Origin of the sequence: Kribbella yunnanensis (assembly GCF_039529655.1) — a bacterium.
GTDB lineage: Bacteria > Actinomycetota > Actinomycetes > Propionibacteriales > Kribbellaceae > Kribbella > Kribbella yunnanensis.
In genome coordinates this window covers 1-57,671 of the sequence record NZ_BAAANF010000029.1, presented here as the reverse complement: position 1 = coordinate 57,671, position 57,671 = coordinate 1, and the positions used below count along the sequence as shown (strand labels likewise).

The 57,671-nt window shown below is 66.9% G+C and carries 39 protein-coding genes (1 of these 39 running past the window's edge); 17 read left to right on the top strand and 22 right to left on the bottom strand.

What is annotated here, in order from left to right; genetic code table 11:
- On the top strand, positions 1-1,180 hold the 3' portion of the coding sequence (locus ABD231_RS39290) for a SidA/IucD/PvdA family monooxygenase (RefSeq protein ID WP_344164641.1). It extends 239 nt beyond the left edge of the window; only the last 1,180 of its 1,419 coding nucleotides appear in the window; its start codon lies beyond the left edge, outside the window; its stop codon occupies positions 1,178-1,180.
- Here the strand turns inward: ABD231_RS39290 and ABD231_RS39285 are convergent.
- From ABD231_RS39285 to ABD231_RS39275, 3 genes are read right to left on the bottom strand one after another with little or no spacing between them, the layout of a single operon-like run.
- Positions 1,109-2,032: a TAXI family TRAP transporter solute-binding subunit gene (locus ABD231_RS39285; RefSeq protein WP_344164572.1), complete on the bottom strand. Its 924-nt coding sequence runs from the start codon at positions 2,030-2,032 to the stop codon at positions 1,109-1,111. The genes ABD231_RS39290 and ABD231_RS39285 overlap by 72 nt on opposite strands.
- Complete coding sequence (locus ABD231_RS39280) at positions 2,029-3,405, bottom strand: sensor histidine kinase (protein ID WP_344164569.1); 1,377 nt, start codon at positions 3,403-3,405, stop codon at positions 2,029-2,031. The genes ABD231_RS39285 and ABD231_RS39280 overlap by 4 nt, the downstream gene beginning before the upstream one ends.
- Entirely contained in the window at positions 3,402-4,058 is a 657-nt protein-coding gene (locus ABD231_RS39275) for a response regulator transcription factor (protein ID WP_344164566.1), read from the bottom strand. Before ABD231_RS39275 ends, ABD231_RS39280 begins: the two co-directional genes overlap by 4 nt.
- A gap of 153 nt (positions 4,059-4,211) precedes the next feature.
- Between ABD231_RS39275 and ABD231_RS39270 the strand changes: the two genes are divergently transcribed.
- From ABD231_RS39270 to ABD231_RS39250, 5 genes are all read left to right on the top strand, one after another.
- Positions 4,212-7,589 (top strand): LamG-like jellyroll fold domain-containing protein, encoded by a 3,378-nt coding sequence (locus ABD231_RS39270; protein WP_344164563.1) that lies wholly within the window; start codon positions 4,212-4,214, stop codon positions 7,587-7,589.
- 44 nt (positions 7,590-7,633) lie between these two features.
- Positions 7,634-13,780, top strand: coding sequence for an RHS repeat-associated core domain-containing protein (locus ABD231_RS39265; protein WP_344164560.1), 6,147 nt, complete (start codon positions 7,634-7,636; stop codon positions 13,778-13,780).
- 160 nt (positions 13,781-13,940) lie between these two features.
- Positions 13,941-15,944, top strand: a complete 2,004-nt coding sequence (locus ABD231_RS39260; protein ID WP_344164557.1) for a TRAP transporter permease — start codon at positions 13,941-13,943, stop codon at positions 15,942-15,944.
- Positions 15,941-16,918 (top strand): TAXI family TRAP transporter solute-binding subunit, encoded by a 978-nt coding sequence (locus tag ABD231_RS39255; protein WP_344164554.1) that lies wholly within the window; start codon positions 15,941-15,943, stop codon positions 16,916-16,918. Before ABD231_RS39260 ends, ABD231_RS39255 begins: the two co-directional genes overlap by 4 nt.
- A 69-nt stretch (positions 16,919-16,987) precedes the next feature.
- Positions 16,988-17,974 carry a helix-turn-helix domain-containing protein gene (locus tag ABD231_RS39250; RefSeq protein WP_344164551.1) on the top strand — a complete coding sequence of 329 codons (987 nt, stop codon included), beginning with the start codon at positions 16,988-16,990 and terminating at the stop codon, positions 17,972-17,974.
- Positions 17,975-17,983: 9 nt separating this feature from the next.
- Here ABD231_RS39250 and ABD231_RS39245 read toward each other — a convergent pair whose 3' ends face one another.
- Positions 17,984-19,309: an aminotransferase-like domain-containing protein gene (locus ABD231_RS39245; RefSeq protein ID WP_344164548.1), complete on the bottom strand. Its 1,326-nt coding sequence runs from the start codon at positions 19,307-19,309 to the stop codon at positions 17,984-17,986.
- A gap of 110 nt (positions 19,310-19,419) precedes the next feature.
- Here ABD231_RS39245 and ABD231_RS39240 point away from each other — a divergent pair, with 110 nt between their 5' ends.
- Positions 19,420-20,217: an alpha/beta fold hydrolase gene (locus ABD231_RS39240; protein ID WP_344164544.1), complete on the top strand. Its 798-nt coding sequence runs from the start codon at positions 19,420-19,422 to the stop codon at positions 20,215-20,217.
- On the top strand, positions 20,214-21,467 hold the full coding sequence (locus ABD231_RS39235; RefSeq protein ID WP_344164542.1) for an MFS transporter: 1,254 nt from the start codon (positions 20,214-20,216) through the stop codon (positions 21,465-21,467). Before ABD231_RS39240 ends, ABD231_RS39235 begins: the two co-directional genes overlap by 4 nt.
- Here the strand turns inward: ABD231_RS39235 and ABD231_RS39230 are convergent, their stop codons facing one another.
- The gene (locus ABD231_RS39230; protein WP_344164539.1) at positions 21,468-22,211 is read right to left on the bottom strand and encodes a hypothetical protein; all 744 of its coding nucleotides are present in this window, start codon (positions 22,209-22,211) and stop codon (positions 21,468-21,470) included.
- Positions 22,212-22,255: 44 nt separating this feature from the next.
- Positions 22,256-22,918: a hypothetical protein gene (locus ABD231_RS39225; RefSeq protein WP_344164536.1), complete on the bottom strand. Its 663-nt coding sequence runs from the start codon at positions 22,916-22,918 to the stop codon at positions 22,256-22,258.
- A gap of 49 nt (positions 22,919-22,967) precedes the next feature.
- Between ABD231_RS39225 and ABD231_RS39220 the strand changes: the two genes are divergently transcribed.
- From ABD231_RS39220 to ABD231_RS39210, 3 genes are all read left to right on the top strand, one after another.
- Positions 22,968-23,609 carry a TetR/AcrR family transcriptional regulator gene (locus ABD231_RS39220; protein WP_344164533.1) on the top strand — a complete coding sequence of 214 codons (642 nt, stop codon included), beginning with the start codon at positions 22,968-22,970 and terminating at the stop codon, positions 23,607-23,609.
- 71 nt (positions 23,610-23,680) lie between these two features.
- Positions 23,681-23,893: a DUF1918 domain-containing protein gene (locus tag ABD231_RS39215; protein ID WP_344164530.1), complete on the top strand. Its 213-nt coding sequence runs from the start codon at positions 23,681-23,683 to the stop codon at positions 23,891-23,893.
- A gap of 421 nt (positions 23,894-24,314) precedes the next feature.
- The gene (locus ABD231_RS39210) at positions 24,315-27,524 is read left to right on the top strand and encodes an NACHT domain-containing protein (RefSeq protein WP_344164527.1); all 3,210 of its coding nucleotides are present in this window, start codon (positions 24,315-24,317) and stop codon (positions 27,522-27,524) included.
- Between the two features lie 13 nt (positions 27,525-27,537).
- On the opposite strand, the gene ABD231_RS39205 is transcribed toward ABD231_RS39210, so the two are convergent.
- From ABD231_RS39205 to ABD231_RS39190, 4 genes are all read right to left on the bottom strand, one after another.
- Complete coding sequence (locus tag ABD231_RS39205; RefSeq protein WP_344164524.1) at positions 27,538-28,371, bottom strand: DUF4145 domain-containing protein; 834 nt, start codon at positions 28,369-28,371, stop codon at positions 27,538-27,540.
- A 1-nt stretch (position 28,372) separates the two neighbouring features.
- A complete protein-coding gene (locus tag ABD231_RS39200) occupies positions 28,373-32,899 on the bottom strand; it encodes an AAA domain-containing protein (protein ID WP_344164521.1) in 4,527 nt (1,508 codons plus the stop codon).
- Between the two features lie 170 nt (positions 32,900-33,069).
- Positions 33,070-35,430: a hypothetical protein gene (locus ABD231_RS39195; protein WP_344164518.1), complete on the bottom strand. Its 2,361-nt coding sequence runs from the start codon at positions 35,428-35,430 to the stop codon at positions 33,070-33,072.
- Between the two features lie 300 nt (positions 35,431-35,730).
- Positions 35,731-36,738, bottom strand: coding sequence for a hypothetical protein (locus ABD231_RS39190; protein WP_344164516.1), 1,008 nt, complete (start codon positions 36,736-36,738; stop codon positions 35,731-35,733).
- Between the two features lie 147 nt (positions 36,739-36,885).
- Between ABD231_RS39190 and arc the strand changes: the two genes are divergently transcribed.
- Together arc and ABD231_RS39180 are read left to right on the top strand one after the other, a co-directional pair.
- Positions 36,886-38,490: a proteasome ATPase gene (arc, locus tag ABD231_RS39185; protein WP_344164513.1), complete on the top strand. Its 1,605-nt coding sequence runs from the start codon at positions 36,886-36,888 to the stop codon at positions 38,488-38,490.
- A gap of 11 nt (positions 38,491-38,501) precedes the next feature.
- On the top strand, positions 38,502-39,101 hold the full coding sequence (locus ABD231_RS39180; protein WP_344164510.1) for a hypothetical protein: 600 nt from the start codon (positions 38,502-38,504) through the stop codon (positions 39,099-39,101).
- Between the two features lie 101 nt (positions 39,102-39,202).
- On the opposite strand, the gene ABD231_RS39175 is transcribed toward ABD231_RS39180, so the two are convergent.
- Together ABD231_RS39175 and ABD231_RS39170 are read right to left on the bottom strand one after the other, a co-directional pair.
- Entirely contained in the window at positions 39,203-40,495 is a 1,293-nt protein-coding gene (locus tag ABD231_RS39175) for a hypothetical protein (RefSeq protein ID WP_344164507.1), read from the bottom strand.
- A 114-nt stretch (positions 40,496-40,609) separates the two neighbouring features.
- Positions 40,610-41,065: a hypothetical protein gene (locus ABD231_RS39170; RefSeq protein WP_344164504.1), complete on the bottom strand. Its 456-nt coding sequence runs from the start codon at positions 41,063-41,065 to the stop codon at positions 40,610-40,612.
- Between the two features lie 139 nt (positions 41,066-41,204).
- On the opposite strand from ABD231_RS39170, the gene ABD231_RS39165 reads away from it, so the two are divergent.
- Positions 41,205-41,828: a helix-turn-helix transcriptional regulator gene (locus tag ABD231_RS39165; RefSeq protein WP_344164501.1), complete on the top strand. Its 624-nt coding sequence runs from the start codon at positions 41,205-41,207 to the stop codon at positions 41,826-41,828.
- A 7-nt stretch (positions 41,829-41,835) separates the two neighbouring features.
- On the opposite strand, the gene ABD231_RS39160 is transcribed toward ABD231_RS39165, so the two are convergent.
- From ABD231_RS39160 to ABD231_RS39150, 3 genes are all read right to left on the bottom strand, one after another.
- Entirely contained in the window at positions 41,836-42,543 is a 708-nt protein-coding gene (locus ABD231_RS39160) for an FHA domain-containing protein (RefSeq protein ID WP_344164498.1), read from the bottom strand.
- An 89-nt stretch (positions 42,544-42,632) separates the two neighbouring features.
- Complete coding sequence (locus ABD231_RS39155; RefSeq protein WP_344164495.1) at positions 42,633-44,432, bottom strand: serine/threonine-protein kinase; 1,800 nt, start codon at positions 44,430-44,432, stop codon at positions 42,633-42,635.
- Positions 44,433-44,484: 52 nt separating this feature from the next.
- The gene (locus tag ABD231_RS39150) at positions 44,485-45,048 is read right to left on the bottom strand and encodes a TetR/AcrR family transcriptional regulator (RefSeq protein ID WP_344164492.1); all 564 of its coding nucleotides are present in this window, start codon (positions 45,046-45,048) and stop codon (positions 44,485-44,487) included.
- A gap of 94 nt (positions 45,049-45,142) precedes the next feature.
- Here ABD231_RS39150 and ABD231_RS39145 point away from each other — a divergent pair, with 94 nt between their 5' ends.
- Complete coding sequence (locus ABD231_RS39145) at positions 45,143-46,012, top strand: alpha/beta hydrolase (RefSeq protein WP_344164489.1); 870 nt, start codon at positions 45,143-45,145, stop codon at positions 46,010-46,012.
- A gap of 4 nt (positions 46,013-46,016) precedes the next feature.
- On the opposite strand, the gene ABD231_RS39140 is transcribed toward ABD231_RS39145, so the two are convergent.
- Positions 46,017-46,778, bottom strand: coding sequence for an SDR family NAD(P)-dependent oxidoreductase (locus ABD231_RS39140; protein ID WP_344164486.1), 762 nt, complete (start codon positions 46,776-46,778; stop codon positions 46,017-46,019).
- A gap of 87 nt (positions 46,779-46,865) precedes the next feature.
- On the opposite strand from ABD231_RS39140, the gene ABD231_RS39135 reads away from it, so the two are divergent.
- Positions 46,866-47,429 (top strand): TetR/AcrR family transcriptional regulator, encoded by a 564-nt coding sequence (locus ABD231_RS39135; RefSeq protein WP_344164483.1) that lies wholly within the window; start codon positions 46,866-46,868, stop codon positions 47,427-47,429.
- 3 nt (positions 47,430-47,432) lie between these two features.
- Here ABD231_RS39135 and ABD231_RS39130 read toward each other — a convergent pair whose 3' ends face one another.
- The 6 genes from ABD231_RS39130 to qcrB form a co-directional block, all read right to left on the bottom strand.
- A complete protein-coding gene (locus tag ABD231_RS39130) occupies positions 47,433-48,785 on the bottom strand; it encodes a GH39 family glycosyl hydrolase (RefSeq protein ID WP_344164480.1) in 1,353 nt (450 codons plus the stop codon).
- Between the two features lie 67 nt (positions 48,786-48,852).
- Positions 48,853-50,061: a GNAT family N-acetyltransferase gene (locus ABD231_RS39125; protein ID WP_344164477.1), complete on the bottom strand. Its 1,209-nt coding sequence runs from the start codon at positions 50,059-50,061 to the stop codon at positions 48,853-48,855.
- Between the two features lie 43 nt (positions 50,062-50,104).
- Positions 50,105-50,875, bottom strand: a complete 771-nt coding sequence (locus tag ABD231_RS39120) for an ABC transporter ATP-binding protein (RefSeq protein ID WP_344164474.1) — start codon at positions 50,873-50,875, stop codon at positions 50,105-50,107.
- Positions 50,872-51,888: a FecCD family ABC transporter permease gene (locus ABD231_RS39115; RefSeq protein WP_344164471.1), complete on the bottom strand. Its 1,017-nt coding sequence runs from the start codon at positions 51,886-51,888 to the stop codon at positions 50,872-50,874. The genes ABD231_RS39120 and ABD231_RS39115 overlap by 4 nt, the downstream gene beginning before the upstream one ends.
- Before the next feature lie 2 nt (positions 51,889-51,890).
- Positions 51,891-52,967 carry an ABC transporter substrate-binding protein gene (locus tag ABD231_RS39110; RefSeq protein WP_344164468.1) on the bottom strand — a complete coding sequence of 359 codons (1,077 nt, stop codon included), beginning with the start codon at positions 52,965-52,967 and terminating at the stop codon, positions 51,891-51,893.
- Between the two features lie 122 nt (positions 52,968-53,089).
- A complete protein-coding gene (gene qcrB / locus ABD231_RS39105; protein WP_344164465.1) occupies positions 53,090-54,553 on the bottom strand; it encodes a cytochrome bc1 complex cytochrome b subunit in 1,464 nt (487 codons plus the stop codon).
- Positions 54,554-55,314: 761 nt separating this feature from the next.
- Between qcrB and ABD231_RS39100 the strand changes: the two genes are divergently transcribed.
- Positions 55,315-56,865, top strand: coding sequence for an HNH endonuclease signature motif containing protein (locus ABD231_RS39100; protein WP_344164462.1), 1,551 nt, complete (start codon positions 55,315-55,317; stop codon positions 56,863-56,865).
- Positions 56,866-57,671: the final 806 nt, after the last annotated feature.

Genomic DNA, 57,671 nt, shown 5'->3' with positions numbered 1-57,671 from the left:
ACACTCTGAATTGAGCTTCCGGGCTTGGTACGAGGGTCTTCATGGCCAGGCCGCCTACGACGTCGTCGAGAACATTCCTCGGACCGTCTGGGCGCAGTACGTCGCCTGGTTCGGATCCACCGTCAACGTTCCCGTTCGCCACCACACGCGATTGGTCGGTGTCGCCCCAGCCTCAGACCATCTTGTCCTCCGGCTTGCGGTGACCGGTACTGACGGCCACGTGGACGAACGGGTCGAGACGACTCGGAAGCTGGTACTGGCCACGGGTGTCGAGGGCACCGGGGGTCCCGCGCTGCCGCCGTACTTTCGTGCGCTTCCCGCGGAGCTGGCCGCTCACACGGGCGATCGCATCGACTTCACCCGGCTCGCCGGCCGGAGCGTCGCCGTACTGGGGGCGGGGGCGTCTGCACTGGATGCTGCGGCCGTGGCGCTGGAGGCCGGCGCGCGCGAGGCCCATGTCTTCACCCGGCGAGCTGAGCTTCTCGTTCACGGACCGAGCCGCAACATCGGGCGTAACGTCGGCGCCAAGGAGAACTTTCACCGGCGCACCGACGCCGATCGGTGGAGAGCCCAGGTCCTGGCAGCTCGCGCCGGACGCAGTTGCACACAGGAGTCCATGACGCGAGCCAGCGCCTTCCCCGGGTTCCGGGTCCATCTGTCGGCACCGTGGCGGCACGCGCGGGCCGAGGGCGGCAAGGTCCGGGTCGACACGGCCGACGGCTCACACGTCTTCGACTTCGTCGTTGCCGGGACGGGATATCAGTACGATCCACGAACCCGGCCCGAACTGGCCGACATCGCCCCGCACATCGCCTTGTGGCGCGATCGGTACGAACCGCCGGCCGAGCTCGCCCATGAGAAGCTGGCCTGCTTTCCCTACCTCGGTCCTGGCTACGAACTCATCGCGAAGGAGGCGGCCGGCTTCGTCGGACGTATTCATGTCTTCTCCGCGGCGACCAGTCTCAGCTTCGGAATTCCCGCAGGAGACGCCCAGAGCCTGGCGACCGGGATCCCCCGACTGGTCGATGCGCTGAGCCGAGATCTGTACTTCGAAGACCAGGACTCGACCGCGGCACCCGGCTCGTCCGGGGCACCGGCTGAGCTCGGTTCAGCCGTGGAGGGTGCGGTAGCGGGCGGCGGCGCCTGGGTGGAGGTTCAGGGGGCTGGTGCCGATGAGTGAGTTCGGGTCGAGGTAGTGGGCGCCTACCGCAGCGGCCGGAACGAGGCCGGCGGCATGGTTGACGAGTACGTCGACGATTTTCGAGGCGACCGCAGGTGGGACTTCGGGGCGGCAGATCAGGAAGTTCGGTACGCCGATCGTGCTGACCTGTTCGACGCCGCTGTAGGTGCCGGCCGGGATCTGCGCCCTTTGGTAGACCACGCTGTAGGCCGTGCGCAGCGCGGAGAGCCAGGGGGCGAGAGGCAGCAGGCGGATGGGCACCTGAGCGGAGAGGTCTGACAGTCGCCGGGTCGGTACGCCGCCGGACCAGAACATCGCGTCGATTCGTCCGGTGGCGAGCGCGTCAGTGGCGTCCGACAGGTGGAGGTTGGCGACTACTGGGGCGCGGTCGGCGTGCATGCCGGCTGCGGTGAGGAGGCGGTTCGTGGTGAGGGCGGCGCCGGCGCCTGGTGGTCCGGCGGAGATCCGTTTGCCGGCGAGGTCAGGTAGTTGGCGGACGGGTCCGGCCGCGCGAACCACGCACTGCAAGTAGTTCTCGTACACCCTGCCGAGGGCGACAACCTCGCGGGACTGCGCCGCGGCGTCGGCGAGGCAGATTGCCAGGTCGGCTTGCTTGAGACGCAGGAGGTCGAGGTTCTGCAGGCTGCCCTCGGTCGATCGCACCTCGACGGTTCGGGCGACCTTGGCAGCCCTCAGCTGGGTGGCGAGGAGGTTGGCGAACTCCAGGTAGAACCCGCCACGCTCACCGCCGGCCACCACCAGCCGGTCCACGAGTGGTCGGTCGGCGCTGCAACCGCCCGCGAACGACGCCAGTCCGGCAGCCAGCAGAGCTCGCCGGGACAAGCTGCTCATGTCGCCGTCCGCAGGTCGATGTGAACGGCCAGGCCGTGTGGCGTCGCCGCCTCGATCGTGAGCGTTCCGCCGGCGGTGTTCACCAACTGGTCGACGATCGCCAGCCCGAGACCGCTGCCTTGCGACGACTGGTGCTGGTCGGCACGCCAGAAGCGCTGCGATGCCAACTCGCGTTGCTCCGCAGGAAGCCCTGGCCCGTCGTCCACGACACTCAGCCGTACGGCGTCCGCACCCGACTGCTCGATCCGGACGATCACCCGTGCTCCTTCGCCGGCGTACTTGATCGCGTTGTCGACGAGAGCGCCGACGATCTGTCGTAGGTCGGTTTCGCTGACTGCCACCGGCGGTACGACGGCGAGTTCGGCTGCCAGGTCGACGCCGTTCTCGGCGGCGAGCAGCCGCCACGCTCCCACTTCACCGGGCAGTACGTCGGACACCACCGACTGACCGGCGATGGCATCCGGGCTCCAGCTCTCGGCCTCGGCAAGCCTGAGCAGGTCGTTGAGCAGCGCTTCGAGCCGATCGAGGTCCTGCTGGATACCTGCGAACCGCGGGCTGGACGGATCGCGGAGCTCCGAGGCCAGGGCGTCGAGCCGGAGGCGGACGGCCGCCAGCGGGTTCCGCAGCTGGTGCGATGAATCGGCCACCATCCGGCGCTGCATCTCCAGGGATCGGGTGACCGTGGCCGCCATGTCCGCGAACGAGCGGGTCAGATTGCGCAGCTCCGGTGGGCCGGACAGCATCACAGCCGGGCCTTTCGTCGGTGTCTCGGCGAGACCGACGACGGCCTCCTCGAGCCGCCGTACCGGACGGACTACCCAGCGGGTCAGCAGGATCGCCAGCTCGAGGAGGAGCAGCTCGACGGCGATCGCCCCGGTCACGATCAGCGCCCAATCGCGACGTACGGCGGAGATCGCCCGGCCGGCGTCGACGCGCAGCACGACCGCGCCGGCCAAGTCATGCGGGGTGCCGACCGGACGGGCCAGCAGATGCTGTGGCTCACTCCACGGCCGAACCGGGTCGAGGGTCGTCCGCGCGAGGTTCCGCGACGCGGATGCCAGGGTCTCTCGGACACCCGGATCGTTGAGGTCCAGCGAGCCAGTGGACAGGACGGGTTGTCCGCTCGGGCCCACCAGCAACAGGTCTTCGCCGTACACCTCGGTCATCCGGGATGCTTCCGCCTGCACGGTGGCCAGGTCGCCGGCATCCCGCATCTCCCTGGCCAGGGCAGCGAGCCGGTCAAGCGTTGCTACCCGACTGAGCAGCAGTGCCTGCGTGCGGGTCTGAGAGGTGGTCGCGAGGAGCGGCAGAACCAGCCCGGCAACTGCAACGAGAGAGAAGATCGTCAGCACGATCAGAACTCGCGTCCTCATGAGCCGAGTCGGTATCCGAAACCGCGGATGGTGGTGATCAGGCCGGGCCTGTCGAGTTTGACGCGGAGCTGGGCAAGGTGGACGTCGAGCGCCCGCGAGCTCGCCAGGAAGGCGTCGCCCCACAACTCGTCGAGGATCACCGCGCGACTCACCGCGGCACCTGCCCGGCGCGCCAGCGCGGCGAGCAGGTCGAACTCCTTCGGAGTGAGCGTGACCTCCCGCTCGCTGACCCTGACCCGTCGAGCGGTCAGGTCGATCACGACGTCACCCACCTCGACCACCCCGGCCGCCAATGAGCTTCGGGCGCGACGGGTGACCACCACATCGATCCGGGCCAGGAGCTCGCCCAACCGCACGGGCTTCACCAGATAGTCGTCCGCGCCTAGCCGCAGGCCGCGCACCACCGACCGCTCATCACCGCGCGCGGTGACGACCAGCAGCGGTACCTCGCTGACCTGGCGCAGCTTCCGCAGTACATCCAGCCCGTCTCCGTCGGGCAGTCCGAGGTCCAGCAACACGACATCGGCCGAGCTGTGCCGAAGAAGTACGTCGGCACCTCTGGAGACCCGCTGTGGTTGGTGACCATGCGCGCCGAGTACGTCGATCAGCGCCTCACCGACGCTGTCGTCGTCCTCCGCGATCAGTATCCGCACGACGTCATCCTGCCACCGACCCCCCGGGTCGACACGCGCATGGCTGTTGTCGATACGCGCAGGATCGCGAGGGCCCTCGTGGACGTGTCAGTGCCGGACCGTGTTCCTTGGCATGGAGGACTCAGATCTTCCTTCGTCGCCGTGGAGGCCGTCATGTTGGGCAAACCCACTCTGTCTCGTCGCAGTTGTGTTGTCGGAGTTCTGCAACGGCTGCGTCAGGCCGGTTCGTTGTCGGTGGCGATGAGCTGTGTCCTCGCCTTCTTCGGAGCTTTCCTGGTCGTCACGTCGACGCCGGCTGCTTCCGCAACGCTGTCAGATGAAGCGGTGCTGGGCGAAGCACAGGCGCGGGATGTCGCCGCCCGGACCGGGCGCAAGGTCGAGGTCGGCGCGCTGACCACCGAGACCGGGCAGGTGTTCGCCAATCCGGACGGTTCCTACACCAGGCACGAGTCGGCGTTGCCTGTGCGGGTCCACGCGTCGTCCGGGTGGGTGCCGGTGGACATGACGTTGCGGGCCAGAGCCGACGGAACGGTGGCGCCGATCGCCGGCCCACTCGAGCTGGCATTCTCCGGGGGCGGCGAGATGCCGCTGGTGCGGCTTCGCCGCGACGGCCGTGAACTGGCGGTCGGCTGGCCGGGCCGACTCCCCCAGCCGGAGTTGTCCGGCGAGACCGCGACGTACCGGGAGGTCTTTCCCGGTGTCGACCTCGTCCTAACCGCCTCGACGGCCGGCCTGTCGCAGATCCTGGTCGTCAAGAACGCGGCGGCCGCGGCGAACCCGGCACTCGCTTCGCTGCCGTATCGCCTGTCAGCCAAGGGTTTGACGGTTCGTTCCACGGCGGCCGGCCTGACCGCGACGGATCCGGCCGGTGACGTCGTGTTCAGCGGACCGGCGCCGTACATGTGGGACTCCTCCGGTCAAGGGTCCGCCGTACAACCCGGTGGCCAGGTCAAGGCAGTCGGTGCCCGGGTCGCCGGGGATCAGCTGTCGCTCGTGCCGAATCGGGCGTTCCTGACCGCCAAGACCACCCGGTTCCCGGTCTACATCGACCCGTCGTGGTCCGGCGTCAAGCAGGCCTGGACCCAGGTGTGGAGCAACTACCCGACCACGTCGTTCTACAACGGCGCGAACCTCGGAACGTCGGAGAAGGTCGCCCGGGTCGGCTATGACGGCGAGGACCAGAAGCGCACCCGATCGTTCTTCCAGTTCGACACCAGCGGCGTGAAGTACAAGCACATCCTCAAGGCCACGCTGCAGACGATCTCGACCTGGTCGTGGTCCTGCACGGTGCGCGAGGTGCAGGTGTGGGCGACCAACCCGATCTCCTCGGCGACGACCTGGAAGAACCAGCCGACGTGGGCGTACCAGATGGAGAAGAAGAGCTTCGCGAAGGGCTTCTCGTCGTCGAGTTGCCCGGCCGGCGGAGTCGAGTTCAACGTGACCAGCCAGATCACGAACGCCGCGGCCAACGGGTGGTCCAACGTCACGCAGGGACTTCGCTCGTCGACGGCAGCGGAGAGCAAGAACGATGCGCACTCGTGGCGGAAGTTCGCCAACAACCCGAGCATCACCATCGACTACAACACGATTCCTGACACCCCGGCGAACCTCACCACGGAAGGCTCGGCGTCCTGTGTCACGGGTACCGATCGGCTGGTCGTGTCCACGGTGACGCCGACGCTCCGGGCGACTCTCCATGACGTCGACAACTCGGTCCAGGCGCGCTTCGAGTGGTGGACGGCCGACGGTACGGCGCCTGCCGGGGAGTACGTCTCACCGGTCGTCGCGGGCGCGACGCCGACGGTCGTGGCAACCTCTGTTCCGTCGGGTGCCTTCGGCAACGGTGCCGTCGGCAAGTGGCGGGTGCGGGCCGAGGACGGTATCGACGTCAGCGCGTGGAGCCCATGGTGCGAGTTCGCCGTGGATGACGCAGCGCCGGAGGCACCCACGGCGGTGTCGTCGGGGTTCCCGGACAACGGGACCGGCAACGCGGTGATGGGGACGAGCCTGCCGGTCACGTTCGGCGCGAACGGTGAGTCCGACGTGGTCAAGTACGAGTACACCTTGAACGGTACGTCGACAACGCTGAACCTGACCGCGACGCCGTCGCAGCCGGGTGGCGAGGCGGCGATCGCCGTCGTACCGGATCGGTACGTGAACTGGCTGCACGTCCGCTCGGTCGATGCCGGAGGCAACCGTTCCGCGGTGGTGACGGCGGTGTTCTACGCCGGCGCAGCCCCGGGACCGGTCGGGGACTGGAAACTGGATGAGACCGGTGACGGCACCGTGGCGGTCGACTCCGCGCCGGTCAAGCACAACGCCACCCTGGGTGGCGGCGCGTCCTGGGGCGACGGCCGGCAAGGCGGTGCCCTGACGCTCAACGGCACGACCGGGTACGCCGCGACGACCGGGGCGGTGGTCAACACGCTGAACTCGTTGTCCGTGTCGAGCTGGGTGCGACTGACCGACATCTCGCACAACGCGGTGGTGGCCACCCAGGTCGGGTCCCAGGCCGGCGCCTTCACGTTGTCGTACTCGAGCTCCGCCAAGCGGTGGATCTTCAGCCGAACCTCGGCCGACGTCGCCTCGCCGACGTACACCAGGGCAACCTCCACCACAGTGCCTGCGGCGGACGGCAGGTGGGTGCACCTGACCGGTGTGTACGACGCACCGAACGCCCAGATCCGCCTTTACGTCAACGGCGTCCTCGAGGCGACCACGGCGTACACCACGCCGTGGAACGCGGCCGGCTCGTTCCAGATCGGGCGGTCGAAGGTCAACGGCACGTACGGCGAGTACTGGCCGGGTGATCTGGACCAGCTGCAGGTGCACAGCCGGGTATTGCTGTCGGGCGAGATCCAGCAGGTGGCCCGGCGCGACGGTCATTGGCTGCTGGACGAGAGCTCCGGTACGACGGCCGGCGACGCCGCCGGGGCGCATCCGGCCACTTGGTCGGCCGGCGGCGTGTCCCGCGTTGCAGGCAAGACCGGCAACGCGGTGCAACTGAACGGCAGCACCGGCGCGCTGACGGCGTCCGGGCCGGCGGTCCGCACCGACGGCAGCTTCACAGTGTCCGCCTGGGTGAAGCCGTCCGCGGTCGGCAAGAACGAAGTCGTGATCAGTCAGGACGGCTCGCAGGTCAGCGGTTTCAGCCTGGGATACGTCTGGGACGACCTGTACGGCGGCTATCGCTGGTCGGTGGAGATGCCGGTCGCGGACTCGCCGTCGGCGGAGGTACACACGGCGGTCGGCCCGTTCGACGAGCCAGTGGCCGGTGGGTGGACGCACGTCGCTGCGGTGTACGACGCGAAGGATCAGATGCTGCGCCTGTACGTCGGCGGCCAGTTCGCGGCCGAGACGTATCACCGCAGTGCGTGGAACGCGACCGGCGCGGCACGCTTCGGAACGAAATGGACGTCAGCGGCCGGCCCGCGTGACTTCTTCACCGGCGCCATCGACGACGTACAGATGTATTCCGGTGTGCTCTCGGATCAGCAGATCGCCGACCTCTACTTGCCGTCCCAGCTGTGACCCACCCGCCCCACACTGCACCGTTTCATGAGAGGAGTGGCGCCATGCTGGTGCCGTTCACCGGAATAGTCACGGCCGTCGCGCTCGCTGCCAGCAGCTTGGTCGCGGTGCCCGCCGCGCAGGCCGATGTTGGTACGTCGGATGCGTGGCGGCCCGCGGCGCAGAAGGAGTCGTCGGTGCGTGGGCACGATTCCGTGCCGAGGTCGCGTCCGGCCGATCCGAAGGCCGCATCCGTGCTGCAGCAACCTCCACAGGTGACAAGACCGGCGCCGGGTACGGCGGAGGTGTCGCTCCCCCTCGACGGCACCGTGACGCAGGCCGGCCAGTTGCCGGTTCGCGTCGGCGCGGGGCGGGTCCAGGGCACTGCGTTGACGCCCTTGAACCGGGTGCGCGTTCAGGTCCACGACCGTTCGGCTGCTGACAAGCTGGGCGTTTCGGGGATGCTGTTCAGCGTCGGTCGCACCGACCTGGTTGCGAGCAGCGGCCAGGTGAAGGTCGAGGTGGACTACTCGGCGTTCCGTTCGACGTACGGCGGTGACTGGGCAAGCCGGTTGCGACTGGTGCGGCTGCCGGCGTGTGCACTGACCACACCGGACAAGGCAGGGTGCTCCGACGGGCAACTGCTGACGTCCAAAGCCTCTGGCAACAACCGGATCGCTACCGAGGTCCCCGCGTCGAGTCAGGCGACGGTGCTCGCGTTGTCGTCGGCGCCGTCGGGCAGCGCGGGGAGCTACAAGCCGACCGCGTTGTCGGCATCGGCGTCGTGGAACGCAGGCGGCTCGTCAGGGGCGTTCACGTGGGGCTACCCGATGGACAGCCCGGAGGGATTGGGCGGCCCGGAACCAGATCTGGATCTGGGCTATTCGTCGGGTGACATCGACGGCCGGGTGGCGTCGACGAACAACCAGTCGTCGTGGGTCGGTGAAGGCTGGGGCATGGACGAGGGGTTCGTCGAGCGGCGGTACACGACGTGCGCGGATGAGGTGACGACGACACCGAAGCCGCAGGACCTGTGCTGGGAGACCGACAACGCCTACCTGGTGCTGGGTGGGACCGCGTCCGAACTGGTGCGCGACGACGCCACCGGTACCTGGAAACTGCGGGAGGACGACGGTTCGCGGCTGGAGCGGTTGACCGGCGGAGTGAACGGCGACAACGACGGCGAGCACTGGCGGCTGACGTCACGGGACGGCACGCAGTACTACTTCGGGTTGAACCGACTGCCGGGATGGGCCGCGGGTAACGAGGAGACCGGTTCGGTCTGGACCGCGCCGGTGTTCGGCAACGACGCGGCTGAGCCGTGCCACGGGACGTCGTTCGCGACGTCGTACTGCACGCAGGCGTGGCGCTGGAACCTGGACTACGTGGTCGACCCGAACGGCAACGCCATGTCGTACTTCTACGGCAGCGAGACGAACTACTACGGCCGGAACCTGACCGCGACCGCCGGCACCCAGTACGTGCGCGGCGGCTACCTGAAGCGGGTCGACTACGGCCAGCGGTCCACGTCGATGTACTCGGCGCCGGCTCCGATGCGGGTGTCGTTCACCGTGGACGAGCGCTGCGCGGCGGGTGCGACCTGCACCACCGGCGACATCACGTCGGCCAATTCCGCGAACTGGCCGGACGTGCCGTACGACCAGAACTGTTCGGCGGGTGCGAAGTGCACGGGGCTCTATTCGCCGACGTTCTGGACGCGCAAGCGGCTGACGACGGTGACGACCCAGCTGTGGGTGTCCGGGACGACGTACCGGGATGCGACGTCGTGGGCGCTGGGCTATCAGTTCCGTGACCCTGGTGACGGAAGCTCGGCCGCGTTGTGGCTGGCGTCGATCACCGCGACCGGCAAGGTCGGCGGGACCGTGTCACTTCCTTCGGTGTCGTTCCAGGGCGTGCAGCTGGCCAACCGGGTGGACGCCGCGGAAGGGATTCCGCCGATGTACAAGTGGCGGTTGACCGACGTGTACGACGAGGCCGGTGGGCACGTCCACGTGAACTACTCGGCGACGGAGTGTACGGCGGGCGCGGTGCCGGCTCCGGGCGACAACACCAAGCGGTGTTTCCCGCAGTACTGGCAGGCCGACGGGTCGACGTCGTTGACGCTGGACTGGTTCCACAAGTACGTGCCGGTCACGGTGCTGGAGGACGACCAGGCCGGCGTGGCCGGGATCGAGCGCACCGACTACGAGTACCTCGGCGGCGGCGCGTGGCACTACGACGACAACGAACTGACCCCGAAGAAGTACCGCACGTGGGGACAGTGGCGCGGCTTCGGCCGGGTCCGGGTGCTCCACGGCAACCCCGGCGAGACCCGCTCCCAGGAAGAGAACCTGTACCTGCGCGGCATGGACGGCGACAAGCTCGCGTCCGGCGGTACCCGCTCGGTGACCGTCACCGACTCCCTCGGCGGCACGATCACCGATCACCCTGCGCTGGCCGGGTTCGAACGCGAGTCCCTCACCTACACCGAGGCGGGCGGCAGCGTGCTCGAGGGTCAGATCACCGACCCGTTGATCTCGTCCCCCACCGCCACCCAGGTCACCCGCAACGGCACGATCAAGGCCTACATGGTCCACCAAGCCGCCGAACGGTCCCGTGAGGCGCTGTCGACCGGTGGATGGCGCAACACCGAGACCCGCAGCACCTACGACTCCTACGGACTCGAGGTCGAGGAGAACGACCTCGGCGACACCGCCAAGACCGGCGACGAGGAATGTACCCGCACCACGTACGCCCGCAACACCGCGTCGTGGCTGATCGATTTCGAGGCCCGCGAACAGACCGTGTCCGTGGCCTGCACCGCGACACCGTCGTACCCGGCCGACGCAGTGTCGGACGACCTGACCTACTACGACGGATCCACCACACTGGGTGCGGCGCCGACCAAGGGCGACGAGACCCTCACCAAGGAACTCGCCTCCTACTCGGGCAGCACGCCGGTCTACACCCAGGAGGGGCGCACGGTCTACGACTCCTACGGCCGGCCGATCGAGACCTACGACCAGCTGGACCGCAAGTCGTCGGCCGTCTATACACCGACGAGTGGCGGGGCCGTCACCGCCATCGCAGTGACCAACCCGGCCGGGCATGTGACCACGACAACCGTCGAGCCTGCGTTCGGTGAGACGGTCGCCGAGGTCGACCTGAACGGGCGGCGTACCGACACGGCGCGGGACCCGCTCGGCCGGATCACCGCGGTGTGGCTGCCAGACCGGTCCAAGGCGGCCGGAAAGACCCCGAACACCAAGTACTCCTACCTGATCCGCCAGGACGCGCCGTCGGTGATCACCACCGAGGAGGTCCGCGACGACGGCACGTACGAGGCCAGCCACGACCTGTTCGACGGCCAGTTGCGCGAACGGCAGACGCAAGACCCCGCGGCTGACGGCGGCCGGGTCGTGACCGACACGTTCTACGACTCACGCGGCCTGGAGGTAAAGTCGAACGGCGCGTACTGGAACAGCGGCGCTGCCAGTACGACGTTGCTGACCGGAGTGACCGACGCGTCCGTGCCCGGCCAGGACCTGACCGTGTACGACGGCGCCGAACGCGAAACGGTGGAGATCTTCCGCTCGCACGGGTTCGAGAAGTGGCGCACCACTACCACGTACGGCGGAGACCGCATCAGCGTGGACCCGCCGGACGGCCAGACGGCCACCACGTCGATCACCGATGCCGACGATGCGGAGGTAGAACTGCGCCAATACACCGGCGGTTCGCCGACCGGTTCCTACGACGCGACCACCTACACCTACAACAAGCGCGGCGACATGGTCACCACGACCGACCCGGCGGGCAACAAGTGGGACACCACCTACGACCTGCGCGGCCGGGTCACCCAACGCGAAGACCCTGACACCGGGACGAGCAGCTTCACCTACGACAACGCCGGCCAGATGCTCACCAGCACCGACGCGCGCGGCGCCACGCTCGCCTACACCTACGACGCGATGGGCCGTCGTACGGGCATGTTCGACGGATCCACTTCCGGCACCAAGCGCGCTCAGTGGACCTACGACACCCTCACCTCGGGCACCAGCGTCAAGGGCATGCTCGCGACCTCGACCCGCTTCGTGAACGGCAATGCCTACACCAAGTCGGTCGATGCCTACGACATCCGCTACCGGCCGCTGACCAAGACCGTCACGATTCCCACGTCCGAGGGCGCGCTGGCCGGGTCGTACAAGACCAACACCGGCTACACCGCTACCGGGCTGCCGTCGCTGGTGTCCTACCCGGCAGCGGGTGCGCTCGCGGCGGAGACACTGCGGTACGGCTACGACGCGGCCGGCCGGTTGCAGACCGCGAGCAGTGGTCTCGGCACGATGCTCACTGCGGCGACCTACACGCCGTACGACGAGGTCGCCCAGTCGACTCTGTCCGCCACAGCCGGCAAGCAGCTCGTCCACTCCGCGTTCTATGACGACGCGACCAGGAAGCTGGACCGGGTCCTGGTCGACCGCTCCACTGCCCCCGAACACCTGGCGGACGTGAAGTACACCTACGACGCGTCCGGCAACATCACCAAGATCGCCGACACACCCCAAGACGGCACGAGTGATGTCCAATGCTTCAGCTACGACCACCTGCGCCGACTCACCGAGGCCTGGACCCCTGCTGCCGACTGTGCCGCAGCGCCCAGCGCTAGCGCACTGGCCGGAGCCGCGCCGTACTGGCAGGGCTGGACCTACGACAAGACCGGCAACCGGCTCAGCGAGACCAACCACGACCCGGCGACCGGCGCCGCGACCACATCCACCTACAGCTACCCAGCCGCCGGAGGACCCCGGCCACACGCGCTGTCCGGCGTCGCCACCGGCACCCGGACGGACACCTTCACCTACGACGCGGTGGGCAACACCACCGCCCGCAACGTCGCTGGGAAGGCCCAGACGCTCACCTGGGACGTCGAAGGCAACCTGGCCACCCTCACCGAGAACGGCGAGGCCACCAGCTACCTGTACGACGCCGACGGCGACCGGCTCATCGCCCGCGACACCGACGGCACCACCCTCTATCTCGACAACTCCGAACTCCAGCTCAGCCCCACCGGCACGGTGACAGCCACCCGGTACTACGACCTCGGTACCACCAGCGGCGTCCGCAACGAGTCGGGTCTCAGCTTCACCGTCGCCGACCATCACGGCACCAACACGCTTTCGGTCGACGCCAGCGACCTCAGTCCGGAGCGGCGCCGCTTCACCCCGTTCGGCGTTGCCCGCGGCATCAAACCCGCGACCTGGCCCGACAAACACGGCTACGTCGACGGCGTCGACGACCCCACCGGACTCACCCACCTCGGCGCCCGCGAATACGACTCCGCCCGCGGACGCTTCGTCTCCACCGACCCCATCGCCGACTTCGACAACCCGCAACAGCTGAACGGCTACGCGTACGCCGACAACACCCCGATCACGGCCGCTGACCCCGACGGCGAGTGGCGCGTCCTGCCCGGCGGCCACTACTGCGACGGCTGCGGCGGCTACAACAAGGCCCCCAAGAAAAAGAAGAAGGCGCACAAGAAGGCGGCCAAGAAGGCCAAGCACTACTGCGACGGCTGCGACTACCAGCGCTACCTCGCGAAGAAGAAAAAGCAGGAGAAGATCGCGGCGGCCAAGCGGGCGGCGAAGAAGGCCGCTGCCAAGAAAGCCGCCCAGAAGGCGGCCAAGCTCAAGAAGAAGGCGGCCAAGAAAGCCGCCGCGAAGGCGAAGAAGAAGAAACAGCAACAAGCGAAGGACCGGGCCAAGAGGAAGAAGAATTCCATCCTCGGCGGCGAGGACTACGCGCTGGTGAAGGTCGCCGGCGCCGGCTACGCGATCTGCCGGTTCATCAGGGGCACCCCGGCCAACACCTGCGCCGTGCTCGGCTCGGCCATCGGGAAGGGGCAGCACGACGGCGGCGGGTGGCACTACGTCAAGTGGTACATCGTCGCCCGGGGCAGCTGGACCCTCTACCGGGCCGGCGAGATCTGGAAGAAGGGCGGCGTCACTCCGCGGGGACAACTCGGCAAGGTCAAGGGCGAGTTCAAGGCCGACCGAACGGCGACCAAACGAGGCGTCGGCCTGTGGATGCTCTACGAGATGCTCGGCGGCGACACCCGCTCCCCGAGCCGCAACACCAAGCCCAAGCAGAAGACGAAGTGTGTGGTCTCGTGGAAGGCCTGGGGGCACAACATCTTCAGCATCTGCTGAGTAGCTCCGCATCATCGGCCCGGATCCCAGGCGTCTCTGGGGTCCGGGCCGACCCCTGTCCAGGGCTTCTTCTTAAGGCGACGTAAGGATGCGACACAGGGGGTTGTGGGAAACCTGCGAACTGAGGATTGTGTGCGGAGAATCATTAACAGGAGGCCTCGTGACGATCACCATTCCGAGCGCGGAGGAATTGGCTGCTTTCGAGCAGGAAAGGCCGGCGCGGGGGCTGAGCCCGGTTCTGGACCGCGCTATCTCGGGGTTCTGCGCATTGGTCAGTGCCGGCGTTCTGGTACAGGTATTCTTTCCGATTCCGGCAGGGACGCAGTTCTACCTGATGCTGTTTCTCGCCGCGGTGTTGCCGGGTGCGCTGCTGTGTTACCGCGGTTGGCGGGTGCCGGCATTCCTGAACCCGTTCCGCGGTGATCGACGCCGCGACGACCCGCCGGTCGCGGACTGGGTTATGGCGTCGGTCGCGTTGTTGGTCGCGCTGTATCCGTTGCTGGACTTCGACGCGTTTCTGGAGCGTCGACAGGCTCCGACCCAACTCGATCTGCTGGCGGGCGCGTTGCTGCTGGTGCTGGCCCTGGAGGCCTGTCGGCGTACGACGGGCTGGGTTCTGCCGCTGGTGAGCCTGCTGTTCATCGCCTACGCCTACTACGGCGGCTATCTGCCGTACACGTGGTCGTTGGCGCACCAAGGTTTCGACTTCTCGGCGATCGTGGCGCAGTTGTTCATGGGGACGGCGGGCTTCTACGGGACGCCGTTGGCGGTGGCGGCGAGCTACATCGTCCTGTTCACGATCTATGGCGCCGTACTGGACGCCTCGGGTGCCGGGAAGTTCTTCATCGACGTGTCGTTCGCCGCCTTCAAACGCAGCCGCACGGCTCCGGGGCGGACCGTCACACTGGCGGGCTTCCTGCTGGGCACAGTGTCGGGATCCGGTACGGCGACAGCGGTATCGCTGGGCACAGTCGCCTGGCCCATCCTCCGCCGCGCGGGATACCCGGCCGAACCAGCGGGCGGCATGCTCGCAGCCGCCGGTATCGGGGCGATTCTGTCGCCGCCCACGCTCGGCGCGGCGGCGTTCATCATCGCCGAGTATCTCCAGGTCAGCTATCTCGTGGTGCTCGGCTACGCGACCGTCCCGACCGTCTTGTACTACCTCGGCATCCTGCTGGCGATCGAGATGGACGCCCGGCGGCACGGTACCGAAGCGGCCGAGCCGTCGACCCGGTCGGCGCGCCGGCTGCTGCTGCGGTTCGGATACCACTTCGTGTCGCTGTTCCTCATCATCGGCTTCATGGCGATGGACATCCCGCCGTTCAAGGCCGTCGTCTACGCGACGTTGCTGCAGATCGGACTGTCGTTCCTGGACCGTGAGCACCGGTTGACGCCACGCCGGCTCGGCATGGCGCTCGCACAGGGCACCCGCTCGGTGCTGCCCGTCGTGGCGACCTGTGCCGTGGCCGGGATCATCGTCGCCGTCGTCACCCAGACCGGTCTCGGTCTGAACCTCGCCGAGATCATCGTGTCCGCGGCATCCGCGATCTCCGAGAACCACACCGTCGTACTGATCATGACCGTCACGCTGTCGGCGTTCGCGGTCATGGTGCTCGGGTTGGCGGTACCCGTCACCGCGTCGTTCATCATCGCCGCCGTGGTGATCGCGCCCGCCCTGTTCCAGCTCGGCGTGGCCCCGGCCGAGGCGTACATGTTCATCTTCTACTACGCCGTACTGTCGGAGGTGTCGCCGCCCACCGCTCTTGCCGCGGTGGCGACGGCGGCGATCACCGGCGGGCGTGCCATCCCGACCATGTGGCAGGCGTGGAAGTACACGCTGCCCGCGTTCCTGGTGCCCTTCGCGTTCGTGCTGACGCCGAACGGGGCCAACCTGCTGGGCCTCGAAGGTCTGGGAGGTGCGGCGTGGACGCTGGCGGTCTCGGCGCTCGCCGTCGCCGCACTGGCGGTGGTCACCGGCGGATGGATCGTCGTACGGGCCGGGTGGCTGGAGCGAGTCCTCTGTTTCCCGGCCGCGTTGCTGTTGCTGTATCTCGCACCCACCACGATCGGCGTCGGCCTGGCGCTGCTCGGGGTCGCTGTCGTCATCAACCTCGCACGGCGTCAACGCCTGCGGAACACCACGGAAGGGCCCTTACCCACATGAGATTCCGTTCTTTGTCCACTGTGGTGGTCACCCTCGCACTGACGGTCTCGATGGCCGCCTGCGGCGGTCAACGCAAGCCCGAGCCGGGTAACGGTGCCGAAGGCGGTCGCCTCACCATCGCGACCGGTAACACCACCGGCGTGTACTACCAGCTCGGCGGTGCCCTGGCCTCACTGATCTCGGACAACCTCGAGGGGTACCGCGCCACTGCCAGCGAGACCGGCGCCTCGGTGCAGAACATCCAGGGACTGACCGCCGGGACCTACGACATCGCCTTCTCCCTGGCCGACACCGCCGCCGACGCGGTCCAGGGCAAGAACAGCTTCGCTGCGCCGCAGGACATCGTCGCGCTGACCCGGCTGTACTCGAACTCCACCCAGGTCGTCGTACGGGCGTCGTCCGGTATCACGAAGATGGCCGATCTGAAGGGCAAGCGGATCTCCACCGGTTCGCCGAACTCCGGCACCGAGGTGATCGCGCGACGCCTGCTCACGGCCGCCGGTGTCGACCCGGTGAAGGACGTCACGGCCCAGCGGCTCGGTCTGCCCGAGTCGGTGGACGCGATGAAGAGCGGCCAGATCGACGCGCTGGTCTGGTCCGGCGGCCTGCCCACCAGCGGCATCAGCGACCTCACCACGTCGATGGGCGCCAAGGTGCGCTTCCTCCCGCTCGACGACGTACTGCCTGCCCTACAGAAGGCGCACGGCACGGTGTACACCGCGGGCGTGATCCCGGCCGCGACGTACAAGCAGCCGGCCGACACCCAGACGATCGTTGTGCCGAACCTGCTGCTGGTGCGTAAGGACATGCCCGACGACCTGGCCGGGAAACTCACCAGCCTGCTCCTCCAGAACAAAGCAGCCCTCGTGCAAGTCAATCCCGCAGCCAAGGGGATAGACCTCAAGAACGCCGCGACGACCGACCCAGTGCCGTTGCACGCCGCAGCGAAGAAGGCCATCGACGCACTCGACTGAACCGTCGATCGACGAGCCGTCAGAACCAACCGCCCCAGGCTCTTTGCGCCGGAACGAAGTGAGGCCCCTATGTCTACCGCGATCTCGCCCTACTCGATCGCCTCATGGTCGACGGACGACGTCAGACCACCGGAACGTGTCGAATACTGGATGAGCGTCCTCAGCGCGGCCACCCGTTATCGAGTGGATCCGACCTGTTCGCCAGGGACCTTCCGGGGCCGGCTGCTTCGCATGGGCACGGTCGCCTACACCCTCGGCCGGGTCTCGGCCGACTGTGCGCAGGGACATCGAACCGCCCCCATGGCGTCCGCGGACCCGCACGACAGCCGCACGCTGATGGTGACGATCCGCGGTCAATTGCTGGTCAGCCAAGATGATCAGGAGTTCCGGGTCGGCCCAGGTGGGGCGTTTCTGGCGTCGTCCACTTCGCCGTTCGAAGCAAAGCTCGACCACGCGGACATCGCCCTGCTGACGATTCCCGGGACGGAGCTGGACAACCGCCTCCGCCCCGGGGCACGCCGGTCGGCATCCCGCATGCTCGATCTCAACCGCGGCTTGGGCCGCGTCCTCGTGGGCATGCTGGGCGAACTGTTCGCCCAGCGAGCACACCTGTCGGCCGCCGAATTCGACGCGGTCTGCGACCGGCTGGTCGATCTCCTGTCCATGCTCGCCGTCGGCGACGACCGACCGGACACCGAGAGCGGCCTGGCCGAGGTCGAAGCCATGGTCAGACGCTACGTCCGAGAGCACGCCACCGACCCGACCCTGACCGGCGCCACAGTGGCACGTGCCCTCGGCTGGTCGCTACGGCAGGTCCAGCTGGCCATGCAGCGCGCAGGTACGACGCCCCGCGACCTGATCCGCGAAGAACGACTCGCGCTCGTGCACGAACGCCTCCGCAGCCCCGCCCACATCGTCATCGGCGAACTCGCCCACAGCTGCGGATTCTCCTCCAACAGCGCCCTGAGCGTCGCCTTCCGCCAGCGCTACGACATGAGCCCTCGAGAATTCAGAGCGCAGTACCTGCTGGACACCCACCGAGCCGGAGCTGCCTGAAGTGCTGAGTTACTCGTAGTCGGTGTCGTCGGGGGTGGATCTGGCCACCTCTGCCAGGGTTTCCAAGGCCTGCTCGAGGATCTCGATCGGGGGTGAGGCGAGAGCGAGCCGAATCGCGTTCGGGGCCTGGCCGGGGCCGGTGGTGAAGGCGGCTGCCGGGGTGACGGCGATGCCGTGTCTGGCGGCGGCGCCGACGAAGGTCTCGGCCCGCCACGGCGCGGGAAGCGACCACCACAGGTGGTAGGCGGACGGGTTGGCCGAGACGGTGAACCCGGTGAGCCGGTCGGCGGCGATCCGCTGCCGGGCCTGCGCGTCGTCCAGCTTGGCCGCCACGATCTTTGCCACCGAGCCGTCGGCGATCCAGCGGGTCGCGGCCTCCACGGCAAAGGCAGGAGCCGTCCAGCCTCCGGATCGTAGTGCGGAGGACAGACCGCTCTTCAGCATGCGGGGCGCGACCACGAAGCCTGTGGTGAGGCCTGGTGCGAGTCGCTTGGTCAAGCTGTCCACCAAGACTGTGTGGTACGGCGCCAGTGCGGCCAGCGGGGTCACCGTTGGCTCGAGGAATCCGTTGACCATGTCCTCGATCGCGGGCAGGTCCAGCTCTGCGAGCACGGCCGCGACGTCAGCGCGGCGGTCCTCGGGCATCGTGATGCCCAGTGGGTTGTGGAGGGTCGGCTGCAGGTAGACAGCGCGAACACCAGCAGTCCGAAGGGCGGCAGGTTCGATGCCGTGAGCATCCATCGCCAGCGGCACCAGCGTCACACCGAGCCGAGCGGCGATGCCTTTCATGACGGGGTAGGTCAAAGCCTCGACACCGAGCCGCTCCCCCGGTCCCACCAGTGCTGCAACGGCTGCTGCGAGCGCCTGGCGCCCGTTGCCGGCGAAGAGGATCTCCTCCGGCTGCGGACTCCACTGCGGTCGGGACAGGAACTCCGCCGCCGTCTCTCGCGCTTCGGTGGTGCCGCTGACGGTTGCCGGCCGCAACGCGGCCGTCAGCACATCAGGCCGAACCAGTCCCGCAAGGCTGGGCGCCAGGAGCTCAGCCTGGCCGGGCAGGATCGGAAAGTTGAACTCCAGGTCGACGCCGGCCCGCGCCGGTTCCGTCAGCACCTCGGTGGCCCGCTCGGTGGTCCGGACGAAGGTCCCCCGGCCCACCTCGCCCACCACCAGACCGCGGCGCACCAGCTCGCCGTACACGCGACTGGCGGTCGACACGGCGATCCGCCGATCGCGTGCGAACCGGCGCTGGGTCGGCAACCGCTCCCCCGGCCGCAGCCGGCCGGCGCTGATGTCAGCCCCGACCTGGTCCGCGATCCCCCGATAGTCCTCCGCCATCTCAGCTCCTCGCACCGCGATCATTGCACCGAGAGCAATATTATCATTGATCCGAGCAATCTCAGTGCATATGGTGAGAACGTCCAGCCGCCGCGGCTCTGAGGAGAACGATGCCGACAGCAACGATCGGTGACATCACCGTCGCCTACGACGAGATGGGCAGTGGTCAGCGGGTGCTCGTTCTGGTACATGGGCATCCGTTCGATCGCACCATGTGGCAGCCGCAGCTCGAACACTTCGCAGCACTGGGCTTCCGCGTCGTCGCCGCGGATCTCCGCGGTTACGGAGAGACCTCCGTGCGGCCCGGGACCACGGCGTTCGAGACGTTCGCCGGTGACGTGATCGGTCTGGCCGATCACCTGGGCATCGGCACCTTCGTTCTGGGCGGCTTGTCGATGGGCGGGCAGATCGCGATGGAGTGCTACCGGCTCTTCCCCGAGCGCATCACCGGTCTGATCCTCGCCGCCACCTCGGCCCGGGCCGAGACCCGGGCCGGCCGTGCCGTCCGGCATCAGATGGCCGACCGCCTGCTGGCCGAAGGGATGCCGCCGTACGCCGAAGAGGTCCTGCTCCAGATGGTGGCCCCCAGCAACTTGCTGGCGGCGCCGGACCTTGGCCACGACGTCATGACGATGATGCTCGGGACGCCGCCGGCCGGCGGGGCCGCGGCGCTGCGCGGGCGCGCCGATCGGCCGGACTATCTCGCAACGCTCGAAGGCGCGACAGTTCCGGCCCTGGTCATCGTCGGGAGCGAAGACGACTTCACCCCGATCGCGGACGCCGAACTGATGCACACGACGCTTCCGGATTCGACGTTGACCGTCGTCGAAGGCGCCGCCCATCTGCCGAATCTCGAGCGTACGGCGGAGTTCAACGCCGTACTCGAAGCCTTCCTGGAGCACGTATGAGCCCTCATCCACCGCGGTTGACGAGGATGGACGGCGATTTCAAGCGGTTCTGGGCCGGCCAGTCGGTGTCCGCGGTGGGTACCCACGTGACTGCGGTGGCGCTGCCGCTGACTGCGGCGATCACCCTCGACGCCGGCGCCGCAGGCGTCAGTGCGATCGCGACTGCGAGCTATCTGCCGAGCGCGGTCCTTCCGTTGCTCGCCGGCCACTGGCTCGAAGGGCGGCGGAAACGCGGACTGATGGTCGCCACCGACCTGCTCCGGGCAGCCGCCGTAGCGGCGATCCCCTTGGCCTGGGCGTTCGATCACCTCTCGGTGGCGATCCTGGTCGCAGTCGCGCTGGTGGTCGGCGCCGCGAGTGTCCTGTTCGACATCGCCTCGTTCGCGTACCTGCCGGACTTCGTCCCCGAGCAAGAGCTGCCGGCCGCGAATCGAGCCCTTCAGGGCTCGTCCACGGCTGCTCAGGTCGGAGGCCCGGGCCTCGCGGGCCTCTTGGTGCAGATGCTCGGGCCCGCCATCGCACTGCTGGTCGATGCGATCTCCTACGTGGCGAGCGCCGTCGGCATCGCTGCCGCGCGACGCACGGAGGCTGCACCGCAGTCGACCGATGAGCGGCCCGGCCTGTGGGAAGGCGTCCGGCAGATCGCAGTGAGTCCCTTCCTGCGGTCCATGACGGTCGGCGTCGCGTTGTACAACGGCGCCGCACAGATCATGGTCGTCAACCTGGTGATTCTTGCGGTGAAAGACCGTGGCGTGTCCGCAGGTGGTTACGGCATCGCGCTGAGCGCGGGCGGCGTCGGAGCGTTCGTCGGCGCGATGATCGTGTTACGCCCCGCGCGGCGCTTCGGCTACGGTCCCGCATTGCTCGGCTCGATCACGTTGTCGACAGGGGTGCCCGTAGCGCTGGCCTTCCTGCCCGGGCGTGGCCTCGAGTACGGCGTTCTGCTCGGGCTCGTGCAGTTCGGAGCCGGCATCGGCCTGGGCGGTGCGAACGTGTTGTCGGTGACCATCCGCCAGCTGTTGATCCCCCGCACTTCGCTTGCCCGGAGCAACGGCGCCTATCGGACATTCACGTACGGCGTACTCCCCCTCGGAGCCGCACTGGGCGGCGTCCTGGGCAGCACGTTCGGTCCCACGGTGGCGGTCGCCGTCGGCACCGCGGGCATGGCGGTGTCCGCCGTACCGATGTTCGTGGTCCGCGAGGTTCGCAACCTCACGACACCGATCGCGTTGGATGCGGCCGGTCACTGATCAGCTGAGTTCTGAGCGGGTGAGGCGGAGGAAGGCTTTGAGGCCGGCGATGACTTCCTGGTTGTCGGTGAGGCGGGTCAACGAGTGCTCGAACTGGCGGGCATGGGCGTCGACCTTGGCGTGCAACGCTCTGTCCCGGGCAACGGCGCTCGCTTCGGCAGCGGCCAGCCCCTGCTCCAGCTGAGACAGGCGGACGTGCTGATCATTCGATTCCGCCCGCAAGGTCTTGAGGTCGGTCTTCAGGGTGTCCAGGCGGCGAAGGGTTTCGATCAGGTCGTCACGGGGGTGCTTGACGTCTTGCAGCATCGCGGTCATCCGGTCGCGCAGGTAGCTGAAGTAGGCGCCGGCCGGGCGGAAGAACGTGCTGACCAAGTAGAGGCCGGCCAGGTAGTAGCCGATCGCGCCACCGGAAAAATAGGTGACCAAGGCAACGAGTGCCGCGGACACCAGATGCGAGCCGACCGCGAACCAACGCATGCGCGAGGCAATCCGTCGTACCTCCGGCTCCCGCTCGGCCGGTACGTCGATGCCGCGGTCACGGCTCGTCCGGATCTCGTGAATCAACGCATGCGCCTGGAAGTACAGGTTCCACGGCACAGTCAGCAACAGAATCAGCCACAACAGGCACAGAGCAGCCAGGAACAACGAAAGGATCTCCTGCAGCGGCACGTCGGCGATCGCAACCAGCACGATGGCAACAACCGTGACGACCACAGCCCCACAGAACACCCAGATCTTCGACATACCCAGCAGCCTGCCCGACCCCGCCACCCCCGAAATCGGTACAACTACTCAGCCGGCCTGCTCAACGGGTGCTTGATGAGGGCGGTGCCGTAGGCCAGTAGCCAGACGACCCAGAGCAGCCAGCCGGTCAGCCCGATCAGGCCGAAGACTCCACCCCGGTCGATCACGAGCGGCGTCAGTACGGCGGAAGCGAAAGTCAGCGTGGCCGCGGTGAATCCGAGCAGTTGGTGCCAACGCCGAATGAGTCCGCAGCGGAAGCCGGCGATGGACAGCCCGATCAGCGCGACCGCGAGAAAGGTGCCGTTGAGGGTGAGCAGCGCATCCTGCAACGGCCACAGTGCGCTCGCCTCGCCGGGTTGCTGCACCACTGCGAGCCTGGCGCCGATCACCCCGACGAACACCGCCGTCTGGAGGAGGAGTCCCGCGACGCCGACCACCGACCAGGCCTCGCCGCGCCGGCGTTCCAGCGGCCAGAGCACCACGAAGGCGCCGGCCGCGAAGAGCGCGATGCCGAACCAGGCGATCGGCGTCAGCGCCGAGGACCATTGCACGAGCCCGCGGTGATCGGCCACGAACCTGCTCGCCTCGGCGGGGTCGGCTCCGGGTGACGGATGCCCGGCCGGGACTGTGATCAGGTTGCCCAGGACGATCATGGTGGCGAAGCCGATCGCGCCCAAGCCACCGATACGATTGAATTGAGTAGTCATCTATTGATTATGACAGGCGTAAAGTGAATATCGAACAGAGAGGACCTGAGTGAGCGAGGACAGCGGATCCGGCGGTGAGCGGCGGCGATACGAATCGCTGCGGCGGGCGGCGCAGGCACAGGAGACCCGAGCCGAGATCGCCCGTACGGCGCGCGAGCTGTTCGTCGCTCACGGATGGGCAGCCACCACGGTGCGCGACGTCGCGCGGGAGGCCGGCGTCTCCGTACCGACCATCTACGCGACCTATCGCAACAAGACCGGCCTCGCTCTCGCCCTGGCCGACGCGGCCGACCTGGCCGCCGACCTGCCGCGACTCGTCGAAGAACTCGCCGTCGCCGGACCCCGCGACCAACTCGCCGCCATGGCCGCCTACGACCGCCGCCTCTACGAGCGCGCCGGCGACGTGATCCAGCTGGTTCGCGACGCAGGCCGCACCGAGCCCGACCTGGCGAACACCTACGCCGACGGACGCCGCCGCGCCGACGAGGCCCGCCATCAGGTCTTCACCTCCTGGCCCCCCGGCACCCTGCGCGTAGACGTCCCCCAAGCCCTCGACATCTACGCCGCACTTTGCACGATCGACGTCTACAACACCCTCACCATCGAGCGGACCTGGTCCCCCGACCAGGTCCAGACCTGGTGGGCCGAAACCCTCCCCCAACTCCTCCTGACCCCTCCGGCTCTGGACTGACCGCCGGAAGGCGAGCAGAGTCGGTTGTGGACGGCTTCGGCCCGCGGGCCGTCTGTGGAAGGGAGGGCGGCATGAAGGCTACGCAGGGGAACTGGGTTGTGGTGGAGAGCACGCACCTGGACACGCCGAAGCGGCGCGGCCTGATCCTTGAGGTGCACGGCCCGGCGGGCGAGCCGCCGTTCCTCGTCCGCTGGGACGACACCGGGACTGAATCTGTTTTCGTCCCAGGCCCCGGGGCGCACATCCTGACGGCTGACCAGATGCAGGCCCAGCACGGCCACTGAGCTGCCGCCAGCACACACATGGACGAGCGGCTACGCCCCGGCACATCAGAGGTCAGGGGTTCGACCGGGAGGATCGACGGGACCTGTGCTCTCTGGCCTCGGTCGGCTCAGCGACAGCCCGTTGGCTGGGGCTGGGCCGACCCGACCGCCGGCCCGATCATCGCTGCGGTCGCGCGCGAAGACATCAGAGCCTCGACGGCGAGGGCTACCGCTTGTCCATCGCCGGTCTGCCCGCCTCTTGACTGGGCTCGGAGTTCGGTTAAGACCTCGCTGTCGCTGCGGCGACCCCTAACATTGAAACGACTGCCTGCAGTATGGTCCCTGCTTCAGCACGAGGGGCGTGGTAGGTCACGTGGCGAACGACAGCCGGCAAAGCAGTTCCGCACCAAGCACGGTAACAACCAAACTTCTCACGGCCATCATGGCCGTGGGTCCGCCCGCAGTCCTCAGCGGTTGGTTGTCGGAGAAGATCCGCGACAATGTCTTGCTCAGCATCCTGGTGCTGATCTTCTACTGGATATTCGTCGGGGTTGTCCGCGTACTACTCCGACTTGGCCGCGAGGTCACGGACCTCTGGATTCCACGCGCGGCGGCAGCCGTCGACCGCCGATTCAGCGCGATCGTGAACAGCTATCGGTCCCGCTACCTCGACCAGTTGCTCGCCAGCGTGCGGGACATCGAACTGCTCGGAATGACGACACAAGGCGAGTTCTCACTGCGGCTGCGGCAGGTGTACGTCGACGTCAGCCTGGCGTCCTCGCCCTCAACCGCCCATGCCCCCTTCGTCGGCCGCGAGATCCAAGGCGGTGAACGCCGGTCACTCGACTCATTCCTCAGCACCAAGGAACCCAGTGTCTACGCCATCATCGGGGGTCCCGGATCCGGGAAAACAACCCTTCTGCGCCGGACCGCGATGATGCTGGGAGAACGACGACGCGGCAGGAGATCGTTGCCCCTCCTCCTGTATTTGCGAGATCACGTCCAAGAGATCGTCAGCAACCCCGGCGTCACCGTTCCCCAGTTGCTCGCCGACGTCACCTGGCTCAAAGGCATGGTGACAGCCGACTGGTTCGAGCGCTGCCTCGAGCGCGGACGGTGTGTGGTGATGCTCGACGGACTCGACGAGGTGGCAGTCGAAGACCACCGGCAACTGACGTCACAATGGGTCCGCCAGCAAGTCACCCGGTACCCGGAGAATCATTTCATCCTGACCTCACGGCCGTACGGGTACCACGCGAATCCGGTGAGCGGAGCGGACATACTCCAGGTCCGCCGGTTCACCAGCGACCAGATCTTCAAATTCGTTCATGCCTGGTACCTCGCGATCGAGAGCCGCAGCAGGGACACCGACGACGAACACACCCGCGACATCGCCACCGCCTCCGCAGACGACCTGCTCCGGCGGATGCGGTCGCAACCCGCCTTGTACGATCTGGCCGCCAACCCGATGTTGCTCACGATGATCGCGAACGTCCACAAGTATCGCGGGGCGCTGCCCGGCAGCCGCGCGGCACTGTACGGCGAGATGTGCGATCTGCTGCTGCATCGGCGGCAAGAAGCCAAGAACATCCAGCTCGGTACTGGACTCAAGACCGAGCAGCGAGCGAAGGTAGTCCGCCAACTCGCGATGGCCATGATGTCCCGAGAAGTCCGTGACATCCGGCTGAGCACGGCGAGCGAGCTCATCGGACCGTCACTCGCCCGCATCCCACGCGGCCCGCAGCCCGACGAGTTCCTCGATGCGCTGACCAAAAGCGGCCTCTTCATCGAACGGGAAGTCGGCACGTACGCCTTCGCACATCAAACCCTGCAGGAGTACCTGGCCGCGACCGAAATCCGGGACCATCTCGACGGAACCACCCTGCCGGCCGTCGTGGACAACGCCTGGTGGCGGGAGACGATCCTGCTCTGGGCAGCCGATGCGGACGCCTCGCCGGTTGTCGCCGCCTGTTTGGCTTCGGGCTCCGTGGACGCGCTCGCCCTCGCATATGACTGTGCGGAGGAGGCACGCGAGGTGGACGGCGAACTGCGGCAACGCCTCGACGCGTTGCTCTACGCCGAACCACCGGACAACGAAGCCACAGCTCGCGCCGCGCACCGGCAGCTGATGGCCGCCGTACGGACTTCCAGAAGTCTCCGCTATACGGTCACACTCAGCAATGACGCCGTGGCCTGTGCAAACCCCATGCCGCAGTCCCTGTATCGACTGTATGCCGAACTGTCCGGCGATCCATCGGTCGACGCATCCCGAACCGGTCAACCGAACACGCATGACGACGCTGTGGCCGCTGTCGGCGTACCGGCCGCGCAGGTCGAGAAGGTCGTTGCCTGGATCAACAGTCTGTTCGACGACGGGACGGCCTACCGGCTGCCGACCCGCCGGGAACTGGCCGACCCGATGACCGAAGTCGTCGTCGATCTCCAGCGATACACCATCTGGTACGCCGACCCAGCGCCGGGGGACGATCCTTCGGGTACCGGCGAGCCGGCCGCCGTGCCGGCTACCACCAATGGCTACACGGGTCCACACCTCTTCGTCCCACGCAGCATCCCGCACCCCTTCGTCGCGAGTCCCGACCGTCTCGAAGACGGCATCCGACGCGATGTCGCCTCCGTGGCCGGCGTCCTCCCGTTCGTCCTGAGCCTCAGCCTGGAACGAAATCCGGACCGGGCCCGCGCCCGGGACTTCGGAACGACCATCAGGAGAATCCAGCGATTGGAAGGCAGCGTATCCCCAGCACTGGTGAAGAAGCCGACTCACGTCGATCGAGCGTTGGCACGAAGCACCGGCGGCTACATGGAGATGGGCAGCGTGAACTGGCGGGCAGACAGGATGCTCGTCCTGGCGCGGGACCTCACCGCGGTCAAGCATCTCTCGATCGCGACGAACTTCGTCCAGAACCTCCGGCTCGCAGTCGGGCAAGATCCCTCCTTCGAGCGTGCACTCGGCCAAGCTCTCGACATCGTCCTTTCCCACTCACTGCAGACGGACGAACTCTCGCTGCTCGTCCGAAACCTGAAGGCACCGAACAGGCTGGCATCGAGCGACAACGGCGGAGAGACCATCATCGCCTGGCCCGAAGCCGCCGCCTCACCTGACACCTTCGAGCTCACTGCCGTCGGCCTGACCCTCCTGCTGTCCGTCTGGGAACCCAGCCGCGCCAAGGGCCGCCAACGCCAGACCACGAATCACTTCGACACATTCCTGGCTGGGCTGTGCTCACCTTCGGCAGAGGTGACGCCGACGATCCCCGAGCAGATAACGCGCACCTTGCACGAGGTGCAATCCCTGCTGCCCACCGCAGCTTGGAGAAGTTCCGACGCCACAGCACCGTACGGCCCAGGAGCAGACCCTGGCACCGATGAGGAGAGCTGGCGGTTCCTGGCTCGACGCGTCACAGCACTGATCGCAGGTCTGCTCGACACAGCCCCGCACAATCCAAGCGACTCGACTCCGATGAACTCCGCGATCCGTCTTGGGCTCTTGGCCGTGATCGGTGTAGCCGACAAGTTCACGGACAGCCAGATCGCAGCGAAGACACGAGGCATCCACAGCAGCCTCACCTCCGTCGACGCACGGCGCTCCGATCCGACGCTCGCATCCGAGGTCATCCTCTTGGTGCGGACCTAGAACCGCGGCCTCGTCATCGCGTGATCTGGTCGTCCGCCTGTGTCGCCCGATGGGCGGCAAGATCATTGAGCGCGGCGACTACGACGTTCCAGGCGATCCGGACGCTGTCGTCCTCCGGCTCGTACTCTTGCTTCCACTGCTTGCGTGGGTGGACCAAGTTGCGGTGGTTGCGCAGTACGTCGGCGTACTCGGCCACGTCCTTCGCGATCCACCGCTCGTCGCGGGCCTTGGTGATCAGAGCCTGCAGGTTGTCGCTCGGTGTTGACTCCATGCTGTGCAGTGCGACGTCGTACAGGACCCCTTCCAGAAGGCTGCCGAGCATGATCAATGCGGCCGTCGGGGCGCCGGATCGCCAGCAAGCGAATGCTTCGTCGAGCCGGTGCCGGAGCTGACGGCCGAAGGCCTCGTCCTGGACGATCTCGGCGATGCTGACCGACAGGTCGGCGACGCTTGGAGCATTGATGCGATCCATGACCTGGGAGCCCGCGATGATGACGGGCCTCCCGCCTTCATGCACGACTCGAAAGCCTTCCAGTGCGAGAAGCTTGTTCAGCTCCGCTACTACACCAGTCAGGGCTTCGTCATCACCGATGTACTCACGCGGATCAGCCAGTCTCCGGACGACTCGACGCATCGCGTCCGGGTCATCTCCCCACCGTTTCAGCTGTTCGAGTGTCCATTCGCGGCGATACCCCTCGAACTCACCCACGGGAAGGCCGGCTGCCTTGAAGAACTTCTCGATCTCGAAGGCCCGCCGGTAGTGCGGCGTCAGGTCATCGCCGCAAATCAGATCCGCGATGCCCCGGAGGATGTTGTCATCAAGGTCGAACGGGTCGTCGTTCGTCATGTCACGCCTCTGCCATCTCGTCGTCGAGCTCGACGGGACTCCAGTCTGCACTGGGCGTCTCCACCGCCTGAGGCCGAATCCCCTGGTCCTCGAGGAGCTGCCACAAGGGAGCGAGCTCGTGATCGCGGTCGAACTCGAACTCGCTCTCCCGGATCCGAACCGTCCGCCACCTCATCCGGCCGAGCTCCCGGTCGCGACGTGCGTCGTTCTCCTGATCCTGCGCGCTGGTGTGCCACCGGTGTCCGTCGCACTCGATCGCGATCCGCGAACCGTCGCCTACGACAACCAAATCGATCCGGCGCGAGCCGATCGGGTACTGCGGTACGACGTGGTAGCCGCGACCGCGGATCTCGCGGAACACCCGCTGTTCGAAGAGACTCTCGAACGGCCTCACCCGGGTGGTCTCGGAGACCTCTTCCACCTGCGGTGACACCCCGAACGAGGACGGCGGCTGCAGCATGTACGACATCAGCGACGTACGCAGGTCTCCCGGCTTGAGGTCCTCGAGGGCGACCGAGCTGAACAACCACAGCTGGTCCTTGGCGCGGCTCGCGGCCACGTTGTAGGACTGACGGTAGTTCTCCGCGGTTGCCTTCGCCGGCGTCTCGGCCACCACCATCGACAAGAAGACGATGTCTCGCTCGTCGCCCTGAAAGTCGGGTGCGGTACCGATCCTGATCTGTCGTTCCTGACGGACATCCGCGGCAATCCGCTCGTTGATCAGGCGCTCGATGAGCTGCAGGTGTCCCTTGACCGACTGGAGGACCACGATTCCAAAGCTCTTGCCCGCGTAGGCCGGATCCTCCAGGCACCCAGCGAGCGTGTCGACGATCGCGGTCGCCTCAAGCCGGTTTCTCCGCCGGTCGCCGCTGCCCTCGATGTGGGCATCGGGAACAACTGTGACCTGCAGCGGAGGCAGTGTGTTCGCCTCACGTTCCCGCAACGGAATCAGCCCACCGGAGGTGCCGTTGTCGCCTAGTTCGTAGAACTGCTTCGACGACCAGGTGATGATCTCCGGTACGCACCGGAAGTGCTCTCGCAACCTGATGAGGCCGGCCTTTCCGGAGCGCGCCGACAGGACGTCGTAGAGGTTGGACTTCGGGGTGTAGAGCCTGCGGATGTCGGTGTCGATGTCGGCGAGGTACTCATCATTGCGCTCATACACCACGTCCAGCTTGCCGAGGGCGCTGGGACCAGGTGTGCATTGCTTGTCGTCGCCGACGACAATGATTCGCGGCGCCATCCACAGCAGGTAGAGGTGCTCGATCCCGATCTGGCTTGCTTCGTCGACGATCACCACATCGAAGCGATCGCGATCCGCGGGCAGGTTCTCCAGAAGGTTGGGCAACGGCACAACCCAGGCAGGTACGGCGCCCTGTGCCTTGTCCATGGCAACCCGGGCCGCCTGGCGGATTTCGCGAACCTTCTTACCGTGGCCGGCCCCGATCTTCGACATGTGGGTGCGGTAGGTGCTCAGCGCCCGCTGCTGATCGTCCGACAGCCGCGCAATGCAGGTCCTAGTGGCTTCTGCTGCGGCCAATTGGGCCGTGACATGCTCGAGCTGATCCTCGACCTCGCGAAACTCGGCTGCCAGCCGGCGCTCCACATCGGCATTGCGATGCGCCACCATGAAACGCTTCGCCGACGCCCAGGCCCACGCTGCCCCGCTGTCCCGCCGATCCCAGTCCGGGTCGACAGCATCCCGCTCCAGCAGGTCGAGCAGATGAGGATGTGCTGCCTGCAATGCGGCGGAGAGCTCGACGCACCGCTGCTCCGCGCTCTGCTCATTCCGCGCGACCTCGATCGCAGCAGTCGCGAGCTCGTACTTCTCACTGTTCCGTTCTTCGATGGCAGCGACCAAGCCCGCCAGCTCGGGGCATGCGTCCGGACGTCGCACCAACGCATCCAGCGGCGCCCGAAGCTGGTGGATCGCGGCTGAGGCCGCCCTGGACAAGATGCCCGATCGAGCCTCGATCGCCGCTTGGTGCGCAGCGTTGATCGATGCGAAATCAGCCAACGGAGCAACAATCCGCTGACGGTGCAGAAGGTCCCGGACCACGTTGCGCAGAACTCCCAGCTGCACGATGGCGACCAGGGTCTTTCCGTTGTCGGCCATCTCGGACAACACTGCCTGGACCGGCCCCTCGGAGACTGGTACACCGCTTTCCGTCCACCGCTGGGCCAGCTGCAGCGCGCCGACCTCGGCGTCGATCCTGCGGACCACGGCCCGCAACTGGTCGGCGGTCCGAACCTCGGTACCGTCGACATGGACAGCATCCAGCAACGATCGGGCCGCCTTCTGCTGGGAGCTTGGCATGAGCTTGCGGAAGCTGCCGCCCTGCTCCAGGTAGCCGAGCAACGCATTGCCCGAGCTCAGCCAACCGCGAGCTGTCCCCAATGTCTGGATGTTGATCGGCTGCAGGAAGTCGACAACCTGATCGCCGTTCTGTCCGCGGATCGACGCCAGCAGTCGATTCGGCTCGTCGGCCGAAGCCACCAAATGCTCCCAGAGGCCGGCGTTGCGGTCGGCCAAGGCATCGTCGACCGCCTGCTGAGCCCAGGTGCCCTTGCTCAGGGAAGATGACGAGTAGCCGACTTCCTCCACGCCTCGTAGGAGCGCGTTCAGGTGGTCGGCGACAGCTGACAGTTCCTCGGCAGAGAGACCAGCCAGTTGGTGAGCGAGTGGGTTCACGACGGCCCCGACACGTTCCTTGGCGGCGTGTTCAGCCCGGATCAGTTCGGCGAGCTCAGCGGTGGAAGCCAGCTCGTTGGCTGCCGGTATCCGTTGCTGGGGACGGCTGCGCCGCGCCGTCGTACGACCGGCCAGGGTCAGCCGAAGCTCTGTGAACGCTGCCGGCGACAGCGGTGGCTGCGCAGGCGCCTGACCCGGCAGGTCCGGCATCCACGAGTGCTCGTCAGCAGCTCGATTCACCTGTCGGACTATCTCTGCAAGTGAGCCACGGTAGGCGGACGGATCGAGCCACGGCGCAACGGCATCGAACTGACGCTGTTCGACATCGCGCAGCTCCGCGATCTGCCGGTTCAAGCTGACGCTGCGGTCGATGAGTGCGGTTCGCTCGCCTGCCAATCGTGCAGCCGCCGACTTCAGCCCCGCCTCGTCCGATGTCGCCAGCGTCGTCGACAAAGCATCCAGGCCGCGCTCCAGCTCTGTAGCTGCGTCCTTGCTGCCGCCGGTGAGCAACACGCAGAGGGAGCGCAGCTCTGCCGGAATCCGATCCCGCAGGACCCGCAGAGCCTGGTCCTTCTGACTGGTCACCAGGACTCGCTGCCCACGCGCCAGCAACGCGGACACCAGATTCGCAATCGTGTGTGTCTTCCCCGTACCAGGTGGCCCCTGGACGACAACCGCCGTTTCCCTCCGGAGAATGCGCAGGACCCGTTCCTGCTCGTCGTTGGCCGGCAACGGGAACAGCGGATCGTCGCCGAGTACGTCGCCCTGCGTTGCTCCCTGGCGTGACAGCCAGGTGTGCCGCTGAGCGGGCTCGGTATCGACAACGGCCTGGGCCAGGCCCACAGGGACGTCGACCGCGGGTGCCCGCAACTCGGCGGCGATCTTGCGATAGGCCTCAGCCAGCAACTCACGCCCCCGAGGGCGCAGGAGCAGCGCCGGCGCGGGTACGAAGGACAAGCCAGCAGAACTGTCGGTGTCAGCGTCAGCCCGCCGGTTTCGTTCCTCGAATGCAGTGTTGACACCGAGACCCATCCACGCCTTGAGCCGATCCACTGTCTCCGCGCTCAAGAACGCGTCGACCGCATCGACGACGTCCTCCTTCGCGGCGCTACCTCGGTCGGGGCGATACTCCGGCAAACCCTCGAACAGCTCCCGATCCTCGAGACGGCGGCGGCCTGACGGCGCCAGCACCTGCACGGCACCGGACCGCTCGATGACCAGCGACACCGGAGCCGTCAGGAGATGGCGCCGGATCAGGTCCCCGTCAGGCAACCGCCAGGTCACCAGGCCGAGAGCCAGGACGAACTCGACCTCGTCATCACGCTGTTCCATCGCCTTGGCGGAGTGCTCGAGGTCTTCGTGGAACTTCCGGGCAACAGCCCTGACGCGTTCCGCTGCGGCCCATTCCTTCCAGCGCGTCCCCCAGTCCAGATAGATCCTCTGCCGGCGAGCAGATTCCTCATCCTCCGCATCGAGCTCTGCCTGGTCACGGTCGGCGCCGGAGTGAGCTGGCGGCAACTGCAGCGCCGGCACTGATCCGTTCGGATCGCCTCGGCCGGTTCGCTCAACGAACTCGTCCAGCTCTTGAGGTACGGCGGGGAACGGCACAATCGGCACTGGCCGCGCCTGGAGCAGTACCTCGGACTCTCCGTGCGCCGAGACCTCGACCCCGGCCGGACGCTCGTCGAGCCACAGGACCCGCTCAGGTGCCCGGCTCCCCGGCGCCAGCACGTCTCGAACCGGATCCCGGTTCGCCGAGTCGGTGATGTCGGCCAGAAAGTCGATCAGGCTCGTCGTCTTCCGCAATGCCGACGCATCGAAGTCGTCATCCAGCACCCGCGTATCCCCCTCCAGCGCCCCACACACTCAGCGTCATCCGCGCAACTGTCCGTGATCAAGGGTGACGCAATCTCCTCCGCGTGTCATCCCGTGGGCGAGCCTGCGGAGTCCGGCCGAGAGGTCTGACCGGCGCGAGACGAGGCTGACGTCGGCAAGTGAGGACGTGGTCATAGTGGATGGCTGACGGTCAAGGTCGCGTGACCGTACGAGCGCCGGATGGATCCGTCGGCCGAAGCCATGCACCATGCTCCGATCTCGAGGTACGGCACGGTCGCCATCCCGGGAAGAGTGATCGTCCTGGTCCAGTTTCCCGCGGCGTCCACCGGGACTGGGTCATAGACGTGATCGAAGTCGGTCACCTCGACGCCCACAGTCCCAGAGGGGCAGGGTTGGGCACCGGAAACCTCGAAGGCCTGTCCGGGTTCAACTGCGCCGGGTGCCAGGATCAGCCGCTGTGACGGACCGGTCACGGTGTAGTCGGCCGGCGCGAAGGTCTGGGTGACGCTGCCGTCGTCATGCGCGTCATTTGGGTGTCTCTCGCACTGGGCGTGGACGGTATATCGACCTACCGGTATGTCTTCGCGACCGAAGTACCACCGGCCGGTGAGATCCTCCAACAACTCCGACTGCACAGGCGTGATGATGCCTGTGGGAGTCACCTTGCCGGTCGAGTCGGTTCCCACCGACCAGCTCGCATTGAACGGCACGCCGGCAGCGTCGGTGAACTTGATCGACACAATCTGGAAGTACCCAGCCGGCACCGCTGGGCATCTTGGCGACGCATCGAAAGTCAGGCGATCGCCCGCGATACCCGAGCTCGGCGTCACAACCAGCTGGGGTTTGGGAGGTGGCGGAGGTGCGCCACATGCCGACCACCGTAGCCACGGTGCCAACGACGACTTCCAGAGCTGATGCTGCCAGGTGAACCCGAGGACCGCGAACGACGCATTCAAACTCACCGAGGCATACGGTCCCAGCGAAGCAGAGCACGTCAAGGCGCCGCCCGATCCGATTGATGCTTGCGCCTTGGCTTCGACCCCGAGTTCGCCGGACGGCCCGGCAACGCCGTACAGGTACATCGACAACGAGCCACCAACGGTGCCACCGGCACTTCCACTCAGACTGAGCGAGGGCCCGCTCGAGGTGCCCGTCGGTGTCGTGACAACCGGAACCGGTGTCGTCAACGACGGCGCGGTGGCGCGCAGACCCGCAGTGAGCTCGCCGTTCGTCGCGCTCTTCCAGCTGAGACTCAACTGGCCCTTGACGTTGATGTCGGCAATCAACTCGAGCTTGACCCGCACTGCGACCGGCACCGGTCCGATGAAGGCGCCATACCAACGCTCGATCGTCAGCAACGACCAGTGAGACGACAGAGCGTTGGCGAGCGAGGTCCCGACCGGAGTGCTGACGCTCCACGTCAAATTGCTGGTTGTTCCGAAGCCTGCGCGCATCTCGACGCGTTTGACCTGCCCCCAGTCGGCGTCGAACTGGAAGACTGCTCGCGGGGTCACGGTCATCGGGCCGTTCATCTTGAACGTGACCTTGGCGTTGCTGCCGGGCACAGTGACTTCCTTGCTGAGATCAATCCCAAAGCTCACCGTCGGCGCATCCACGGAGGTCACGCCGTCGGGCTGCACAAAGGTACGAGGTGCAACCTTCGCCGCCCTGCCAGACGCCGGAGTGATCGTCACCCCCGGGTCCACAGCTGTGACCTGCTCTGCAACCACATCCAGTGGCAGACTGCTCAACGCATCTGGAACGTTCGTTACTACCTGAGCCAGCGCAGCCGGTTGCGTCGCGTACGTCGTCGTACCGGCCGAGGCGGCAATGCTCTGGACCCTGCGCAGCAGGCCATCGGGCGTTGCCGACGTGGGTCCCGACACCAACACGTCGCCGACAGCCACACCGGCGAGTGGCCCGCCGGCAAAGGTGACGCTTCCGGTCGCCGGGTCGAACGCCGACAGGTTGCTCTGCTCGGCAGCAGTGAGCGGTTCCGCGACAGGCGCGGTCGTCACCGCCGCTGGGGTCACCACAAGCCGCTTCGTCACGCTCACGACCGCCGCGGCCCCGTTGGCGGGAGCGGCGTACGCACGATAGGAATAAGTACCGGGTGCGCCGGCAGCGAGCGCGAAGGATGCTGCCCCTCTGGAAGACTCCCGGCCGGTAGCGACACTGATCCACTTGTTGCCGCGAAGTACCTGCAATGCGATCGTCCGACCCATCCGGATCGGACGGAACGACACCAGCGCGGTGCCAGACTGACCGCTCATGAGCGTCGTCGGGATCGTCAGAGCTGCTGTCTGAGCAACCACCACCGAGTTCTTCGTCGCCGACACCAATGCCGGAAACACCTTGCCCCGAACAACTATCCGAGGCGCGACCACCCGCACGTAGTAGGTCCCGGCCGAAGGCGCCCGCACGGTCGCCCCATACGCCCCGGTACGACCACTGCTGATGGTCGCTATGGTCACCCAGCGCGTCGAAGTCTTGCTGTGCCGCTGCACCACAACTGGACGCGCCTGTTTCACACCCAGGCTCCCACTGAACCTCACATACTCACCGGGCATCGCGATCGGTGTACCTACCACCAGACCAGGGCCCACCGCCTGCGCCGGCGGCGGCTCCGCCGTAAGTACCCCTACCACCAGAACGAAAGCCAAGAAGCGAACTATCCAACGAAAATGCGCCAACTCGTGCAACACAGTTCCCCCACCCCCGGCCGCCAACGGCAGCCCCTGATACAAGCGCCTATCGGCCGCTGCGCACTGTCCGTTACACGACCCCGAAACAATGCGTCGGTGTCAGTCAGGAAACAATCGATTGGATCATCAGCAGAATTTCGGTGCTTCGGTGGTGTCGCCGAGGTTGAGGCGGGTGTTGTCCTCGCCGCCCATGAAGGTCCACACGGGGGTTGTGCGGGATGGGGTACCTGCGCTGCGGAAGGGAGCGTCCTCGGTGCCCAGGACCTTGGTGTAGGTGTGGCCGCCCGTCGAGTAAGTCAGCTCGACGCCCCATTCGTGGTAGCCGGTACATGCCTGCGAGCGGATGACGATCACCGCCGGATCGTCGTGGGACACGTGAAACCTCGGTCCGAGAGTCTCGGCCGGAACGCCCTTGGGTGGCTTGCCACCTTCCGGGGTGTCGCTGTCGCTGACGACTCCCAGGTCCTTCCAGGCATGGTTGTCCAGATTGAGCGCGAAGACACGTGCGAAGGAACCGCCGCAGCCACCCATCGGGTCGTAGACCCACTCCGGCTGCACCGTGGCCTTGTCGCGGTAGAAGATCGGTTTCAGGTTGTCGATCTGGACGACGGTCCCGACCTTCGCGGTCAGACTGATCGACAAACTCCCACGCCCGTACGCCGCCCCGTGCTCTTTGGTCAGCACCGCCCGGATGTCCTTCAGCGGATCGCGCTTGACCTTCCCCGGCGCGATATCGCCCTTCATCGCGGCGACCGTCGTACCACCGTCGCACCCCAGCGACATCGGCCAGGTGGGCGAGACCCCGAGAGAATTCTGATCCTCGGTGATGACCGGCGCCGACACAGTGCAGTTGTTCCCGTCTCCGACGTTCACACAGTTGCCGTTGCCCTCCACCGACACACCTCCCGTCTGCTTCGATGGCTGCTGGGTCGGCTCCTGCACCGGCGGCAGTACCGCCTCATCCGGCCGCGCCAATTGCGCGACCGAGATCACCACACCAACGGCACCGATCACCGCCCCGATCCCCTGCCACACCGGTTTCGACAGCAATCTCTCCACGCAGAACCGCCCCCACACCCTGTACTTGCCGAGGCCGAGCTCGATCGCCCTCCCCCGGTCACGAATAGTAAGCACCCGGGCTCCGCGGCGATAGACCTCGTTACGCCGAAGGATCATCGACCGGTGTGGAGCAACTCTTGGCAACCGACAGTGATGACGGCATAGTGCTGGTGGGGATACGCGAGGGGCATGGCGCGATGTGGGGTTGCTGCTGGGAGGGGGATGCCTGTGCCCGCTGGAGGCGATTCAGCGCATGAGGTGGAGCTGCAGAACGAGCGGCTCGCCGATGCCCTGCGTGAGGCGCGCGAGAGCATCCTTACCTTGAGGGAGGAAGTTGACCGGTTGGCCCAACCGCCGTCCGGCTTCGGCGCCTTCCTCGGCCGCCACTACGACGACACACTGGACGTGTTCACCGGAGGGCGGGTGCTCCGCGTCGCCGCGAGCCCGTCGGTCGACCTCGACGAGCTGAAGCACGGCCAACTGTTGATGCTGAATGAAGCGCTCAGCGTCGTCGAGGCTTGCGACTTCGAGGTCGTGGGCGACGTGGTGATGCTGAAGGAGGTTCTGGCCGACGGCGAGCGTGCGCTGGTGATCGCGCACGCCGACGAGGAACGCGTCGTACGGCTCGCCTCGCCGCTGCTCGACCAAGTCCTGCGGGCCGGCGACTCGCTGCTGCTGGAATCGCGCTCCGGCTATGTCTACGAGAAGATTCCGAAGTCCGAGGTCGCGGAGCTGATCCTCGAGGAGGTGCCGGCCGTCGGCTACGACGACATCGGCGGTCTGCGGGATCAGATCGGTCAGCTACGAGACGCCATCGAGCTTCCGTATCTCCACCGCGACCTCTGCCGCCAACTCGGAGTCACGCCACCCAAGGGTGTCCTGCTGTACGGCCCGCCCGGCTGCGGCAAGACTCTGATCGCGAAAGCGGTGGCGAACTCGCTTGCCAAGATGGTGGCCCGGAAGACCGGTATGGAAGAACGAACGTCGTTGTTTCTCAACATCAAGGGTCCCGAGCTACTGAACAAGTACGTCGGGGAGACCGAGCGGCACATCAGGCTGATCTTCCAGCGCGCCCGGGAGAAGGCATCCGAAGGGACACCGGTGATCGTGTTCTTCGACGAGATGGACTCGCTGTTCCGCACCCGCGGTTCCGGGGTCTCCTCCGACGTCGAGAACACCATCGTCCCGCAGTTGCTCAGCGAGATCGACGGGGTCGAGAGACTCGAGAACGTGGTCGTGATCGGCGCCACCAGCCGCGAGGACATGATCGACCCGGCGATCCTGCGGCCGGGCCGGCTGGACGTCAAGATCAAGATCGGGCGTCCGGATCCCGAGGCGGCGCGGCAGATCCTGGGAAAGTACTTGACCATGGACCTCCCATATCCCGGGCAGGACAGAGGCGACGGAGCCATCCGCAGGTACCGCGATGACATCGTCTCCCAACTGGTCAAGGCGATCTACGACAACAACTCACCGGCCGTGCAGATCGCCGAGGTGACGTTCGAGAGTGGACACAAGGAGCGTGTCGGGTTCTCCCGCTTCATCTCGGGTGCGATCCTGCGCGAAATCGTGGATCGAGCCAAGTACGCCTGCATGAAGCGGCTGCTGGACGAAGGTGTGTTCGAGCTCCGCGGCGCTGACCTCCTGGCCGCTCTGACCTTGGCTGTCGAGCAGGCGAAGGATCTCCTGAACACCTCCCGCTTCGAGGACTGGGCGTGGATCTCCGGCGAGCAAGGAGAACGCATCCAGTTCATTCGTACCCTGTCGCCGCAGGGAGCACCGGAGCGAGCAGTCGTGCCTGACATCTCAAGAATCAAGTGGGGATAGAGGTCGAACTGATGGTTGGAACCTGGCAGGGCTGGATCGTTCTCGCAGCAGGCTCCGGCGTGTCGGCCGGGCTCGCGAACCAGCTACTGTCCTGGCTGCGCGACCATCTCCAACGAAGCTTCCAGCGCGACCAGTACTTGTTGGACCTACAGCATCAGCGGTCGATCCTCCTCGACCAACGCAGGCACGAAGCACAGCTTCGAGCTGAGCAGGCGCACTACGACGCCCGGTCGGTACATCTCCCACTCGCTCAGAGCATCCATGCCTGGTTGTACAACGAGTGGGCCCTGCGTTTCGGGAATGAAGTTGCCTACACCCCCAAGGCAATCTCCCCCGTCGTACTGCAAGGGCCGTCGGATGTCCTCACCCAGGTAGGCGAACTGGCCGTCGCTCATCCGACCCGCAGAGTCCGAGAGCTCGCCCGTGCCCTGGATTCCGAAATAGAAACTTGCTACAACTTCGCCGCCCCACATCGTGCCGGCGAGCCATCCAGGGAGCAGCTCGAGGCCTGGATCGCCGCCTCGAGCCGGCTGATCGAAGCCATCCACGAATTCCCGCTCGAACTGATCGAGACCGGCGATGCGCCCCAGCAGCTCTCGCTGGACGCATGAGCTACCCACCTCGGCTCTTGCGCGGCGTGATCCTAGAGGCGCGCAGCCACTGAAGCTTTGCCGACTGCCCCGGGCGTGGATCCCGGGGCTGCCAGACGCGTTTACTGCTGGTAGAAGCAGCAGGTGCCGGTGGCGCCCATGGTGAGGTTGATGACGCCGCCGTCGGGGTTTTCGGTGCCTCGGACGTAGTAGCCGCCGAGGCCGTCGTGGACTAGGAAGGCTCCCCAGGTGAGGAGCCAGTTCTCGGTGCCGTTGTCGGTGGGGAAGCCTTCTGGGAGGGGTTGGATGCGGCGTTGCAGGACCCATGGTTGGTCGACTGCTTCGGCGAGCTGGGCGGACCAGGTTTCGGGGGTGGTCTGCCAGCCCAGGAGGACGCCTTCGCCGCCGTGGAGGGCGGCTGGTTTGAGGACCAGGTCGGACTGGTTCTCCTTGGCGTAGGTGACGAGATCGGCGCGGACCATCCGGGTCCACGGCACGAGGCGGTCGATAGCCTCCTGCTCTTCCGGGCGGAAGCGGGAGCGGTTGGCTTCGTCGGAGAGGATCGCGAGCGCGCTCTTGCTTCCGTACAGTTCCGCGTCCAGTGGGGTGAAGATCGCTACGTGCCCGCGCTCGCTGGCTCGCAGTACCGGCTCTAGCAGTTCTACTGCGCCTGGCTTCAGTAGGTCCTCGATCATGAAGAGGCGGAACACGATGTCGATCGCCCGATCGCCGTGCCAGATCCGGTCGTTGCGGTACTCGAGTTCGTCGACCGGGCAGGCCAGTGCGTCGATGCCGAGTGGGGCCAGCGCCGCCGCGCTTCGGTGTAGCTGGACGGCCAGGTCGGGATAGCTGTCCGGGAAGTCGGCGATCGCCATCACCGGACGGACGCCGGTTGGGACCTTGGCCTCGGTCAGGATGGTCTTGACCACCTGCGCCATCGTCTCGGTGTAGGTGAGGTCGTTGCGCTTGACGAAGTCGGCGATGAACGGGTGCTCGAGCATCGCCTCGTTCAGTACGGCGTTGTCCACCCCGCCTGCCGTACTCCCGAGGTTCAGCTCCAGTAGCCAGAAGCCGTGTTCGTCGCGGTACAAGTCGGCCCGCCCGAAGCGGCTCGGCGCCGGCCCGCGTCCTCGGCTGACCGCGACTGCCTGGGCCTCGGCCAGACCGGCGGCCTGGGCGAATCGGGCGATGTCACCACCGAAGAGGCGGTCCGGGATGCTGGTCAGGGCCTGGTGCAGCAAGCCCAGATCCTCGGCGAGACGACGGTGTTCGGCCGCCTCCAGGAACACCGGGCGGGTCAGGCAGCGCCCGCCGTACCCGGTGGCATCCAGCCGGGGCTCGGCCGCCGCGCGTAGTTCGCTTGGCTTGGGTCCGTGGTCGGATGCTGCCGCGAGATAGCTATCGGTCAAAGACATAGGAGTACTCCTCCCCACCGGCCGCCTTGGACGTCCCGCGCCGCGAAGTAGTCAACGGGATCTGGGCTGCCGTGGCCCGCAGGGTACGCAGCCTCCGGCCATGGCCGGAAGAGGTCAGCGTGGCGTGACCTCGAAGACCGTGGTCGAGCCCTTCACGGACCGGACGCGAACGGAGTAGCCGCCGATCACCACAGGCTTGCCCAAGCGAGCGATTGCTGTTGCCTCGCCGACAAAGATCTGTACGCCGTTCTTCACCTGCACCGGCGTGAACATCTCGCCGTCCGAGCCGCAGGTGAACGATCCGCCGACGATCGCGCTGCCGTCGATCAAGCTCATGTTGATGTTGTCCCGGGTGAAGGTGCCCACGCATTTCGCCGGTGGCGGCTTCGGCTTCGGCTTCGAGGGAGTCGTCGGCGCAGGAGTAGGAGTAGGTGTGGGTGTGGGAGTAATTGTCGGAGTCGCACTCGGCGGCGGTGCCGACGCAGGGCCGGTGTCCGATCCGCACGCGCCGAGGGCGAGACACAACACGGCCAGGGCAACTCCCCCGCTGTGACACCTGAGTTGGTTCATGCGGATCACTCTGGGCGGCTAATCCACCCCCGCGACGGTCCTGGCCCGTTGCTGCCAGGGCGGCGAGAAGTTGGGGACCGGTCCCGAGGGGGTGGTTGTACAAAGGTCGGGACGCTCACCTCTTGGGGGTACTACGACCATGACCGTCACGACGTTCGCTCAGCAGACCAGTGGGGTTGCCGCCATCCTGGCCGGTGCTCGCGAGGAGGTCATCTCGATCAGCACCTTGACGCCTACCAGGGCGGCGTTCGGGCCGCGTGATGTTCGTCCGGGCGTTCGGTATCGGGCGATCTTCCCGGACAGTGCGCGGACTGCTCCGCGGTTGTCTCGGCGGCTCGGGGCACTCGCGATGGCTGGCGTTGCGGTGCGGACGACGCCGGGGGCGGTGATCAATGCGCTCGTCATCGACGGTCAGACTGCTGTGCTGCCCTCGGACAACAACGACGGCAGCGTGGCCGTGCTTCGGTTGAACAGTGTCGTCGCGGCGGCGACCGGTTTCTTCGAACGGGTTTGGGGTGATGCCGTGCCGCTCGTCGGGACAGACATCGTCATGACGGCCGAGCTCTCCTGGCGGGAGCAGGAAGTACTGCGGTTGATGGCGGTCGGGTCTACCGATGAGCATGCTGCGGCCCAGTTGGGGATCTCCGTGCGGACCGTACGGCGGATGGTGGCTCAGCTGATGAATCGGCTCGGCGCGCGCAGCCGATTCCAGGCTGGGGTGAAGGCTGCGGATCGAGGTTGGTTGCTGGATTGGCTGGACTGATGCCGGCTCAAGCTGGCGGAGGGTTGTCGCCGTCCAATTCGAGCCACTCCAGGTCCATCGGCACGATGCTCGTGGACTGCACGAGCTCCCAGATCAGATTGACCGTGAGGGTCAGGCCGACCGGTTCGCCGACCTCGTCACGGCGCAGGCCGGCGACACCGGCGTCGGACAGTCGTTGCCGCAGGCGCGACACGATGTGTTCGACGCGCTTGGCGGTCCAGGTCTCCTGGGGGCGCAGGTCGGCGAGCTCGGCCGCGGCCTGTTGCCTGGTCAGTGGCAGGGGCTGCAGATCGTAGGCCAGGTAGCGCTGGGCAAGAACTGTCAGTGTGAGGTGTTCTTCCGGGGTCAGCCGCCAGCGCTTCGGCGGTACCGTCAACTGGCTCGGCCGAGGTTGCGCGTCGCGGCCGTCGCCGTCCGAGATCAGCACCTCCAGAAGATGCTCTCGGTGGCGGTTCCCACGCAGGAAGAGCGTCGTGTAACCGGCCGCCAGCGGCAGCGGCTCAGCACCGCTGTGGAGCAGTACGGCGTTCGACACCCGGATCGGAAGCCGGCCGTGATTGCGCAGCCACCAACTCCCCGCGTCGTACGTGATCGTGCCGTGCACCCGGCTGATCCGTACGTCGTTCTCCCCGATGCACAGGTCTACGGCCAGCCGGTTGCGCCCGAAGCTGATCTCGGCCTCGGGAGCGGGCGCTATGACAAGGTTCTCCGTCACCGTGAGCACGCTCAAGGTCCCCGGCTGCGATTCGTCCGGGGCGTGCCGAAGACTCCGGAACTGGTTGAACTTCGCTCGCGGTTCCATGGTCAGGGGACGTCCGGCAGTCGTCGTACGACGGCCTCGGCCGCTGCTCGGGTTCGCGCACAAACGGCGGCTGAGCTCGCAGCGGATTTGTCGACCAGCCGAACGGAAACCACCTCTTCACGCATTTCGTCGGTGCCTTCCAGCACCGGCAGCCTCGGTTTGTAGAGCCAGTGAACCACCATGGCGGTACAGACGGCCTTGTTGTCGGGGTCGGGGATCAGGCGCGCGTTCCGGTCACCGACCTTGATGACCTTCCCACCCCAGTCGTCGTCATCTTCGATCGTCCATTCCCGGGTGAACGCGGCGCTGACCTCGTTCGCCTTTCCGTCCCAGGTACAGCCCCAGTGACCGAGGTCCGCGTCCGGTGGATCGCTGGCCTCACCAATCGCTTGACTGGCCTCGGCGGTGTTGAGCAGCGTGCAGGCGTCGACGTTCAGCAGCGAATCAGCAGGCAGCTCCGGCCGCGGCGGCAGCGGGCCTTTCGACAAAGTCGCCAGCACGTCCTGCATCAGCGATTCCGCGAACGGACACAGCTTCGCCTGCTTCGCGTTCTTGATGCGGTACGACGTGATCGTGAGGCGGTTGCCGTCGGGCAGGTTGACGGCGCGCTCGCAGTTCGATTCCGTCTCGTCCGGCCGTTCGATCTCGCCCATCTGGCCGGGCACCACCGGACGCGACGGATACTCTTCCGGACCGGTGAACTCGAGGGCGGACTGCACCTGGCCACTGCCGTCCTTGAGGGTGCTCGAGATGACGCAGCTGGCGAAGTTCCTGACTTCAGGGTCGACGAACGCCTCGCCGAACTCACGCAGCGCGTCCGTGGGGATCGCCGCGCAGGGATCGACCGCCGCCGGATCTGCTCCGAGCCCGATCAGATTCGACTTGGCTGCGGGTGCTTCTGGACCACGGGGCAGAAACCACGCCAGCAGTACGGCGCTCACCACCGCGATCGCGGCGACCGCGGTCAGGATCGCTCCCCGTCGTACCGGCCGCAGGCGTCGTTTCCACGAGCGGCGTGGCAGATCGGCGCCCTGGATCAGCGCGGCGGCCTCCGCTGCCGAGGGACGATCCGCCGGGTTCGGCTCCATCAAGGCATCGAGCAGCCGCCTGATCTGCCGGGCGCGCTGGTAAGGCAGGGGCGAACCCTTCGCCGCGCGCTGGATCTGGGAGAACGGCCCGTCGGCGCCGTCACCCCAGGGCGACTGGCCCTCGACGGCCGCGTAGAGAGTGGCGCCGAGCGAGAACACGTCGGAGGCCGCGTTCGCCTCCGCGCCGTTCGCGACCTCGGGCGGGACATAGCCCAGCGTGCCCGTCAGCTGGGCTCCGCCGGTCTGCGTGACCTCGGTCCAGCGAGCGATCCCGAGATCGGTCAGCTTGACGACATCGTCCTCGGTGACCAGGACGTTGGCCGGCTTGATGTCACGATGCACGATGCCACGCTGGTGAATCGCGACCAGAGCGGTCGCCAGCTGGGCACCGATCGCGAGCACCCGGGACTCCGGGACCGGACCGTCGGTTTCGATGATCCGGTCCAGGCTCATCGCCTGCACGTACTCGGTCACCAGCCACTGCGCGTCCCCGTCGACGACAGTGTCGAAGACCGCCACCACGTTGGGGTGCAGCAACCCGGCACCGACTCTGGCCTCGCGGCGGATCTGACCGGCGCTCCCGGCGATCGCCCGCTTGAGCGACACCTCGCGGCCCAGTTCCAGGTCGACCGCGCGCCAGACAGCCCCCATCCCGCCCTGGCCGAGTTCTTCTTCCAGGCGGTAGCGACCGGCGACGAGCGAGCCAGGATCCATCGGGACATCGTAGGAACCCCCGCCGCCGGACGCCACTTCGGTCATCGCCCGGCTAGCTGCGGAGGGTCGTCAAGGATGCGATGAGGCGCTCGGCCGCGTCGTCGACCTCGGCCTCCGGGGTCAGCAAGCGCTGCAGCAGCAGTCCTCGCAGACACGAGACGGCGATGAGGCTCCGCTGCTTTGCTTCCGTTGCCGTGTCTCCGTCGCGACGTGCTGCCGCTTCGAGGGCATGAACGAGATCGTCGAGGCCGGCGACGAAACTCTGGTAGGCGTCGCGCTCGTAGACGGCCAGTCCGACCAGGTGGAAGAAGGCACGAATTCGATCCTCGTGGGCGGCGTCCGAATAGAAGTCCCAGATCGCCCTGCACAGCGGAACGAATCCGAGCTCGTCGCCCGTCTCGGCGATCACGAGGTTGTCGCGGCGGCGCGCCTCCGACAGCACTGCGCCGAGGAGGCTCGGTCGGGATCCGAAGTGGTAGGTCAGCAGCGTGTGGTGCACGCCGAGCCGCTCGGCGACTTGGCGCATCGACAGGCTCGGGCTGGGACCGCTCTCGCCGAACTCGTCGAACAACGCCTCGAGCAATCGCTCGCGCCCTTCACCGGCAGCCGATCTCATCGTGCCTCCCTTGCTGTCCTCACCACTGTTGAGTACAGTAACCGACAGTGAACTCACCACTGTTTAGTTCAGCTCGCACAGACAAGGACGACTCTTGACGCAGATCCCGGTAGCGCAGATCCTCGGCAACACCGACTACTTCGAGATCGACTCGGCGGCGGTCGGCGGGCGGTTCGGGATCTGGGTGACGACCTCGCCGAACTACGCCGACGACGAGGAGCGCTACCCGGCGCTCTACGTGACCGACGGAAACTTCAGTGTCGGGCAGACCGCGCCCTTGGCCGTGATGCAAAGCGATGTCCTGTTGCCGATCGCGCCGTACCTTCAGGTGACCGTGGGCTACACGGGCGCGGAAGCCGACGATTGGAGCCGGGTTCGGAACCGGGACCTCGTCCCGCCGGGCGAGCCGCTCCCTCCGGACATGCGATCCACGCTCGACCTGGCCGTCGAGAGAGGAGCGATGACCCAGGCGGAGGTTGATGCCTACCTCGCCGAGCTCGCGACCGCCCGCGCCGACGCCTTCCTCACCTTCCTCACGGATGAACTGCATCCGGAAGTGTGTCGCCGGTACCGCGTTGCCCCGACCGGCCACGGACTCTTCGGCTACTCGTACGGCGGCCTGTTCACCTTGTACGCCTTGCTCAGCGGATCCCCGCTGTTCTCGAAGTACGGAGCGGGCAGCCCGGGTGTCGCATCCTTCGACAGCACCGTTCTCAAACTCGCCGACGCCCAGCCTGATCTGAGCGGCACGCGGCTACACGTGACTTTGAACGACGTCGAGCTGACCGGACAGCTGCCGATCTACCGGATGCTCGGTCGCGGAAGCGCGCAGCTCATCGACAGCCTGCGCGCTTCGGAGACAGGCGTGACCCTCACAGCCGCCGTACTCGAGGAAACCCACGCCACCGGCCTGCAGGCATCCTTCCTGAGTTTCATGCGGGCTTGTTACGGGGCCACCTCTTAAGGCGTCAGCGTTCGTTCGGCCCCAGCCACAGACCGCCGTTGACCTCCAGAACCTCGCCGGTGACCCAGCGGGCGTCAGCGGAGGCGAAGAACGCGATGACATCGGCGATGTCCGGAGCCTGACCGTGGCGACCGAGGGCAACCATGGCGGCAACGCGGCCGGCGGAGGTCGGGTCCTGCAGCCAGCCGTTCATATCGGTTTCGGTGATACCGGGCGACACGGCATTCACGGTGATCCCACGCGGGCCGAGGGTGCGCGCGAGCGACCGGCTGAAGACGTTGAGCGCGCCCTTGGTGATCCCGTAGGTGATCTCCGGCTGGGCGAACCAGGTGACGCCGGACGACACGTTCACGATCCGGCCGCCGTCCGGGATCAACGGCAGCACCCGCTGAGTGAGGAACAGCGGCGCCTTCACGTTGATCTCGATCAGCCGATCGAACGCCTCGGGCGTGACGTCGTGGATGTTGTCGTCGTAGTCGACGATCGCGGCGTTGTTCACCAGGATGTCCAGGCCGGCGCCGTCCAGCCCGGCGACGAGTCCGTCATGGAGTGCGTCGACGGCACCAGGCGTCCCGAACTCAGCCGGTACGGCGAACGCCGCACCGCCCGCTGCCGTGATCGCCTCGACCGTCTCCTTCGCCGCCGCCTCGTTCGTGCCGTAGTGCACCGCGACTCGCGCACCGTCCGCCGCCAGCCGTTCGGCCGCGGCACGCCCGATCCCCCGCGAACCGCCGGTCACCAGCGCTGTCTTTCCCTGCAAGCTCATATCGATTCCCTACTCTCATCATCAATCAGGAACGATCCCTAACATAGACGATAGGGAACGATCCCTAACATTGCTACCCTGGAGCTTGTGACGACCCGCAGAAGTTCCGCCGAGACGCGTGAGCACGTGCTCGCGGTCGCGCACGAGCTCTTCTACTGGCAGGGCATCCGGGCGATCGGCGTCGACCGGATCGCCGCCGAGGCCGGTATCGCGCCGACCACGCTCTACCGGCTGTTCGCCTCCAAGGACGACCTGATCGCGGCGTACGTCGAGCGCGCGCACGAGGCCTATCGCGAATGGTTCCGGTCGGCACTCGATCGTGGCGGCGACGATCCGCGCGAGCGCGTGCTGGCGCTCTTCGACGAGCAGAACGCGATGCTCCAGCCCGAGGTCTGCCGGGGCTGCCCGTTCCTGATGGTGCTCACCGAGTTCCCGGACGGAACGACGGCGAGTCACCAGCAGGCGGTCCGGATGAAGCAGTGGGTGCACGACCAGTTCGCCGTACTGGCCAAGGATTTGACCTCAGACAACCCGGATCGGCTGGCGACGCATCTGACGCTGATCTTCGAGGGTGCCTATGCGTCCGTCCAGGCGCTCGGCATCGACGGCCCAGCCAATCAGGCACGCGCTTTGGTCGAGACGCTGCTCTGACTGTCAGGGAAGAACGAGGGTCGTGACCGAACGCGCGGGCAGGGCGAGGGTTGCGGTGCGGTTGGCGATCGGCAGTGTGCGGGTCTGCTGTGGGGTCCCAGCCGTTTCGGTGGATTGCCAAACCTGTGCGGTGTCGGCCGAGTAGCCGGTCAGGTTCAGCGTGGTGGTGGTCGCCGTGGTGGCGGCGTTGACCAGGACGATGTTCTTGGCGCCGGTTGATGCGAAGGCGCGCAGCAGGTTGTTACTCGAGGTGGTGGTGACCATGGTCGCGCCGAAGTGGCGGAACAGGCCTTCGCCGGTGAACATGCCCAGGCCGTGGTAGATCGGGGTCGGATCGCTGACCGGGATGCCGCCTTCGCCTTCGGTGCTGGTGATGCCCAGGCCGGTGTTCTTCGCGGCGTTGCCGTTCTTGTCGCCGTACAACAGCGTGGCGACGCCGGACTGCAGCATCGTGCCGAGCGCTGCCGCGCCCCAGACAGTGGCGAGGTGCGAGAGCATCAGAGTGCCGTCGGGATCGGAGTAGTCCATGTTCCACTCGCCGATCTGGATCGGCACGTCCCGACCGGTCAGCCTGGCGATACGGGCCTTGAGGTCGGCGATGTCGGAGCGGTAGCTGTCGATCACCGTGGTGAGGAGTTCCTCGGGGGTGTACCGCGCATACCCGGCGCCATAGTCGTGGTAGTCGATGAAGTCGACGCGGCTCCCGGACACGGACAGGAACGTGTCCATGTACGGCGTACCGAACTGCGGCTCGTACGACGCCAACGCCGGCCCGCCCACCTGTACGGCGGAGTCCAGTGCATGCAACGCGTCGTGTACCTGGTTGTAGCGAGCGCTGTATTCGTCAGCGGTCATCTTCTTCGGGTTGCCGCCGTTGTCATGCTCGTTGCCGTAGATGAACTTGCGCACCGGCGTCCCGGTCGCCTTGAAGTGCTGGTAGATGTTCTGAGCGTCGGCGAGGTCCTCGGCAGCGGACCGGCGTCCGTCCGCGGGGAGAATCAGCATCGGTTCGGCGCCGAGTTCGCGGATCGCCGCGACCCAGGCGTCACCGGTGATAGCGGTATCGCAGTACGAACCGCCACACACCAGCTTGCCGTTGGCGTCGTACATGAGTTCCATCCGCAGTACGCCGAAGCGCTGCCGGCGGAGGTTCTCTCGGTGCTTGGAGTCGTTGGTGATGTAGTGCTGGTTGCCATAGCCGGTGATGTCGAGGCCATAGTCGTTCGCGTCGAGGGTGGTGACCGGCTTGGTGAAGTCGACCGTGACGGTCGCCGTCGCGGCGTGGGCGGGAAGACCGGGCAGAAGGAGAACGGCGGCCGTCAGGAGCGCGGCCGCCATCGTCGGTTTCGTGCGCATGGCTCAGCTTCTCAGCTCAGACGCGCCGGACCTTGTCCACTTGTAGCCAGCTTCCGCAACTGGTCAGCTAGAAGATCTCGATGCTCTTCGGAGCGGTCGGCCAGCCCAACGCGGCCGCGGTGGCGGCCAGCGCGCCCGGGGTGTGTTCGGTGACCTTGCCAGTCGCGGCGTACTCCCCCAAGGACCGGCCGCCGAGATAGGTGGCGGAGAGCTCGCGCACCGACAGAGACAGGTCAGCGGCGGCCTCAGTACGTCCGCAGGTCGCGTTCTGCAGGTCACCGGTCAGATGGAACCGTCCGTTGTTGTGCTCAATGAGGTCATCGGTCACCTCCAGTACGACGTCCACAGCGGTCGCATAACGGCGTTGCGCAAGGGCGCGGCTGACGTCAGTGAGCCGGACCCACAGCGACTCGCCGACCCGGCGGACGAGAGCGGACGGGTTGGCCACCAACTGCTGCACTGGCTCGTCGGGTGCAGCGTGGTTGTACTGAATCTTGCCGACCAGATCCAGCGTCAGCACGTGATGCCACAGCGCGTGGTAGGCGATCGGATCGACCGCGACAAGCTCCTCCAGAACCACCTCGTTGGCCGGCCCTTCGGCGACCCAGCTCATCTTGCCGCGCCAGAGCGCATACCCATCCACAGCGCCCGTGGCGTCACGATGGACCAGGATCTTCCGTGGGGTCGCCCCGCCACGATCTTCGGGCTTGTCCTGGAGCCGCTTGCGCCAGAGCAGCTCTGACCGCCCCGACACCCCAGGCCGGCTCTCCTGCAAGGCCCGCAGCAACGCAGGTAGCTGTACGGCGGCGTCCTCCGCGGTCAGCTCCTCGACGCGGTCAGCGCCGCGCGGCCCGGGAGTCGGCAAGACCCTGTGCGGGTTGACCTCGTACGACACGTTCCAGGCCGCCGCCGCATACCCGAACCGCCCGTAGATCGCGGCCTCGCTCGCCCACAGCACCGCCAACGCCTCCGGCGCCTCGCGCAGTTGCCGGCTCATCAAACTGGACAAGATGCCCCGCCGCCGGTGAGTCGCCTGAACCCCGACCGCCGTGACATGCGCCGCCGGCACCACCGCACCCGGAACCGACAGATCCCGGCTCAGAGCCTTCGCCGTACCGACCACCAGGTCGCCGTCCGTCGCCACCAAGGCACGCTCGGGCTCGAACAGCTCCCGGTCCAGATCGGACGACGTACTGTCGAACATCATCGCCGTGGCGAACAGAGTCCACAGCTGGTCATGGTCATCCGACGTCGCTACCCGCAGCACAATTCCCATGACGGCATCGTCACACGCCCGCACCAGCAGTCGCCTCCAAATTTCAAGGAATCAGGGGTGCGACTGCGATGTGCGGCCGGCCGTGGAGGGGGTGGGGACCGATGTGGGCGCGGACGCCGAAGATCTTCTCGATCAGCTCGGCCGTCAGGACCTCCGCGGGTGGGCCGCAGGCCGCGAGGCGGCCGGTGTCGAGGACGGCTACGCGATCGGCGTGGGCGGCTGCTTGGTCCAGGTCGTGGAGGGCGGCCAGGGTGGTGACACCGAGGCCGTGGACCAGATCCAGCAGTTCGAGTTGGGCGCGGACGTCGAGGTGGTTGGTCGGCTCGTCCAGGATGATCAGTGGAGCTTGCTGGGCGACCGCGCGGGCGATCAGGACGCGTTGGCGCTCGCCGCCGGAGAGAGTGCTGAAGAGGCGGGTGGCGGCATCGGCCAGGCCGACGCGGCGCAGTGCATCCGCGATCAGCAACCGGTCCTGGCGGGTCTCGCGGTCCAGTAGACCTTGGTGTGGCGAGCGGCCCATCGCCACCATCTCGCTCACCGTGAACTCGGTGACCGCGGTCTGGTGCTGAGTGACGACCGCTCGTCGTCGGGCGACCTCGCGGGCCGGGGTCTGCCAGACGTCGTCGTCACCCAGCTGGATCCGTCCGCTGGTCGGCCGCAACGCCCGGTACGCCGTTCGCAGGAGCGTCGATTTGCCGGATCCGTTCGGCCCGATCAGGGCAACGAACTCCCCCGGCTCCACCGTCAGATCCACCTCGGCCAGGATCGAAGCCTGGTCGACCAGTACGCCGACGCCGGTCAACTGCAGTCTCATAGCGCACCTTCCCGCCCGGACGAGCGCAAGAGCCACAAGAAGAACGGGGCCCCGAGAGCCGCGGTGAACACCGTGATCGGGTACTCGTTGGGGCGGTCCACGATCCGGGTGGCGAGGTCGACCAGCACCAGGAAGACCGCGCCTGCCAAGGTTGCTACCGGCAACAGCTTGCGATGATCCGAGCCGACGACCAGCCGGGCGGCGTGCGGGATCATCAGACCCACGAACCCGACCCCGCCTGCAACGCCCACCGCAGTTGCCGTGAGCAACGACGAGACGAGGAGCAGGACGATCCGCAGGCGTTGTACGTCGACTCCCAGCGCCGCCGCGTCGTCATCGCCGATCGCCAGGGCGTTCAGCGCACGGCCTTGCAGGACGAGATAACCGGCGGCCACCAGCATGACCGCGGTCGGCACACCGAGTTTGCTCCAGTCCGCGCCAGCCACGCTGCCCATCAGCCAGAACAGGATGCCGCGCACCTGCGTCGGCTCGGCCCGCAGCTGAACGAGGCTGGTCCCGGCCATCGCGAGATAGCTGACCGCCACTCCCGCGAGCACCAGCCGGCTGTCGGTGAGCCGACCCGAGCGCTGCGCCAAGACGAAGACAGCCAGCAACGAAACGGTCGCCCCGACGAACGCACCCGCCGTCGTGGTCAGGCCGGCCAGGCCGGCTCCCATCACCAGCACCGCGCCGAGCGACGCACCCGATGACACGCCCAGGACGTAGGGATCAGCCAGCGGATTGCGGATCAACGCCTGCAGAGCAACGCCTGCGACACTCAACGCGGCACCCACCACCGCCGCGAGTAGTACCCGGGGCACGCGGATCGTCCACACGATCTGGTCGTACAGCACGTTCGTTGTGCCGTCGCCGAGACCGACGTGACCCGCGACCACGGCCCACACCTCGTCCAGCGGCAACGTCACCGTGCCCAACGAAACCGAGCCAACCACCGCACCGAGCAACAGGACGGTCAACACCACGCTGCTGCTACGCAAAGCCGGTCGCCCCATGGTCAGAACTTGTCCGGGTGTGCGGCCTTGGCGATCTTCTCGACGGCGTGCGCGTTCAGCGGGCCCAGATACACCCCGTCGGCCACCGTGGTGAAGGTGTTCGTCTTCGCCGCGTTCCACTGCGGGAACTGCTTCAGGATCCGCGCGGCGTCATCAGTCGGCTTCTCCTGGGGCGTGAAAGCGCCGATCACCAGTACGTCGACCTTCGCCGCGGCCAGTTGTTCGGCATTGATCGTCCGCGTCGAGTCCGACGACTGCCCTTCGAACGCGTTCACGCCACCGGCCGCCTTGATCACGTCGTCGTAGATCCCCCCGGTCATCACCGCAGGCAGGCCGTTCTCGTTCATCATCGACATGCCAGGAAACATGATCACGACCTTCTTCGGGTCGGCCCCCTTGACCTTCTCGCGAACGGCATCAACACGTCCCCGAAGGTCGGACACCACATCGGCAGCACGCTGCTGCACGTCGAAGATCTGGCCCACCAGGCGCAGGAATCCGAACGACGACTCGATGCCCTGAGCGGCGTACGCATCCTTGTCGGTCTGACGTGCCTTGGGACTGCCGTAGGCGCAGTTGACCGGGTTCACGATCGTCCGCGCACCCGCCGCGGCGAGCTGCTCCCGAGTCGCAAACCCGTTGGTGGCCTCGAATCCCCCGGCCCAGGTCGAGATCACCAAGTCCGGCTTGAGCGCCAGCATCTGCTCCGCGGGGATGTCGAAGTTCTTGTTCATCGTCACCCCGCCCTTCGGCAGCGCCGCGACCTTGGCGACCATCCCGGGATCGTCGGAAACGCCGTACGACTGACCGTTCGCCAGGACCGATTTCTCCAGCCCGAGCAGGACAAAGCTCTCCACCTCGCCCACCGACGTACCGTTCAGGATCACCACGCGCGACGGCGGCTTGTCGAACGTCTGCGGTACGCCGCAGTTGTCGATCGTCAGCGGATAGCTCGTACGGGCCGGAGCCGAAGTCGCAGCCTGCTCGGACGGCGGCGCGGTCGTGCCTGCCGGACCGGCACAACCCGCGGCAGCCAGCACCACCAGGGCAAGGACGGCACGGGATCTTGAGGTGATCATCAGCGTTCCTCTCGGGACAGCGATACATCACCGCTGACGACCGGTACCGCAGCCGTGTTCCCCGAGAGAGGTGTGACGATCGCAGCGCCACGCGCCGGGAACCAAACCGTCCTGTGAGCCGACTACCTGGGGTGCGAGGGGGCGTCGAAAAGCGTTGCTAGGCGGAAGCGGAGGCGCCGTACCAGGGAGATTCTGAAGCCTGTTGGAGGTTCCGGTACGGCGTGGGTGTGGCCGGCGAGGGCCCAGCGGCGGTAGGGGGTGAGGGTGCGATGGTCCTCGGCGTAACCGCCGTTGGGTAGGCGAACGACTCGGCCGGTCTCCACTCCGTGTTCGGCGAGGTCCAGGTCCGCTCGCTCGAGGCCGATGCAGATGCGGCGGGTGATTACCAGCGCGATCGGCGGGCCGATGATCAGGAGCACCTGGAAGAGGCGGATGAGCGTGTTGAACGACCAGTGGAAGGTGATTGCGAGGGTGTCGGCGGCTGCGGCTGCCCAGAGGACGCCGTAGAAGACGATGCCGGCCACGCCGATGCCGGTGCGGGTCGGGTTGTTGCGGGGGCGTTCGAGGAGGTTCTGGTCCTTGCGATCGCCGAGGATCCAGTCCTCGATGAACGGGTAGGCCGCGAGCACGATGAAGAACAGGGTGCAGAGGGCAACCGGGAGCAGGATGGCGAGGGTGAGGGTCCTCCCCCACAGCTCGACCTCCCACCCCGGGGCGAGCCGGAGCGCGCCGTCCAGGAAGGCGAGGTACCAGGCCGGGCCGATGCCTGCCGAGGCGTCCGCGGGGTCGGCCGGTCCGTACATCCAGATCGGGTTGATGGTTGCCGTGGCGCCCATCAGCAGCGAGACGCCGGCGACGAACGCGAACAGACCGGCGCCCTTCACCGCAGCCACGACTGCCGGGCGGCCGACGATGTTGTCGTTGGTCCGGCCGGGGCCCTCGAACTGCGCGGGCCGGTGCTTGAGTGCGAGGACCGCGAGGGCGATGAAGAGCCCGACCATGACGGCGGGGAGCACGTACGCGTGCAGGGGGTAGAAGAGCGCGAGTACGTCGCCCGGGAACTGGCCGCCGAACATCAGCGACGAGATCTCCGCGCCGATGAACGGGATCGACTTCACCACGCCGTCGATGACCGCGAGACTCGATCCCGACAGCATGTCGTCCGGGAGCGACGTACCGGTGAGGGCTGCGCCGAGCATCACGAGGAACAGGGTGAACACGACGACCCAGCTCGTACGCCGCGGCCGACGGAATCCACCGGTGAAGAACAGGCGCAAGAGGTGCAGCATGATCGCGGCCACCATCAGCAGCGACGCCCAGTGGTGAACCTGCCGCACCAGCAACCCCGCACGCATCTCGAAGCTGATCGCCAGCGTCGAGTCCAGCGCCCGCGACATGGTCACCCCACGCAGTGGCGCGTACGGACCGTCGTACACGACCGGATCGAGTGACGGCTCGTACGGCACCATCAGCACCAAACCGCTGATCGTCACCATCACGAAGCTGTAGAACGCGATCTGCCCGAACAACAACGACCAGTGATCGGGGAAAACCCTCCCCCGCAACCCGTCCAACCAGCGGCGCATCAGCCGACCTCCCGCCACAGAGCCCTCAGCTGCAATCCGCAGCTACCCACATGACCCCGCGGCCCGCCGCTTTGTGACGTCCTATGAGTCAACTCACAGGCGACGGTCAGGCGTGACTAGGTAGCAGGTCCGGGTCGCCTTGCGATGCTCCAGGGCCAGGCTGGCTGTCGAACGGCCCTGCGGGACCTCGACGGTCGAGTGGGAGGTGTGACGCGGTCAAGGCGCGGCAAGGTCAGCAACGCGTCGGCCGCTTCGTCGTCCGGGTTGCTCCTGATGTACCGCTGCGGGTTGGCATCGACGACGCGGATCCGAGGTCCACGACCCCCGTCCGGCGCGCGGACGTAGGCGATACCGGCACTGTGCTCGATCCAGCGGATGACATCGTCGATCGAGCTGTCTTCCAACCCACCGTGAGGAGCCGCCCACTGTACGCGACTGATACCACGCAGCTCGTCCCGTTCCTGCGACATCGCGATCGCAGTAACCGTCACCGCGGGATAACTGGCAAGGCTCATCGAACGGAACGCGCCTCCTGGTATACCAACCCTCGCATGGTGACACCCCCGCCCACCGCCCCGAAACCCCCGGACCACCTAGTGGGACGGGTGTCCACTTTTGAGGGTTTCTGAATCTCCGCCCGCCGGGCGGCGAGATGTGGGCAAGTTGAGTGCGCAACCAGCCCCCAAACAGCCCACACATCCCTTGTAAATAAGGGGTTCTGGGCTCGAAAACTGTCGGTGGCTGTGTCTAAGCTCTTGAGTATGGAGATGTTGGTGATGCCCCCGGTGTATCTGCAGAGTGGCAGCGAACTGCTGTCCAATCTGGACCGGATGAAGGCCATCGCCGCTTTGGTGAAGACCTGCGAGCTGCAGTTGATGGGCCGGCTCGACGAGATCGGCACCGCCCAGGAGTTGGGTGCCCGTGACACGGTCGAGTTGGTGGCGCAGCGCTACCGGATCGATCCGGTCGAGGTCCGCAAAGACCTCGCCTTCGCCGGGGCTCTGCACAAGTACCCGGCCGTGACCGCCGCCCTGCCCGACCCCGCCGACCCCGCGCGGCCCGCGGTGGTGTCTCCCGACCAGGCCAAGGTCATCGTCAAGACCTTGGAGAAAGCCCCCGCGACCGTCCCGGTCGAGACCCTGACGGTGGCCGAGGAGCAGATGGTCGAAGCGGCCCGGATCACGAACCCGCGCGAACTCACAAGGTTCGGTCACAAGGTTCTGTCTACTTTGGATACCGACGGTCCGGAACCGGCCGAGGACCAGGCCCGCGCGAAGGAGTTCGTGCGGTTGCGGCGTACCGAGGACGGGGTGAAGATCAGCGGGTTCGTGGCCGGTGCTTATGCCGAGCTGCTCAAGACCCAGCTCCATACCCTGTCCAAGCCACACAAGACCGTCGACGGTGAACGCGACCCACGCACGGCCGACCAGCGAGGCGCCGACGCGCTGAAGATCATCCTGGACCGCGCCGCCGGCAACCCCGACTCTCCCGGCGTCCCGCACCTGACGGTCACCATCGACTTCGAAGACCTCAAAGCCACCCTCGCCGCCGCCCCAGCCGCCTTCGGCGGCACAACCGGCGCCGACACGAACGGGGTCGGTGCGACCAGCGGGCGTGGCGGGGTGGGTGAGTTGGTGTTCGGCGGGAACCTGTCCGCCGGCGCCGTCCGGCTCCTCGCCTGCGACGCCGCGGTCTTGCCGATCGTCCTGGGTGGAGACTCCCAGCCCCTGGACGTCGGCACCGAGCAACGGTTCGTGAACCGCTACATCCGCCGCGCCCTGAACAAACGCGACAAAGGCTGCGTCGTGTGCAAGGCACCTCCGTGGATGTGTCACGCCCATCACTTGATCCACTGGGCCGCCGGAGGTCCGACCAGTCTGCAGAATCTTGCGTTGCTGTGCGCTTTTCACCATCGCGCGGTCCATGACGGTCAGTGGGCGCTGTCGATCACGGCAGACGGCGTCCAGGTCACCCGCCCGTCATGGGCCGACCCGCCACCCATCACCGATCCCGCCGCACTCGCCGAGGTCATCGGCTGGGTCACGCCCGCCCACACCCACAACTCCAGCGACGACTGTGACGGCAGCGACCGTAGTGCCGGTGTCGGCAGTGCCAGTGCTGGCTGGAGTGGCCTCGGCGGCGTCCACAGCAACCCAACCCACCAGCAACCGGAACGGCTCCCCGCCGCCAGCACCCTTCCCAACCCTGGACTGGCCGCCGCCCGCGAAGCCCTCCGCACCAACCTCGCCGCCCTGGCCCCCAACTACCCCGACCCCTGGGGCACCAACACCACCCCCACAGCCGGACCGTAAACCCCACCACCCTGGGGTTCACCAACCCACCCGTCCACCACCCCATCACCCCACCGCGGCAGCCGGTCCCCAGACCGGCCCGCGGACCTACCCACGCCCACCACACAACCACCACCCGCCCCGTTCCCCGCCGCCCTCGCCCCCGCAATTTGACCGGAGTCCGTTCAAACGGCGCGGGGCGACTTCAAGGGTCTCCGGCTCTTCTGACCTATCCGTGGGTGGTTCGGCACAGCCGCACCGAGCAGTTGCCGGGGGTGTGAACAGGACATGGCGGCCTTGAACAACGCATGCCTGCTCAAGGCCCCCGCGCGGGGTATGCACCCCCGAGTTGTGTCGCGTCGGCGCGCCCCGAGACCTACCTGACCGCGCGACTGCCCGCAGCGGACCTGCGCTTGTGTCCAACCTCCCGCCGACTCCCCACTCGCGCAGGTACTGCACGGTGGCTTCGCTCGCCGCGCGGTACCAGCCGGCCAGGCGTCGAGTGGAAGGAGATTGCCGCCAGAAATCGATATCCAGCAGCAGAGTTCTTTCAGTCGGCCACGCACTCCCCACATTCGGCGATCACCCCCGGCCGAAACCCCGGCGATCGCAACCGCCCGCCGGTCTGCCAAACGCGCCGACTACCCACGGAAGGGTCAAGAGAGCCGGATATCCGCTCGTGTTGCCCCTTCTCAGGCCTGGTGAAGTGGGGAGAAGGGGCAACCCGCGGGGTTATCCGTTCAAGTCGCCGCGCGGGCGGGGCAGGGCGGGGGGGCGAGGGGTGGCGCGGGGCGCGGCGCGGGGGCGAGGGGTGAGCGGCGCGGGGC

Bases quoted from the DNA above. Each gene is read 5' to 3' on its own strand.
- ABD231_RS39285 (WP_344164572.1), bottom strand. From the start codon at position 2,032: ATGAGCAGCTTGTCCCGGCGAGCTCTGCTGGCTGCCGGACTGGCGTCG.
- ABD231_RS39280 (WP_344164569.1), bottom strand. From the start codon at position 3,405: ATGAGGACGCGAGTTCTGATCGTGCTGACGATCTTCTCTCTCGTTGCA.
- ABD231_RS39270 (WP_344164563.1), top strand. From the start codon at position 4,212: ATGTTGGGCAAACCCACTCTGTCTCGTCGCAGTTGTGTTGTCGGAGTT.
- ABD231_RS39265 (WP_344164560.1), top strand. From the start codon at position 7,634: ATGCTGGTGCCGTTCACCGGAATAGTCACGGCCGTCGCGCTCGCTGCC.
- ABD231_RS39255 (WP_344164554.1), top strand. From the start codon at position 15,941: ATGAGATTCCGTTCTTTGTCCACTGTGGTGGTCACCCTCGCACTGACG.
- ABD231_RS39250 (WP_344164551.1), top strand. From the start codon at position 16,988: ATGTCTACCGCGATCTCGCCCTACTCGATCGCCTCATGGTCGACGGAC.
- ABD231_RS39245 (WP_344164548.1), bottom strand. From the start codon at position 19,309: ATGGCGGAGGACTATCGGGGGATCGCGGACCAGGTCGGGGCTGACATC.
- ABD231_RS39240 (WP_344164544.1), top strand. From the start codon at position 19,420: ATGCCGACAGCAACGATCGGTGACATCACCGTCGCCTACGACGAGATG.
- ABD231_RS39235 (WP_344164542.1), top strand. From the start codon at position 20,214: ATGAGCCCTCATCCACCGCGGTTGACGAGGATGGACGGCGATTTCAAG.
- ABD231_RS39230 (WP_344164539.1), bottom strand. From the start codon at position 22,211: ATGTCGAAGATCTGGGTGTTCTGTGGGGCTGTGGTCGTCACGGTTGTT.
- ABD231_RS39225 (WP_344164536.1), bottom strand. From the start codon at position 22,918: ATGACTACTCAATTCAATCGTATCGGTGGCTTGGGCGCGATCGGCTTC.
- ABD231_RS39215 (WP_344164530.1), top strand. From the start codon at position 23,681: ATGAAGGCTACGCAGGGGAACTGGGTTGTGGTGGAGAGCACGCACCTG.
- ABD231_RS39210 (WP_344164527.1), top strand. From the start codon at position 24,315: ATGGCCGTGGGTCCGCCCGCAGTCCTCAGCGGTTGGTTGTCGGAGAAG.
- ABD231_RS39205 (WP_344164524.1), bottom strand. From the start codon at position 28,371: ATGACGAACGACGACCCGTTCGACCTTGATGACAACATCCTCCGGGGC.
- arc (WP_344164513.1), top strand. From the start codon at position 36,886: ATGCCTGTGCCCGCTGGAGGCGATTCAGCGCATGAGGTGGAGCTGCAG.
- ABD231_RS39180 (WP_344164510.1), top strand. From the start codon at position 38,502: ATGGTTGGAACCTGGCAGGGCTGGATCGTTCTCGCAGCAGGCTCCGGC.
- ABD231_RS39175 (WP_344164507.1), bottom strand. From the start codon at position 40,495: ATGTCTTTGACCGATAGCTATCTCGCGGCAGCATCCGACCACGGACCC.
- ABD231_RS39170 (WP_344164504.1), bottom strand. From the start codon at position 41,065: ATGAACCAACTCAGGTGTCACAGCGGGGGAGTTGCCCTGGCCGTGTTG.
- ABD231_RS39165 (WP_344164501.1), top strand. From the start codon at position 41,205: ATGACCGTCACGACGTTCGCTCAGCAGACCAGTGGGGTTGCCGCCATC.
- ABD231_RS39155 (WP_344164495.1), bottom strand. From the start codon at position 44,432: ATGGATCCTGGCTCGCTCGTCGCCGGTCGCTACCGCCTGGAAGAAGAA.
- ABD231_RS39150 (WP_344164492.1), bottom strand. From the start codon at position 45,048: ATGAGATCGGCTGCCGGTGAAGGGCGCGAGCGATTGCTCGAGGCGTTG.
- ABD231_RS39140 (WP_344164486.1), bottom strand. From the start codon at position 46,778: ATGAGCTTGCAGGGAAAGACAGCGCTGGTGACCGGCGGTTCGCGGGGG.
- ABD231_RS39130 (WP_344164480.1), bottom strand. From the start codon at position 48,785: ATGCGCACGAAACCGACGATGGCGGCCGCGCTCCTGACGGCCGCCGTT.
- ABD231_RS39125 (WP_344164477.1), bottom strand. From the start codon at position 50,061: ATGGGAATTGTGCTGCGGGTAGCGACGTCGGATGACCATGACCAGCTG.
- ABD231_RS39120 (WP_344164474.1), bottom strand. From the start codon at position 50,875: ATGAGACTGCAGTTGACCGGCGTCGGCGTACTGGTCGACCAGGCTTCG.
- ABD231_RS39115 (WP_344164471.1), bottom strand. From the start codon at position 51,888: ATGGGGCGACCGGCTTTGCGTAGCAGCAGCGTGGTGTTGACCGTCCTG.
- ABD231_RS39110 (WP_344164468.1), bottom strand. From the start codon at position 52,967: ATGATCACCTCAAGATCCCGTGCCGTCCTTGCCCTGGTGGTGCTGGCT.
- qcrB (WP_344164465.1), bottom strand. From the start codon at position 54,553: ATGCGCCGCTGGTTGGACGGGTTGCGGGGGAGGGTTTTCCCCGATCAC.
- ABD231_RS39100 (WP_344164462.1), top strand. From the start codon at position 55,315: ATGGAGATGTTGGTGATGCCCCCGGTGTATCTGCAGAGTGGCAGCGAA.